The sequence below is a fragment of the Corallincola luteus genome (genome assembly GCF_004336975.1).
GTDB lineage: Bacteria > Pseudomonadota > Gammaproteobacteria > Enterobacterales > Neiellaceae > Corallincola > Corallincola holothuriorum.
In genome coordinates, this window is record NZ_SJXE01000005.1 from 230,685 (window position 1) to 271,225 (window position 40,541).

Genomic DNA, 40,541 nt, shown 5'->3' on the forward strand with positions numbered 1-40,541 from the left:
GCCAACCATCCGGCTTTTGTGATAACGCCAGTTGCCAGCCTTTATTGTGCACATCTGTATGGTTTTTTGCCTCCCCTAGTCCCATCATGCTGACCAGATAGTCCCCTTGCTTGGTGTTGACCAATGCCACGGCGTTATTAGCGACTGGCTCAGGTAATGGTGGCAAAGGCAATATTTTCGACGCGATGGCTGTCGCTGAAAAAGCGATCGTGCATAGGGTGGTCAAATATGTGAAGCAGCAGGTGCTGAATAGGCGTCTGGATTTAGTCATTTTACGGTCTCAGTATATGGCAGAGGCTAGCCGACAGAACTGCTGTTGGACTATTGCTAATATGGTGAAAGATGGTTCGGGTTAAGTGCATTTTCTAATTTGCTGCTAGATAGTCTGGGTGTGCATCGGGTTTGTCGCGTCGGTCACCAATGATCCGTGCTGGGTTGCCAGCGACAATCGCATAGGCGGGAACATTTTTGGTGACCACTGCGCCCATGCCGACTACCGCGTGATCTGCAATCTCAACACCATCTCTAATGCATGCTCGGCTACCAACCCAAACATCTTTGCCTAGTACGACCCCTTGGGAGTTAACCGGTTGTTGATCTATTAGCGCGTTTGCGGCTAAGCCGTGATTAAAGGCGTAGATCGCGACGCCACTGGCAATTCGGCTGTTATCACCAATGGTGATGCCATGTCGGCCACCATCAAAAGAACAGCCGTGGTTGATACCTACGTTGCGCCCCAGGGTCAGGGGGCCGTGGATAAACGTATCTGCGGCAATCGCGGTGCGATCCCCTATGGTTATTTGGCGACCTGGCTCTGCAAATAGGTTCGCTTCCGGAGCAACAAAGCAATCTTCACCAAACTGGATGGTCTCCAAAGCCATGAGTTCAGCCTGTTGCTGTTGCTGCCACGCTAGCGCCCACAGTTTATGTTTTGGTTTTAAACGATAGTAAAGCCATGGCATGTAAGAGAGCCGCTTTTTATGCTGGGACTGGTAGTCTGGAGGCACGTTTTCAGTCACTGTAGATCTCCAGTACTTCCGTTATTTTGGCTTCAACTCGGTATTTTATATTGAGGTCGTAAAGCGCCATACCGTAATTCTGGCTAGCGACCACTCTTTGTTTATAGGCTGGTCGTGGATCTTGTTGTAACACTTGTTCGATAAGTAATTGCAGGTTGGCATACCGTTGTTGGTGATGGGCTAACTGCTGCGCCGCTTCAGGCGTAAATAACACCGTCATTTCACTGTTTGGACGGCTGTCAGCGAAGCCGCCGGCGGCCTCGTTGATCGCATCCGAGTAGGGCAGGTAAGGCTTAATGTCATAAATTGGTGTGCCGTTAACCAGATCAACCCCTTGCAAGCGCAAGCTAGCGCGGCCATGAGTAATATCCACAGCCAGCAGTTTTACCACTGAGAGCCCCATGGCATTCGGACGAAAGGTTGAACGTGATGCAAATACCCCGACTTTAGTATTGCCGCCTAGGCGCGGCGGCCTGACTAAGGGCTTCCATCCCTGTTCTGCCGTTTGATGAAACTTGAACAGTAGCCAAAGGTGGCTAAATGCTTCGATACCACGAACACATTCCGGGTTGTCGTAGGGGGGGAGCAGTTCCAATGTTGCTTCTGCGGCACTGACTAAGCCGGGTTGCCGAGGAATGGCAAACTTCTGTTGGTAGGGGGTATGGATCAAAGCAACCGGTGATATCAGGTGCTCACTCATGGCTACGGAGCCTCAACGGCTAAGGCGGTGCCGATGCATATGATGCTATCGATGCAGCCAGGCAAGGAATCATCGCCAGTTAAGGTTAAACACTGGCTAAACGTGACGCCATTGCCGCCCATTTCCGCTGCGCTGGTTCTAGCTTGCGTTCTCGCGTCGCTGGCCTGTGCTGGTGGGAGATCGCTTCTGTTGCGACAGCTTTCGCCCTGTACCGGACCCAGCTCTTTATAGTTTAAGTCAGTTAACTGTTCGGCAGTGTAGACGGTGACAGAGGAGGGGCGGTAATAATCGTCAAAGTTTTGTTTATCCAAATTAGTATGCAGGGAATAGCCGGAACAACCTGATAGCGTCAGGAGTAGAGCCGGAAGCAGCAATCGGCGCATTTGAGCCTCAACAGAGAATTAACCAATACACTATTTTGCTTGCCATCGAGATTGGCTGCAACAAACATTCATTAGCGCGTATACTTGCGGCCAAAGTTTCAGTCTCAGGTTATATCTAGGAGTCGTTGGTCTATGAAGCGTATGGCATTGATGGGATGGTCATTGGGGGTAGCTTTGTTGATGGGGGCTATATTGTTGGTGATTGACAATGATGAGGTCCCAGAGAAAAAGCGTTTTTTACCCGCCTTACAATATGGCTCAGAAAAATTGGTTACCGTTGAAGTAGTGAACCCTGCCAATGATTCGGTGATTTATGCTGAGCGGGTTGAAAACGGTTGGGTAGATAAACACAGCGGCCGTACAATTGAAATTATGCCTTTGGCCAATTTAGTTCAGCAGTTGGCTCATGCCAAAGTGATTGCCGCGGAAACCAGTTTACCACGCAACTATGAGTCATTAGATATGCTTCCACCCGGCGAAGGGAAAGGCAGTGCTTGGCGCGTTTCACTTAAGTCTGCTGGTGGTTATGAGAAAGATATATTGTTGGGCGCGCTAGATAGTCAGCGCGGAGGTCAATTTGTCAGAATGGCTGACGACGCCTCCGTCTATGTGCTTGACCGTGTCATCGGCTTACCAGAACAAGCATCTACTTGGTTAAAGTAAAGTCAGGCTGAACAAGTAAAAGATAAAAAAAAACCTGCTTATTAGCAGGTTTTTTTTCTTTAACTGGAGGATTACTTAATTAAGAAAGTATCCAAGGCTTCGCCAGCATCGACCCGTACTTTGAATACGTTTGGCATACGGCCTTGACCTGTCCAGGTAATGCGCTCACCAGCGTCGTTCCAAATTTCATATTTAGCAGGGCGAGGCGCACGCTTTGTTTTAGCTTTTGGCGCGGCAGCAACACCGTCAGTAAGATCGTCGAGCTGAATACCATCGGCGGCAAGCATTTCACGATACTTTTCAATCTTGGCAATTTTTTCTGCGTTAACGCGCTTTTCTTCTTCTTCGGCAGCGACACGATCATCAATGATCTTCTGAAGTTTTTCCTTAACTTCCAATAGTTGTTCAACAGTAAGCTCTTCAGTTGAACTTTTAAGACGACGAGCATGGCTCAGGATTTTCAGAAAATCGCTCATGAATATTCCTTATATTAATATTATCGGTGGACTTCGAGTCTAAATATAATAATAGATATTCATTATGGTGCAAGAAATTTACTATTTAGATCACTTTTTTCACTATTAATCGGTAAATTTTGCGTATAAATCGGGTGAGATAAAAGTGGATATAAAAATAAACGAGTAGTCAGGGGTTAGCACAAAGCGTAGAAGCGGCCGTTCTACCGGCCGCCGATTCAATGAATTACTGCTCAAGCAGGCTATTACTCCAGCCTACGGCATCCATATAGAATTCTGGTAATTGTCCAGTATCTACGCCAATGGTTGAGGAGAGTGCATTGACTCCGTCCCATACGGCACGTTCATAGTCAAGAATTAGGGAGAGGTAGTTAGCTAAGGGGCCTTTCCTTTTTAGTAATGCGAGTTTTATTTCGTCAGAAAGTGGCAGTTTCGACATTACCTTATCCATGGGCTCATCGAGAATGGCACTGATAAGGGAAAAGAGACCTAGCAAGAAGGCTTTTGATGCATACTCGGGTGCTTGTTGTTGTGCAATCAATTCGCAAAATCGGGCACGGGTAATTGATAATCGGATCAGTTCACTGGGCTTGTCCTCTGCCAAATTGGCAGCGGCTAACAAGGCAATAAACTTCCTTATCTCATTCTCCCCTAAATAAACCAATGCTTGGCGGATCGAGTTAATTTCCCGTCGACGGTTGAAAAAGGAAGAGTTAACGTAGCGGAGCAATTTATAGGTCAGCGACACATCACGTTGGATTATGGTGTCTAGTTCATTAAAGTCGCAGCTCTCTTGTCCTAATTTGGCGAGTAGTTCTACCAAGTTTATTTCATTTGGCTTCAATGCCCGTGTTTTTAACACTTCCGGTGCACTGAAGAAATAGCCCTGAAAGTAATCAAAGCCAAGCGTCATGGCGAAATTGAATTCATCATGGGTTTCTATCTTTTCGGCGAGTAGTTCTAAGTCAAAACTGGCCAGTTGATCACAGGTGCTTTGAATATCGTCGATTGAAGTGGCTCTAAAATCGATTTTGACCATGTCAACGTAGGGTAATATTGGCAACCAATGGGGTTGCATAACAAAATCATCCAGCGCGATTTTATATCCTTTCTGCTTAAGCTGTTGGCAGATCGCTTTTAATTCATGACTTGGAGCAATACTTTCCAATAGCTCGATAACGACCTGATTATTTGGCAGTAGTTCTGGTACCTTGACCAGTATCGACATCTCTGGAAAATTGATAAATGCAGGTACGGAACCTGTCAGATTGTCGATACCTAAGTGAAAATGGCTACCAGCCAGCAGTCTTGACGTTGCTTCATGGGGGTCAATTTGCGGGAATACATTTTCAATGCTGTCCCGAAATAACAGCTCGTAACCGATAAGCGATTTTTCTCGATCCAGAATAGGTTGCCGGGCAACATAAAAGAACATAGGGATACGACATCACCGTGGAAAATATGAGAATACCAATCTAAACCAACTGATGTGGTATCGCATCTATTTGAGGTTCGTTTTGTGATCGCTGAAATAAGCAAGTTATAAGGCGCGGAGATATGTCAAAAGAAGCTGTTCAAGGCTTGAAGGTCGGAGTGGCATTAGGCAGTGGCTCAGCCAGAGGCTGGGCTCACATTGGTGTACTGAAAGCACTGGCAGAAATGGGGATCCATCCTGATGTTATCGCGGGCTGTTCGATCGGTGCTTTGGTGGGGGCTGCCTACAGTAATGGTCGATTAAGCGAGTTTGAGTTATGGGTGCGAGAGTTTTCTCATTGGGGGATCGTCAGTCGTTTTGATGTTTCTCTAGCAAAAGGTGGATTACTTGCTGGCGACAAGGTGTTTAATGAGGCGGCGGAGCTAATTGGCGAGACACGTTTTGAAGCGCTGCCGAAACCGTTTGCGGCAGTGGCGACCGAGTTACATAGTGGCCGCGAAGTATGGTTACAACAAGGCGATCTTATCAGCGCGGTGAAGGCATCTTGTGCCGTGCCGGTGCTGTTTTCGCCGAAGATGTATCAAGGGCGCTGGCTTATTGATGGCGCTTTGGTTAATCCTGTGCCGGTGTCACTCTGTCGCGCAATGGGCGCAGATTTGGTGATAGCGGTGAATTTGAATGCTGATAACAACGTGCGTGCCGCACAGCAATATCGGACTCATCGCGCCATCATTGAACCGCATATTGCGGATGATAGCGCTGAGCTTAAGCCCAATAAGGGTAACGGTCATAGTGGCTTTATGGGGCTGTTTGAGAACGGGCGTAACTATATTCAGCAGATGTTGCGGCGTTCATCGGTGGATGAAGTTCGCTCGCCCAGTTTGCTGGGGGTCTTTTCTAATTCGTTGAACATCATGCAAGACCGGGTGACAAGGGCAAGGATGGCTGGTGATCCCGCGGATGCTTTGATTGCGCCATTGATGGCTGATTACGGTGCTATGGAGTTTCACCGTGCCGATGAAGCGATTGAGGCGGGGCGTTTAGCGGTCGAGGTTGCCACGCCGGAGTTGATGAGAAATATTTTGCCACTACTTAATAAGCCTGCAGGATAGCAGGCTTATTGTGGCCAATTCGTCGAGACTTGTTGCTAAAATTGATAATTAAGCTGTGCTGACAAGATGTGTGCGTCAGCGCTGTTTAACTGTCCCTGATAACTGCTCACCGGAATATGGATGGGAGCGCCGGTGTTTGGGTTGGTCGTTGTCAGGCCAAACTCTTCACTCACATCGACCTTTCGCCCGTAAAGATAGGCATAACCTAAGTCAAACGATACAGCCTCATCCCACTGATAGCTGGTACCTAAAGTAAACCATTGCCGATCTGTATCCGGGATGCTTAAAGTCCGATGTTTGGCGTCAACCGGGGTTTCGTCATAGGCGTAACCAGCGCGAAGGGTCCAGGCGGGCGTCGCAAGATAGGTAACGCCAGCTGCTAGACGCCAGGCATGATCCCAGTATTCATCTTTGATATGGACAGGCTCATCCAAGTTATCCAGTTTTGCTTCCAGTTTGTCGAAGCTGCCCCATTGTGTGTATACGGCGCTGGCCTGCAGTGACCATTGGCCGCTAATGGGTTGGTGAATGGCCAACTCAGTAATAGCGGGCAGATCCAGATCCAATGTTCCTTTGTCGTTTAGGGCCGCAGAAAGATCGGATTCAGCGTGACCGTCCAGCTCCAGTTCAACTTCTGAGCGATAACTAAGCGCCACACGGGTGCCTGCGGGTAACTGCCAAAGCAAGCCAATATTCCAACCGTAGGCCCAATCGTCACCACTCATCCGCAAGGTTGTGGCATTGCCGGGAACAGGCAGCAGGGTGGGTGCACCTATTTGCTCGGCGATCTGGTTATAGTCGTTTATCGGAGCCACGTAACCGTTCATATATTCCGGCGTTGTACTACCGATCTCTGCATCGGCATAAACCAGGTTTATGCCACCACCGATGCTCCACTCATCATTGATCCGATAGGCAAGATTAGGATTGATATTGATGGTAGTTACTTCTGCTTTATCGGCGAATTCGCTGGTGTTGGACTGGCTATCGTAGTCGGTACTGAGACCAAAATTGGAGAACACACCGAAGCCAAAGAACCACTGTTCATCGATTGGGCGAATATAGTATATCGCTGGTACCACGGCATCGGGGGCGATGTCCTGCTGTTTGGCATCGAATTCAGTTTGCACCATGGCAAGATCTGCGCCTGGAATGGCAGCGTTGACTCCAGCCGCCGCACCATTATAAAGCTCGCCATAATGGTTGGTCGTATGGCCAGTGATATCTACTTCAGGGTTAATATAAGTAGCGGCGACCGAGAGCTGCGCTTTGTCGAATAGCGTCATCGCCGCTGGGTTTCTTGCCAGTACCGCGGCATTTTCTGCGATAGCGCCCTCGCCGGCATAAGCGCGGCCTAGGCCGTTGGCACTGTGCTCATTGAGCTGAAAGCCGGCGGCGTTGGTTTGGCTGGAGATGACAGCCAGCAAGCTGGCAAAGGCGGTTTTTTTTAAAGGTTGCATAGCGTGCTCAAGACTCGTGGGCGTCGTGCTTGGCCAACACCCTTTGTTATTAGAAAAACTGATCCGCTGACCCTGAGTCAGCGGCGCGCTACTATGCGGATGGGTAGATGGAAATGCAAGGTTCAACTTCGCATTGAGCTAATTTATTCCGTGGTTGGCTTGTCAAGGTTAGCAAACAGCCGCTCATGTCTGATGCACCGACACTTCGTGCGGTAACCGCCGACCCATTTTGGGGGCCATCTAGAATATAATCAGTGAGGTTATCGGTTGATTTGTACGCAACAATCCCTAATCAAAGGGGGTTAATAGGCATGCGGTAAAAGTGGTCATTGGCGGCCAATCGAGTTGCATAGCAGCGCTTTATGTCGTTATTGTGTTTTTAGTGCTAGTAACCTCAAGCGGCGGCATCCAGTACCGCACAATGTTTGGAGAGTAGAGTGCAGCCATTCAAGTGGTCCATATTGAGCTTTGAACAGCTAAGTAAAGCGCAGCTGATAGCGATACTGAAGCTTCGGCAACAGGTATTTATGTTGGAACAAAACAGCCTATATCTGGATATTGATGGTGAGGATGAGCATTGCTCTCACCTGCTTGTCGAACAGGATAATGTGCTGATCGGCTATGCGCGCCTGGCACCGCCGGCAAGCTGCCATCCTAACTATCCGGTGCTGGGGCGTATTGTTCTAGCGAAACAGGGTAGAGGAGTAGGGTTAGGTGAAAAACTGATTAAAACAGGTTTGGATACCTTGGCAAAATGGTATCCCGGAGTCGCGATAAAGATTTCAGCACAGCAGGCATTAGTTCCTTACTACCAACAGTTTGGTTTTGAAGAGAAGGGTGAGCCCTACGATGATGGTGGGGTGATGCATCTGGATATGCTGTTACTGCCAACGCGTTAACTTTAGCGATAGGCATTAAGCAAAAAAAAACGCGGCTTGTGGCCGCGTTTTTTTTCGCTTGCGCGATCAGTTTAAATATTCTGCCAGCGCAGTGATTTTTGTAATCGTTGTTCAACGGTCTTGATCTGCGCGTTAGGCTCAGATAGCACCACCATACTCATCCCTTGGCCCTGGGAGTCGGTGAAGTGGTGGACTGAGCCAGCCATTTTGCCATCGTTGAACTGTTCATCGACCGGGCGCTTATTGTCAGGCACAAAAAACACCGTGACGCGATGGCCGCTATCGTCGTCAACAATCAAATGCAGTGAGCGAGTGCCATCAAAATCGCAGAAGTTAGCGAAATACACATGGCCAATATCCTGCTCCAGCTGACCTCCTAATTTGGCCAGTTTACTGTTCACCTGCTGAAAACGTAGTCCTTCATCAATGCCATCAAGATGATCAGCTTCGCCGTAAACATGCGCTAGTGAGTGTTGAATGACATTAAAATCATGTTGCGGTGTGCTCTTGAGCAAGCTAAAGCTAATGCCGACAGCAAAGGCGATGGATGCAGCCAAGGCTAAATGTACCCGCGAACGTTTACGTTGCTGACGGAACTGTTCCATTGACTGACTCAGGATCAAACGTTCGGCTAATCCTTCAGGCACTGGCACTTTTACCGCGCTGCTAATTTTTCCATCAAGCTGTTTTAGTTCGTCAGCAAACTGCTGATTACTCGGGGATGATGTCAGTGCGTCACTGATCTGCGGATCCTTATCATTGGGATCGGCATACAGGCGCCTTCTTAACTCCAGATCATCCATTGCTGTGACCTCGCTTTCTATCGCTTGTTTCTAATGCTTCTTTCAATTGGTTTCTTGCGCGAAACAAACGTGTCATGACTGTATTTTTGTTGAGCCCAAGTTGCTCGGCTATCTCATCGCCGCTAAAACCACCTAATACCTGCAAAATCAGTGGTTCTCTGTACTCAGGTGCCAACATTGCGATTTGACGTCGAAGCAGGTGGTTCTCGGTATCCTGCTCTGTGGAAACCGATTGCTGATCGGCGACCGGTTGGTCGTCAATATCCACCACATCAAACTGCTTGCGCTCAAAGCGCCGGGCGTTCTCGCGACGTACGATGGTAAATAGCCAACTTTTGGCTGCTTTTTCATCTTTCAACGAATCCAAAGAGCGCCATGCCCTAAGGAAAGTTTCCTGAACTAAATCTTCTGCTATGTCGGGGCTGTGACAAAGCCAATAGGCATAGCGATAAAGATCGCCGTGCAGGGCGTTGACCAGGGCCTCATAGCGTTTCTGTTTATTTGCCATATCAACAGAGACCGGGTCTTTTGATTTTTTCTTTCGAAAAAGTGTAACTGCCATAAATTTAGGTCCAAAATAATGGAGTACGCAGCGGCTTTGGCTGGTTTGTTTCGCTGATTGGACTCTCTCGAAGAGCGAGTAGCGCCTCAACTAAAGGGGCTATTATGCGCTGATGGGTTGATACAGTTCAAACAGCCTAGTGAGATCTGCGTTATATTGCAGATATGTTTATCGATTAAGGTAAGAAAATGAGTAAGGATCTAACCTGTACCGCCAATGAAACAGAAGTATGTTGTTGCGTTGATGTCGGTACTATTCTCGATGGTGAGGATTGCACTGCGGAAGTGTCTGCTGTCGTTGCCGATGAAGCTGCTTTGGAAACGATCTTGGCCCATTGGTTGTCTATGGCCGAAAGCAAGTCGTCCGAGCCGGTTGAAGTGGTCGAAGTGAAGAAGCAAGAGGTCGCCGGTGGCATTGAAGTCTCTGGTACTTATCGCTTTGGCTGTCAGGCGGAAGGGCTGTTGTTCCAATTGGCACTAAGATAATTTCTGCGAAATAGCCTGCGTTTTTGTTCGAGCGGAAACGTAGCAAAGAGATGAATAAAAAAGGGCTGTGACGACAGCCCTTTTTTGTGCCCGAGAGTCACTGTTTAGGCAGTCGGATACAGCGGTGGTAATGACGTTCCGTTGGCTGGAACAGTCTGCATATAGCTGCTCTTTATTGCCGCTAATAGGGGCTCGGCAGGCCAAGTTTCGGCCTGTTGGTTGACCGCTTTATCCAGTGACGTTAGTTGATTTTCAATCTGTATGGCATTGGTGGCCGATACGGAAGCTAACCACTGCCGACGGCTGCGCCAGCCCTGAGATAAGCACCAACGCTGCAAGCCTTGTTGGATCGCGGCGGGTTGCGCTGTTGTACACACTTTTTCCAATTCAGCAAAAGAGAGGTTTTTCGCTGATGCAGGCTGTATCTGTGCCTGAGGTGTCGACTTGCTGCGCTTCAGATAACCATAGATCGCAGCCGTTAATGTCACTAACCACAAGATGCTCATCAATATAAATGGCCAGAACCAGGTGCTGTCTTGTTCCACCTGCACAGGGGATGCTTGTCGCGTATTCTCTGCGAGCGGCACTTGTCCTTCGGCGGCTATCACGGTAAATGTTCGTGCCGGCAGTTCTGCTGTTCTTTGTCTATTTTGCGCTGTATCCCACCAACTCACTGAGAGCGCCGGGAACGTGAGTTCTCCCGCTTGGGTTGGGATCAAGGCGACCGACTCCACACGCTGGGCGATCAGGCGATCTTCCTGTACATAGGTGTCGTTAATCGCCTTATCTGGGTAGACCTTAACGGTTGCCGGGTATTGGATCTGCAAATTTGGCAACTGTTTATCTTCAATGCCGATGGCACTGAGGGTGATGGTGCGGGTGATCGGCTCTCCTACCGTCAATTGGCTATTTTGCGGTTGCCATTCATCATGCAAGGTGACTAATTCCGATGGTAGCCAGTGGCCGCTGTAGTTTTCGGGTGCAGCTTTTACCTGCAGTGTCAGAGTGGGTGCCGACTCGTTGACTGGCAACCCGTACAACTGCCCCCGTGAATTTTGCTTCACCAATTGTCCTTTGACGTTGGCACCGATGATCTCGTAACTGCCTGCTTGTTCTGGCACCACAGCAAAGTTGCGCTGGATCACTTGGTAGCGACGGCCATCGACTATCTCTGTGGTTTTAGTATCAGAGCCGATATTGCGGATCGCCGCATCGGCCATCTGTGGATCAGCCAGGCTACCGTTGCGTAGTTCTTCGCCGAGATAAAGTTTGACGCTATAGCTGATCTGTTGTCCTAAATAAGCGGTGGTACTGGACAGTTCGGCGTCAATAAATAGATCCCGCGCCGGTCCAGTTTGCTTGGGTATTGGTCGCACATCGATAGTCACCGGTTTGCCCTTCACGCCATCGACAGAGGCGGCGGGCAGGGTATAAGTGCCTGCTTTGCGCGCATAAATTTCGGTGCGCCAGGTGGTTTGCCGTCTACTATCGCCATTGATGATTTGATAGTTACGGCTGACATTTGTTGCACCTACCACTAGGCCTTGCCGTAATAGCGCATCACGATCCAACTCCAGTTTGTCGGCGTTGGCATCGACACTGATGGTCAGCACAAAACGCTCCTCCACAAACACTGGATTAGGTGCCACAGAGCTGTCAATTTGCATGCTTGCCAATGACTGGTTGGCCCAAAGCAGCAGGATTAAAAGGGCAAAAAGTCGTTGCATATGTGCTACCAAAGTTGTGTCTCCTCGCTTGTCTCTCCGGCTTTTTCCCGTCGCAGATGTTCAAGCTTCATTTTGTTTCTGAGCAGTAATGACGGATCGTCGGGGATCTGCTCTAACCAGCGTTGTAGTTTTTGCTCTTCAGGGGAAAGGGGCTCACCTGGGGCGGTGGCGTAGGCCTGTGCTCCCTCTTGTTCTGGTTTGTCATCATTTATCTCCGGGTTAGCTGTCACCGGTTGTGGCTGTGGCATTTCAGCCTGACCATCGGGCTGGCTTCCGTCCTGTTCGCCGGGAGTCGGTTGTGGTGCCTTTAGTGCTGATTCATCGACCTCCAACTCGGAATCACCAGCGTTGCCCGCTGGCGGTTGGCTATCACTGTCTGCAGCTTCGTTCGGCGGCTGCTCGCCACCAGTTTGCTCTTGCGGTGGTTGATCGCCGGTGCCGTTTTTGCTCGTTTCGCTATTTTCGCCATCGCCTGGTGGTTGTTGATCCGGTTGATTTTCTTCACTATCGCCTTCGCCGGGCTGGCCCTGCTGCTCTTGTTGTTCGTCGCCAGGTTGCCCTTGTTGCGACTCATCATTACCGTCGCCAGACTCTCCCTGAGACTGGTCAGGATTGTCTTCCATCAGGTCCATAATGCGCTGACGATTGGTGACTGCATTCGCTAACTCTGGATCCAGTTCAAGGGCGCGGTTATAGGCGTCTAATGCTTCTTGGTACTGTTGTGACATCGCCAGTGCATTGCCACGATTGTAATGATTAATAGCATCATCAAATTCAGCATAGATAGCTGCGGCTTCTTCATATTGCCCCGCTTTATAGAGGCTAGCCGCGCGCCAGGCATCATTATCAAATGTTGCTGCCGCTTTGGCATAGTCGCCGTTTGCGAAAGACTCCGCCGCCAGTTGGTCATCGCTTTTCAGGGCATCAGGCAACCAATCGGCTTTGACCTGCGGAGCGGGCAGCAGCATTGGCACGCCCAACAGCAAGATGAGTAGGCCGCGACGAAACGCAGACAGTGCCAGAGGTAACAACAGCAGCACTAACCAATAACCGCTGTCGTGCCATTGCCACACCTCACCATCAACGGTTTGCGCTGTTTGGCTGTCGCCCTGGCTTATTGCCAATAAACTTTTGATATCGAGGTCGTCACTGCGAATACGAATATATTGACCGCCACTGTTCTGACTGGCTTTGCGCAGTGTGTTCTCTTCTAATGTGGGTACCGGCAGTTCGCCGTCCACCATCTTCAGGAGGCTGCCGTCGGGCATGCGGATCGGTCCACCATTGGGCGTACCCACCCCCAAAATGGACAGTTCAAAGCGGTCACCCAACAGGGCTTGGATCCGCTGCTGCTGTCCGGGTCTTATCTCATCACCAATGAGAAACAGTTGCCCCTTTTGATAGCCAGCGCTGGTGAGCAGTTCGATTGCCAGTGCCACGGCTTTATCAGGACGGCTCCCCATGGCCGGCATGATGCTGGGATCTAATGCGGGGATCATGGTTTTTAGATTATTGATATCCGAGGTTAATGGGCTGAGTACATAGGCATCGCCAGCGAAGCTGATCAGTCCGGTGTCTCCCTCCTGCCAGCCATCTAATAGATCCATGGCTTTGTAGCGTGCTTGGACTAAACGATTTGGTTTGAGATCGGTTGCCAGCAGCGACAGTGACATATCCATAATCAACACCCGCCCGTTGGGGGCGGCGGACAGTGGGGTTTGCACCTGATACCAACTAGGGCCAGCCATCGCCAAAGTATGTAAGCACCAAATCGCACTGAGCAGCCATAGCCATCCCTTGTGTGCAGGGGAATCGTCGGTCATCAAACGCTTTAGTAACTCGGGGTGCACGAGCTTTTGCCAACCGGAGTTGGCGAAGTTCTGCCGCCATAACCACCAGATCACCAAGGGAAGAGGCAATAGGCTCAATAACCAAAATGGGCGCAGGAGATGAAAGTCAGTTAGCCAGTTCATTGTTCAGCTCCAGATACGTTGGCTGCATTAGCTGGAGGCAGTGTTAGCCGGTTTGCGAACATCGACCAAAAGAAGGCTGCTGTGATCAGTAGGAATGCTAACCCTAAAGGCCAAAAATAGATCTCGGTGGTTGGTCGTAACATCGGACGGTCTTGGTCAACGGGTTCTAGTTGTTCAATCTCTTGGTAGATCTGTGCCAGATCTTCAGCATCTCTGGCGCGAAAATAGCGGCCGCCGGTCAGGGCGGCTATTTTGGTCAGTGTGACCTCATCCAGATCGGCACTGGGATTAACTTTGCGGGTGCCCATGAAGGTCCGCTTAATCATTTCGTCGGCACCGACGCCGATGGTATAAACCTTCACCCCTTGTTCTGCGGCCACCTTGGCTGCATCCAGTGGGCTCACTTCACCGGCGGTGTTCTGGCCGTCAGTAAGTAATATCAGGATCTTTTGTGGTTGTTCATCGGCTAATAGGCGTTTGGTGGCTAAGCCTATCGCTTCACCAATGGCGGTTGATTGCCCAACCAGGCCAATCACCGTATCCGCTAGCAGTTGTTTCACGGTGCCGGTATCGAAGGTGAGAGGGGCTTGCTGGTAGGCGTTGTCAGCAAACAAAATCAAACCGACTCGATCGCCATTGCGCCGCTCAATAAACTCGCCAACCACGTGTTTTACTAGGGTTAGACGGTCAACCGCGCGGCCTCTGACCTGCATATCTTCAATCTCCATGCTCCCTGAGAGATCCACTGCGAGCATGAGATCACGTCCTTTGGCTGGCACTTCCACGGGATCTCCCAGCCACTGTGGGCGGCTGGCGGCAATCACCAGCAGCACCCACGCTATTATCGCAAGCCATTTGATCTGTACCGGCCGGCCGCCACTGTTGGCTGTAAGCGAGTGTTGCGACAGCAAGGCAAAGGTTGGTAACCGCAAAGCGCCCGCTTTTGTCTCTACTTGCGGCAGAAAAAAGTAACTCAGTAGCGGCAGCGGCAGGGCAAGAAGCAGCCAAAGCCATTGAAACTCAAGCATCTTTCCTCCCTCTGTTTTGTTGTGTTGCAGCTGTTGTGCGGTGATGAGGTAACCGAGTGTGCTGTAACCAGTACGCTGCGGCAGCACGTAACGCGGGCACCTGTGTCGAGGCTGAAAAATCGGCCTTAAATCGTTGATCATCTGCGAGCAGTTGCAGTGGTGAGATCTGCTCGCGTAGCTTGGACGGAAGATGCACTGCTAAATCGTCGAACCAAGCTTTTCCACTGGCCGGTTGTACGCTGAGCGCGTCGGGCTGGTAGGCGCGTATCACCTGTTGCAGTAGCTGTTTCAGTGGCCAAAGCTGCGCCAGGGTATGGTCATCCATCGCGGTCAGTGTCCGTAAACCGATACGGCAGTAGCGTCGCTGCTGATAGCGAAGATAAAGTGCCACTGTGATGGCCACTGCGCATAACAGCAAGGCAACGAGCAAGGCGATCAGCGGCCATGAGATGCTGCTGACCATAGGTGGCAGTAGAAGATCTTCAAGGTCTAATTTAGCGCCCATGATGCTGCCTCCGCCACTGCTTGTTGATCTCTTCGTGGGCACCGATATGAAATAAGCGACAGCCACTTTTTTGTAGCTGGTCTAAACGGCTCTGGCGCGCCAGCTCTAAGCGTTGTTGGCATTGCTGGCGCTGGTTGCGTTGACTGAGGGGGAGGATGGCGCGCTGATTGCCATCGGTGATCATCAGATCATTGCCAAACTCAGTTTCAGGTAACTGGATCTCCAATGGGTCATAGATCTCTCCTGCGATGAGGTCGTTGTGGCGCCCCAGCAGGTTGAGGTGGCGGATCCCTTCGTCATTGAGCTGTTGGAAATCACTGATTAGGATCACCTGGCTACCGGGACGGACGATATAACGCAGACGACTTAAGGCGTGGTTAAAATCCTGGGGCTCTATGCCATGTTGAGGTGTTTGTTCATGTAGTGACACCATGGTGTGGATTAAGTGCAACACCGCAGCAGAGCGACTTTTAGGTTTCAGCTCCTGATGTTGATATTGATTCCAGATCAGACCGCCGATGCGATCGCCATTGTCACAGGCGCACCATGCGAGTTGTGCGGCCAAGTGCGCTGCTTGCACCGATTTAAAACGCCACTGGCTTCCGAAGCGCATGCTGGCACCCAGATCGACAAGCAGAAACACTGGCCGTTCTCGTTCTTCATGGAACAGCTTGGTATGGGCTTTACCTGTGCGCGCGGTAACACGCCAATCAATACTACGAATATCATCACCGGGCTGGTAGTGACGGGTTTCTGCGTACTCCATGCCTCGACCGCGGGCTTTGCTTTGATAGCTACCCGCCAATTTACTACGCAGTTGTCTCGGTTTGAGCAAGGAGATGCCACCGGTTTGCTGTTTCAACGCAATAAGACTGCGTTGCTCCAGCGCCCAGCCTGGCTCAGCCCTGTGGGATCTTTCCTCTGTCACGGCAGCGGCACCAAGGCTAATATCTTGTCTAATACCTGATTGACGGTGACGCCGTCAGCTTCTGCTTCATAGCTCAGCAGCAGGCGGTGTCTGAGCACATTATGGAACACGCTATGGATATCATCAGGGGTGACAAAATCACGCTCTGCTAACCAAGCATTGGCACGGGCACAGCGTTCCAGCGAAATAGTGGCGCGAGGGCTAGCACCGAACTGCAGCCAGCTGGCCAGTTGTTGATCATAAGCGGCAGGTTGGCGGGTGGCGATAATCAGCTGCACCAGATACTGCTCCAACTCTGGCGCCATATGCAGTGACAATATTTTTTTGCGGGCAGAGAAAATACTTTGCTGGGTCAGTTTTTCGTCGATCTTAACCATCTCGCCTAGCGCTTCGTTACGGCTGAGTTTTAAGATCTGCTGCTCAACTTCTACCCCGGCATAGTCCACTTCCAGATGCATTAAGAAACGATCTAACTGTGCTTCCGGCAGCGGATAGGTGCCTTCTTGTTCGATGGGGTTCTGCGTCGCCATGACCAGGAATAGTTCTGGTAGTTGATAGGTCTTACTGCCGACAGTGATTTGGTGCTCACCCATCGCTTCAAGCAGGGCTGACTGCACCTTGGCCGGCGCCCGGTTGATCTCATCCGCCAGGATCAAATTATGAAACAGTGGCCCCTGTTGGAACTCAAAGCTGCCATTTTCCGGGCGATAGATATCTGTGCCGGTGAGATCAGCAGGCAGCAGGTCAGGGGTGAATTGGACGCGGTGAAAGTCGGCTTCGATGCCGTCAGATAGTGCTTTAATCGCACGGGTCTTGGCTAAGCCTGGAGGCCCCTCAACTAATAAGTGGCCATCGGCTAACAGGGCAACCAAAATATTATGGGTAAGCTCGGGTTGTCCCAAAATCTGCTGATTCAAATAATTGTTGAGTTGTTGGAACTGACTCACTGGCATGGTTTACGTACCTTCTAAGCATTTCTCTGGTGGCTCAACAGTGAGCCTAAGCCTTGGCGGCTATTGGTTTTATCTAATAATGGGGGCGAGATCCAGTATCACAACCGTCACAAATGTAAGGAAAAATCAAAACGGGTGTTTGAAACCGGTCAAGGACTAGCTACAATGCGTTTAGTTAAGAGGTCAGACCTCTAGGTCGAGTAGGCCTCCCTCAATAAACAAATAAGAAAGGTGTGGGATGAGTAAACAGGCATTGCCCCTCGTCAGCCAGGGCGGACATCGTATCGCAGTGGTCTCTGGATTGAGAACGCCATTTGCCAAGCAGGCAACGGCTTTTCATAAAGTCTCTGCGCTGGATCTGGGAAAAACCGTCGTTGCAGAGATGATGCAACGTATCGACCTGGATCCGGCATTAGTTGATATGCTGGTGTTTGGTCAGGTGGTGCAGATGCCTGAAGCGCCCAATATTGCCCGTGAAATTGTGCTGGGGACCGGGATGAATGTGGCGACCGATGCGTATAGTGTGAGCCGCGCTTGTGCGACCAGTTTCCAGTCGGTAGCCAATGTCACCGAGTCTATCCTCGCCGGACAAAGTCAGATCGGTATCGCTGGGGGCGCTGATTCCAGTTCCGTGCTTCCTATTGGCGTCAGTAAGAAATTAGCCACCGTGCTGGTCGAATTGAATAAAGCGCGCACCCTTGGTCAACGGTTAAAGATCATTCGTCAGTTGGGTTTAAAGGATCTGATGCCTGTGCCGCCAGCGGTGGCGGAATACTCCACTGGCCTGAGCATGGGACAAACCGCAGAGCAGATGGCAAAAAGCCACGGCATCACCCGGCAGGCGCAGGATGAACTGGCACACCGTTCTCATACGCTCGCTGCCAAAGCGTGGCAAGACGGTCTGCTAGACGATGAAGTGATGACCGCCCATGTGCCGCCCTATAAATCTTTTATTGAACAAGATAACAACATCCGAGCCGATGGTTCGCTGGCCGGTTACGCCAAATTACGCCCAGCTTTCGATCGTCGCCATGGCACAGTGACCGCAGCTAACAGTACGCCACTGACGGACGGTGCAGCGGCAGTGATGCTGATGCGGGAAGATATCGCGCACTCGTTAGGGCTGGAACCCTTAGGCTATATCCGCAGTTACGCTTTTGCTGCGATTGACGTTTGGCAGGATATGCTGATGGGCCCCTCTTATGCCACGCCAAGGGCCTTAGCTAATGCGGAGATCACGCTGAACGATCTCACTCTGATCGATATGCATGAGGCGTTTGCCGCCCAAGCTTTGTCAAATGTGAAGATGTTTGCCAGCGACAAGTTTGCTCAGGAGAAACTGGGATTAAGCAGCGCCATTGGTGAGATTGATATGGATAAATTTAATGTCCTGGGCGGGTCTATCGCTTATGGCCACCCGTTTGCAGCCACGGGCGCAAGGATGATCACGCAGACACTGCGGGAATTAAAGCGACGGGGAGGCGGGTTAGGCTTAACCACTGCCTGCGCGGCTGGTGGTTTGGGTGCAGCAATGGTATTGGAGGCGTAACCGATGAGCGAACAGAATAACGCATTTACCCTGAGCTACCGTGACGATGGTATCGCTGTACTGACCATGGATGTGGTGGGTGACACCATGAACACCCTCAAAGCTGAGTTTGGCGACGAGGTGAATGGTGTCCTCGATGAATTAGAGGCAAAGTCGGATCTGCAAGGGGTTGTACTGGTCAGTGGTAAGCCTGACTCGTTTGTTGCTGGTGCCGATATCAGCATGCTCGATGCCTGTAGTACGGCCGCTGAGGCGGAAACATTGTCGCTGCAGGGGCATAAAGTATTTGATCGGCTGTTTGCATTGCCTGTTCCCGTTGTCGCGGCGATCCACGGTGCCTGTTTAGGTGGTGGCCTGGAGCTCGCGTTGGCGTGTCACCGCCGCGTATGTAGCGATGATGACAAGACCCGTTTAGGTGTGCCAGAAGTGCAGCTAGGACTGCTCCCCGGTGGTGGCGGTACCCAGCGCTTACCGCAATTAGTTGGCATCGCGAAGTCGTTGGATATGATGCTCACTGGTAAGCAGTTACGGCCGAAGCAAGCACTGAAAATGGGACTGGTCGATGAGGTGGTAGCCAATACTATCTTGCTTGAAACAGCGGTTAAGCTGGTGATGAAAGGCAAACCGAAGACGATCAAGCCGCGCCTAAAAGGAATCGAAAAACTGTTAGAGCGTAATCCGTTTGGTCGCAAGGTACTGTTTGATCAGGCGCGCAAGAAAACTTTGGCTAAGACCCGAGGTAATTATCCTGCGGCAGAGCGAATTTTGGATTGTGTGGAAGCCGGCGTGGCTGACCGCCGCCGCGGTTTTGCTACCGAAGCCAAACACTTTGGCAATCTGGTGCAGTCTGCGGAGTCGCAGCAGTTGCGGAATATCTTTTTTGCTACCACGGAAATGAAGAAAGAGAGTGGTGTCGAGGGCGGAGAAGCGGCTGCTATCCATAAGACGGCGGTGCTGGGCGGCGGCTTAATGGGGGCAGGAATTGCTAATGTCACAGCAATGCGAGCCAAGTTGCCGGTACGGATCAAAGATGTGGCTCCTGCAGGAATCAGCAACGCCTTGCGTTACAGCTATGACCGCTTGTTGAAACAGGTGAAGCGCCGCCATTTGACGAAGCGCCAGATGGAAAACCAGATGGCACGACTGACTGGTGCGACTGACTATTCCGGTTTCAGCGATGTTGATATCGTGGTGGAAGCTGTATTTGAAGATCTCTCTTTGAAGCACAGTATGGTGAAAGAGGTGGAGGCGAACGCTAAGCCGAACACCGTATTTGCCAGCAACACTAGCTCGCTGCCCATAGCTCAGATCGCAGAAGCCGCAGCACGTCCCGAAAACGTGATTGGTTTACACTACTTTTCCCCGGTAGAAAAAATGCCGTTGGTTGAAGTGATCGCCCACGATAAAACCTCTGCAGACACCATTGCTACCACGGTGGCCTTTGCCAAGAAGCAGGGCAAAACACCTATCGTCGTGAAAGATGGTGCGGGTTTTTACGTGAATCGTATTTTGGCGTTGTATGTGAATGAAACGGCGCAAATACTGCTGGAAGGCCATGGTGTGGATACCATCGATCGCGCCTTATTGAACTTTGGATTCCCAGTGGGACCGTTCAAATTGCTCGATGAAGTGGGCATTGATGTCGGTAGCAAGATCGCTCCTATTCTGGAGAGCGAGTTGGGTGAACGGTTTAAAGCTCCAGACGCATTTTCGAAGTTGATCGCGGATGGTCGTCTTGGCAAGAAAAGTAAGAAAGGTTTTTACGATTACGGTAAAAAATCGAAAGGGAAGCAGGTCGATCTGTCCGTTTACGGCGTGTTAGGCATGCAACCAACCGCCACCACCAATGCATCGGCTGTGGCGGAGCGCGCGGCGTTACAGATGCTGAATGAAGCGGCACGATGCCTAGAAGAGGGGATCATCGCTTCGCCTCGTGATGGTGATATTGGTGCTATTTTTGGTATCGGTTTTCCACCGTTTTTAGGTGGGCCCTTCCGTTATATGGACACCTTGGGAGCCAAGCATGTTGTGCATACGCTTAATGGCTTGAAAGAGACCCATGGCGAACGTTTTACCCCGTGTGATTTGCTACAACGCATGGCGGAAAATGATGAAAAATTTTACCAATAGTTCGTAGTTGTTGGCTGTATTAGGGAAAAGGCGGTTATAACCGCCTTTTTTTGTGGTTATTTTTCATACATTGCGATGGTATGATCTTGAGTGTGAATAGTGTTTCAGGCTGGCGTTTTTGTTTGGCGTGTTGTGTTGCTGCCGTATGGCGAGTCATTGCAATTAGGTAATTTGATAGGACTTTGTTGTGTTGCTGTTATTTGTTCCGTTAAGTGTCATTTGTGCGCTGTTTTTCTATGTAGAAGCGATGAAGTCAGCAATGAAGGCGAAACGCTGGGCGTTTGCCGCTGCTCTGGTTGGCCCTTTTGTGTGGCCACTGTTTCGGGTGGAACGACGTATGCAGTGGCGGCGAAACGCCGGAACCAGTGCGGTGGTCTGGGCGGCATAACCTCGCATGGAGTGACCGTTATGCCGTGCGCGGTGCTGTCTCCATTAGTTCGATGGGCAGATTGCCTTGCTGGGTTGAGAGCAGTGTCGTCATATCACGCTGGGATAGCGGCTTACTGAAGTAATAGCCCTGGCAGACATCGCAGCTCATGGCACTGAGTATTTTCAATTGGTCGCGGGTTTCAACGCCTTCGGCTATCACTTCCAGCCCTAAATTGTGGGCAATGGTAATAATGGCGTTGGCCATCTGCCGATCTTCCAGCGAACTTTCCAGATCCATGACAAAGGTGCGATCGATCTTCAGCGTGGTAATGGGGAATTTCTTCAAATAGGCCAGTGACGAATAGCCAGTGCCAAAATCGTCCAGTGCCAACATGATCCCTTGACGTCGCAATGCCTGCATCGATTCCACCGCGGTCTTCGGGCTCTGCATAACCGAGCTCTCGGTTATTTCCAACTCCAGCGCGTTTGCGGGTAAGCCCGTCTTCGCCAACACCGCTTCTACGTGATCGCTGAAGTTATCAAGATCGAGCTCTTTGGCCGACAGGTTGATGGCAATGTGGCCCTTATAGAGGCCGATGTCTCGCCACTGCTGAACGGTTTTACACGCCTGTTCCAATACCAGATTGCCGATATCGATAATCAGCCCTGATTCCTCCGCCAGCGGCATAAAATCACCGGGGAAAATAAGCCCTTGCTCTGGATGCCGAAGCCTGACCAGGGCTTCCATTCCCACCATCTGCTGTCGCTCAACAGAGTATTGTGGTTGATAGTGAACTTCGAACATGCCCTCTTTTAATGCCTGACGCATCAGTGATTCTAAATGCAGCCGTTTTATCGCTTGTTCGTTCATCGACTCGCTGAAAAACTGGTAGCGGTTGGCGCCCTGGTTTTTCGCGTAGTACATGGCGATATCAGCTTTTTTAAGCAACTCCTCTGTGCTTTCACCATCCAGTGGATACATGGCAATACCGATGCTGCTGGTAACAAACAGTTCAGATCCTTGCAGGGTAAAAGGGTCGTTGAGGGTCTGCATGGCGCGTTTGGCTACTTCTGTCAGAGTGCTGACAGAATTACTGCCCTCGATGACAATGGCGAACTCGTCTCCGCCTAATCGATAGAGGGTATCTTGTGAGCGGCAACAGCGCTTTAAACGGCGAGCAACGGCACACAAAACCTGATCGCCGGCATGGTGGCCTAATGAGTCATTCACCTTCTTAAAATCGTCTAAGTCGAACACCAGTAAGGCATGGGGCTCGGTTCTGCGTACCATGTGCTTGTGGTTAGCATAAAACAGCGAACGATTCGGCAGTTCTGTAAGGGTGTCAGAGTTCGCCAGTTTACGCAGTTCGCGTTCAGTGTTCTTACGTTGGGTGATGTCGGAGAAAACCCCGACATAGTGGGTAAACTGACCTTCATCATCACTGACCGCATCTATGGTCAGCTCGATTTGAAAAATATCACCATTGGCGCGGTTGGCTTCCAGTTCGCCAAACCAGCGTCCAGTACTTTTCAAGGTTTGCTTGAGCTGCTCAGTAAATTGCTGGGGATAACGGTCAAAGGCGAACTGCCAGTTGGTTAGCTGCTCCTTCTGGTAGCCGGTGATTTTGCAGAATGCCTGATTCACATCCACCGCTTTGAAGGCTTTATCAAGGATCACCACGGCATCGGAGATATTCTCTAAAGTGTGGGAAAACAGCAGGTGTTGATCTTTACTCTGCATCAGGTGGTTGATATCAGACAGCGTCCCCGCCATGCGGGTTGCATGCCCTTGGTTGTCTTTCCCAACGACTCGGCCACGGTCGAGTACCCAAAACCAGCTGTCATTGTGTTGCCCTTTGAGCCGGTAGGTGATCTGGAACTGATCACTGCCCCCTTGGATATGTTCATTCAAGGCCTTTCTGACCCGGGGTAGATCTTTTGGATGAATAGTACCGGCGGTATAGTGGTCGTCACTCCGCAAGCCATCGTCAGGAAAGTAGTCCCAATGATGGCCACGATGAAACTCCTGCTTGGCAATATCCCACTCCCACCACTCGTCGCCACTGGCATTAAGTGAGTGATTTAGTCGCACGAGTTGCTCGTTCAGCTGGTGCCGACGATGTTGTATGCGACTCATTAACTTGCTAAGCAATTTATACATCAACAAACAAGTGCCAATGACGATCAGGATAATTTCAGCATAGTCGCTGATATTCGAACCTGCTGAATTAGCGAACTTATTTGCGGCGGCAAATGAGGGGGGACAGATCGTTACACTGAAAGCAGTCAAACTGCTTAATAGGGAAGTTCTTAGTAATTTTTTAGACGACAACAACGCTGGCAAAACAACCCCAATTAACCATGGCGTCTAGTGGTTAGGTGCCATGATTTATTTATGATAATCAGCTGGTTATGAACCGTTGGTGAAAAATGATACTGATATCATTGGTAACAAAATCGCACATTATGGGAAATTGCTTAAACAGACAAGGCTTGAGATCGCATTGTTTGATCTTGATTAGTTGAGAACAAACCTTTCGCACATTAGTTTGAACTCGGCAATGTTTTCCACATGAGTCACGTCTTTGTCTGCCACCGGGGTTGGGTCTTGTTCGCCATGGCTGTATAGCACCACGCGATCGACCTCGGTTGATAGCAGGCGCTCCTCAACAAAGCGTTGAATACGTTGCTTGGTGAGCCCTTGAATATGCTTAGCCACATGCTCTCTTTGGTTAAACTCAATGTCCTTATTACCAATACTGACCCAATAACGCTGAGCCAGGGTTCTTAGGTTGTTGTCGGGCTCAATTACCTGATTAATGAGTCCTAGTTGGGCGTGTTGCCACTCCTCATCCGACATTTGCTCGAGTATGGCCGGGAAAGTTTTTAAGAATTCATCGACGGCTGAAAGCAGGGTGTTCGGGCCGTTATTTGGCGATTGTAGGTACATAATGAGGCCCGGATGGCGTTGCATCGGCAAGTAACCCGTGCCCACCATATAACCTAGCTGTTGCTGTGTTCGCAATTCATGGAAGAAAGGCGATGACAACAGATGGTTGAGGAGTAAGAACAGAGCCACTTTATTTGGCGAGGTGAGGGTGGATTGGTAGTAAACCACCAGAGCCGCGTCGTTGTGGGGAACTTCCAGTTGACGATGAAGTGTGCCTAGGCCGCCTATATTTAGCAGCTCCCGGGGGCAGCCTTTACCTGGGCGGGCATGACTAAACAGGCGTTGCTGTACCCAATTCCCCAGCTCGGCAGCTTCGTCAGCTAGCCAATCGCCATGGATCATCATCTCTAAATGCAGTTCCACTTTGAAGCTGTCAACGTAGTCTCGCAGTTGCGGCAGGGTGACATTCTGGATCTCATCAGCCAGCCTTCTAGGGCCTGGATTAGCCGGTTGCAACAGTGCCGCCAACTCGGAAAAAAGTTGGCTGACCGGACGGTTCTTCTCGGCATTTTTCCAGTGGCGAAGTAGCTGACTTTTTAGCTGGACAAAACTCTGCTCATGAAACTCGGGATAGTAGAGGTGCTGCAGCAGGGTTTCTAATAACAGGCGTTGTTTGCCGGTAAAACCGGCCAGGTGCAAAGTGACGCCGCACTGATGGGCATAGATGTGGTAGCTAAGCCCAGCTATCTCTGCGGGATAAGTGGTCTCTGACAGGTTATCTAAAATCATCTCTACCGCCAGACGCAACATGGCTATCTCGGTCGGATTTCGGCTGGCATAGGGGCTATCAACGCTTAAATAGAGATGCCCTTTGGGCTGGTTAAATTTCTCTTCCTGTTTATGCCAAAGGCGGAAGTGAGGTTGGTCAACCAGTCGCACCGGATGAGCAAGCGGCTGGGCTACCTCGCGCGGTTCATTGGCGGCCACTAAATAGGGATTGGGTGGCGGTAATACATGGGGACGCAAAGACACTTTTGGTTGTTTCCAGCTGGCGAGCATCTCTTCATCAAAGGGAAACACACTGTAGTGAGTAAAGTAGAGCTTTGCTTCGCGATCGGTATTGACCTCAGGAGCGATGACATAAAGGCGCATATTTTCAGGTTTGAGCAATGCCAAGCGGGCGTTGGCTTCCGCTTGAATCAGCCCTTCCATGCGGTAATCGCCGTAGATCACATCTTCTTCGTTGTAGTGCTGCATATTAACCGCAAGATGACCAACGAGGTCGATAGGGCGTCCTTTCTCCTGAAAACGGAATGCTTGTTCGGTCAGCTGTTTCTTCTCGGCGTAGCGCCAATCTTCAAGGCCGTTCGCTTTGATCTCGTTGATCAGGGCAAAGGTATGTTCAACGATATCTGGCACATGGCCTAAGCCCTGCTCGGTTAGCAGAAACTCAATATTAAAATCTTTGAAGTTACTGCCGTTAATGCCGCCGCCCGCCGACATGCTGGAGACCCAATTGTTCGCTTTTAATTGCGCAAGCAGGCTGTCACTGCCTTCGTCGCCGAGTAGGTGACTGATGAAGTTGACCGGTTTAGTGCGGTAGCAGCTATCTACCTCCGGCATGGCGAAACTCATGATCAGTTTACGAACCGTTTTTTGCGGTTTAACTAATAGGGTGATGCCTTGATCTTCTGGTCGATACAGTGGCTCTTTGACCAGGCTGGGTTTGGTTTCTCCACTGCGTACGCCATCAAACACTGAGATCGCTTCAATCTGTTCGGCTAATGGCATCGCGCTGAGCATACACAGGGTCATGTTGCCGGCATGGTAGTTTTGCGCAAAATATTCACGTAATTCGGTTGCCAGTTCCGAGCCTTCTCTGTCGGCTAGGGTCTCCAAATCACCCACTGAGAATTTGGCAAACGGGTGAGCTGGATTAATGGTTTCTTTATGTACTTGAAACAGGCGGCGCACATCGTCTTTGATCTTCATCCGGTATTCGGCATCGATCGACTGACGCTCTTTCTCTAACCAGCCGGGATCGAGCAATGGAGCGATAAAAAACTGAGCAAAGCGATCTAGCGCAGGTAAAAATTGTTGGTGGTCAATATCAAAGAAATAGCAGCTGTGTTCGGTGCCGGTCCAGCCGTTATGATTGCCACCGTGTGTTGAGATAAATTTTTGATAATCTTCGGCATTTGGATATTTCTCTGTGCCGAGGAATAGCATATGTTCGAGTAGATGAGACATGCCCTGGCGTTCGACGGGGTCATTGAAATGACCCACATTCACCGCTAATGCAATGGCAGATTTTGTCGCTTGCGGATCTTCTGCTAACAACACTCGCAGGCCATTTTCTAGCGTCAGATAGCGATAGCTTCTGTGGTCATTTGGGCTGGTGAGCACGCTGCCTCCGTCTCAAACTGGGTGACATTAAATACTAGTTGATCATCAAAGGCTTGTCGCAATCTTTGTTATGTTGACTGTAATTTATGAGCGTTCTGCTTGCCCTATGTATGGGGCTTCCCTATGCTACAGCTTGCATAAGCATATTAGTCAGTACGGTTGTATCCCCATGCAAGTGTTTATTATGCGTCATGGTCAAGCAGAAGAGTTAGCAGGGCGCGATAAAGATCGTGCACTGACACCTGATGGACGCTTGGAAAGCAGTTTGATGGCACGTTGGCTGGTCGAACAGGGCGGGCATTTTCAGTATGCGCTGGTGAGCCCCTATCTGCGTGCGCAGCAAACCTTCTCGCAAGTTAATGCCGTTTTAGGTATTCAGCGTAGTGATGTCGAAGTGTTGGAAGAGCTAACGCCCCACGGCACACCTGATGCCGTGGCAGATTATCTCTATGCATTGGCCGATAAAGGGATCGATTCGCTCCTTATTGTCTCTCATATGCCGTTGGTGAGTTTTTTGGTTGAGCAGTTAGATTGTAAGCACGCCACCCCAATGTTTTCACCCTCATCTGTTGCACGTATCGACTTTGATATCGAAAGCCAGTATGGCCATCTACTGGCCGTGCAGGACGCCGTCAACATGGCGTAGTTCGCCGTTCTGGATACTCAGGCTCGCCGTGTGTCGTCCTGTGCCAGCAGGATAAGTAGGGCATTACGGCCACCAAACTCTCTCGGCGCTTCACAGAAGGCTAACACATCCGGATGTTGCACCAGCCACTTTGGTAGCTGGGCTTTTAGTATCCCCATGCCTTGTCCATGCATGACCGACACGACATCTATCCACTCTCGTTTACTGGTGGCAAACAGTGCCAGCAGCTCTTGTTTCGCTTCAGCACGACTCAAACCATGCAGATCAAGAAATAGTGCTGGCGCCAAATCACCACGGCGCAAACGCTTTAATTGATGTGAAGGCAATGAGGGTTGGCGAAATTCGACGCCCCGACTGAAATCCAGTAACGGCTCATAGTCATCGCTGAAAAACTGGTCGACCTGCCGTTGTTGCTGGTTGTCAGACGCTTGTTTTATGTGCTGTTTAGTCTGTGCACGGGCGTGACGTATGGTATCCTGCTGCAACTTTTGCGAGCCGGAGACGGCTTGCCTGAACAGTTGCATCTCGTCGTCTGTTGTTATGGGTGGTTTTTTCATTAATTAATTACCAGCGATGGCTGTAACGGGTCGTGATAGTGACCATGGTACTGAGAGAGGAATATTTTGGACAAGATATTTGTCGATGAAGCAGTAAACGAGCTGCGCACGATCGGTGATCTTATTCGCTGGAGTGTCAGTCGTTTTAATGATGCCCAGATATTCTGTGGTCATGGAACCGACAACAGTTGGGACGAAGCGGTGGCTTTGGTATTGCAAAGCGTGCATCTGCCCATCGACTCAGATCCCAGTGTGCAACACGCTGGCCTGACCCGCAGCGAGAAACAGCGCATCGTTGAACGTGTGGTTAAACGTATTGTTGATCGTGTGCCAGTGCCTTACCTGACTAACCGTGCTTGGTTTGCTGGATTAGAGTTCTATGTTGATGAGCGCGTTTTGGTGCCACGCTCTCCGATGGCTGAACTGATAGAGCAAGAATTTCAGCCTTGGTTAAAAGCGATGCCGATGCGGGTATTGGATATGTGTACCGGCAGTGGCTGTATCGCCATCGCTATGGCGCACGCGTTCGAAGATGCGGAAGTGGATGCAGCTGATATTTCGACTGACGCACTGCAGGTCGCTGAAATCAATATTCAGAACTACGGCTTGGAAGGTCGTGTTTTTCCGCTGCAATCAGATCTGTTTAACGATCTGCAGGGACAAAAATATGATCTTATTGTCAGTAACCCACCGTATGTTGATGCAGAAGATCTAGCTGAGATGCCAGATGAGTTTCAACACGAACCAGAACTGGGTTTGGCTTCAGGCAATGACGGTCTTGAGCTTACTCGGCAGATGTTGGCCGAAGCCGCCGATCACCTCAATGAAGATGGCATATTGATTGTTGAAGTGGGTAACAGTCAGATCCATTTAATGGATCTATTTCCGGAAATACCTTTTACCTGGTTAAGTTTTGAGCGTGGTGGTGACGGCGTGTTTATGCTGGAGTATGACCAGCTCAAACAATATCAGGCTCAATTTAAAGCGGCGTTGCCAGGCGAGTAGCCCGACGCGGTTGATATACGAGCGTTAAAAGACGCTTAAAACAGATAATAAAAGTATTAAGTTTAAAGAGTTAGGGGACAAGAAAACCATGTCAGGGAACACATTTGGCAAGTTGTTCACAGTGACCACATTTGGTGAAAGCCATGGGGTGGCGTTGGGATGTATCGTTGACGGTTGCCCGCCGGGTATCGAGTTGAGTGCAGAAGATCTGCAGATCGACCTTGATCGCCGCAAGCCGGGTACCAGCCGTTATACCACGCAACGTCGTGAATCAGATGAAGTACAGATCCTAAGTGGTGTATTTGAAGGAAAAACCACGGGAACCTCTATCGGCATGGTGATCTTTAATAAAGATCAGCGTTCGCAAGATTACGGCAAGATCAAAGAGCTGTTCCGCCCAGGGCATGCTGATTACACCTACCAACAAAAATATGGTTTCCGTGATTACCGTGGCGGAGGCCGTTCTTCGGCGCGTGAAACGGCGATGCGGGTCGCGGCCGGTGCGGTGGCAAAGAAGTACCTGAAACAAAAGCATGGCATTGAAGTGCGTGCTTACCTATCACAGATGGGTGATGTGAAAGTGGATCTAAAAGACTGGGACGCGGTAGAGCAGAACCCGTTTTTCTGTGCCGATCCAGACAAAATCGATGCACTGGATGCTTTGATGCGTGACTTGAAAAAGCAAGGCGACTCTATTGGCGCCAAGGTTTCTGTCGTTGCCGATAATGTACCTGTTGGTTGGGGTGAGCCGGTATTTGACCGCCTAGATGCCGATATCGCCCATGCCCTGATGAGCATCAATGCGGTGAAAGGCGTTGAGATTGGTGATGGTTTTGAATGTGTTAATCAAAAGGGCAGTGAGCATCGGGATGTATTGACGCCGGAAGGGTTTCTGTCAAACCATGCCGGTGGCGTGCTCGGCGGGATCTCTACTGGTCAGTCAGTGGTTGCTCACATTGCCATGAAACCCACTTCCAGCATCACCGTCCCTGGTGAAACCGTCGATATAAATGGCGACAGTGCCGAGGTGATAACTAAAGGTCGTCATGATCCGTGCGTTGGCATCCGTGCGGTGCCGATTGCTGAAGCGATGATGGCCATTACTTTAATGGATCATTGTTTGCGTCACCGTGGTCAAAACGCCGATGTGCAAAGTACAACACCGGTGATCCCCGCACAGCCAAAATAACGGCTGTTATAAAAATGGAACGACGTCAGTACCTCAGTCTTGGCGCAGGCTATTTTAGCTTCTTCGCCATTCTGGGGCTGATGGTTCCCTACCTCAGCGTGTTCCTTGATGGTCGTGGTTACAGCTCCCTGCAGATTGGTGAGCTGCTCGCTATCGTGATGGCCACGCGGATCATTTCCCCTAATCTTTGGGCCGCTGTCGCTGACCATACCGGTAAACGGGTACAGGTGATGCGTGGCGGCGCCTTGGTGGCTTTCCTCTGTTTCTTTGCCGCTTACCCCGATATCAATTGGTGGTTTATGGCGTTGGCTATGGCGAGCTTCTCCTTTTTCTGGACAGCGATACTGCCGCAGCTTGAAGTACTGACGCTGCGTTCCCTGGGGGAGGAGCGTCATCGCTACAGCCGACTGCGAGCCTGGGGCAGCGTCGGTTTTATTGTGGTGGTGATCTGTGCTGGCTATGTGGTGGAACAGTTGGGTAGTGAAGCCGTGGTTTATATTGGCTCTGTACTGCTGATCTTGTTGTTACTCAGCACCCTGCTGGTACGAGAGTTGCCAGGGCAAAATGATAAACAGGGGAGTACTCACTTCGCTGCTAACTGGCTTAGTCGGCCGATGTTGATGTTTATGGCAGCCACCATTTTGCTGCAGATAAGTCACGGCCCCTATTACGGCTTTTTTGTGCTCTACATGGAAGGTTTGGGTCATAGTGCGGCGTTTGCCGGTTGGCTGATCTCACTTGGCGTTGTGGCCGAAATTGTGCTGTTTATGGTCAGTGGTCAATTGCTTAAACGTTGGGGGGTGAAATGGTTGCTAAGCATCGCGATGGCACTTACCGCGTTGCGTTGGCTGTTGCTGGGGCTGCTACCAGAAAGTTTAGCCGTGCTGTTGTTTTCGCAGACCCTGCATGCCGCTAGCTTTGGCTTAACCCATGCCGCGTCTATCCAGTTTATCCATGGATACTTTACGGAGCGCCAGCAGGGGCGGGGGCAGGCGATGTATAACAGTGTCGGTTTTGGAATCGGTGGTGCCCTAGGCGCCTGGATCGCCGGAGTGACCTGGCAGCAAGGGGCTGGAGCCATGACCAGCTACCTAATCGCTGCGCTGGCTGCGACAGCAGCCTGTATGTTAGTACTTGCTATCCCACGGCAGAAGATGGCGTAATCGGCTTGCTATCTTTGCCTTGGTCATCTTTCCTGCAAGTCGCCATCTTCGGCGAGGCCACTGAAGCGCATTGTTGCGTTTGAGTACTATCCGTAAGACTGCGCTACAGGAATTGCTCAAATCCCCTAGTTTCTTGATGTTATCTGTTGCGGCGGTTGGTTGAGTTGCGGGTTAAGTTCAACTTTTGGAATCTTTAACGGTTGAAATGTTTTTTGCCATCCCCATCTAAGGTCTCAACAGCCTTTGTGTTAACCAATGTAGAGAAGAAAAGTCGGATATGGCACATCAAGAAACCCACGGTTTTCAAACCGAAGTTAAACAGCTCCTGCAGCTGATGATCCATTCACTCTATTCAAACAAAGAGATCTTCCTGCGGGAACTGGTCTCTAACGCTTCCGATGCAGCAGATAAGCTGCGTTTCAAGGCGCTGTCGCAGTCTGACCTTTATGAAGGTGACGGTGACTTGCGTGTGCGTATCAGCGTGGACAAAGACGCCCGTACCATCAGCATTATCGACAATGGTATCGGTATGACCCGTGATCAGGTGGTTGAACATCTGGGTACGATTGCGAAATCGGGCACCGCTGATTTCTTTAAGCAGCTCTCTGGTGATCAGGCTGCTGATTCACAGTTGATCGGTCAGTTTGGTGTTGGTTTCTATTCCGCTTTTATTGTGGCTGACAAGGTTACGGTAAAAACCCGAGCTGCAGGTGAATCTGCAGATCGTGGTGTGGTGTGGGAATCCGAAGGTGAGGGTAGCTTCACGGTAGAAGATATCGAGCGCGCAGAGCGTGGTACCGAGATCATTCTTCATCTGCGTGAAGAGGAAAACGAGTTTCTTGATGATTGGAAACTGCGTTCTATCGTCAGCAAATATTCGGACCACGTCAGCGTGCCTGTGCAGTTCTGGAAAGAGGAAGTGCCAGAAAGTGAAGGCCCAGATGGCGAAAAAATTGAAGCTAAGCCGGGTGAGTGGGAGCAGGTCAACAGCGCGACAGCACTGTGGACCCGCAGTAAGAGCGAGATCTCCGAAGAGGAGTATAAAGAGTTCTATAAAACTGTTTCCCATGACTATCAGGAGCCATTGCTTTGGTCCCATAACCGGGTTGAAGGTAAGCACGACTACACCAGCTTACTTTACGTGCCAAGCAAGGCGCCCTGGGATCTTGGACATCGTGAAAGCAAGCATGGCCTGAAGCTTTATGTTCAGCGCGTGTTCATCATGGATGACGCTGAGCAGTTTATGCCTACCTACCTGCGATTTGTGAAGGGTGTGCTGGACTCTAACGATCTGCCGTTGAACGTTTCCCGTGAGATCCTGCAGGACAACGCGGTCAGTGATGCGATGCGTAAAGCCTGTACTAAGAAAGTACTGGATATGCTGGGTCGCATGGCGAAGAAAGACGAAGAAAAATATCAAGGCTTCTGGGCTGAGTTCGGCAATACGCTGAAAGAGGGCCCTGCTGAAGATCATGCTAACAAAGAGAAGATCGCGGGTCTGCTCCGCTTTGCTTCGACTCACAATGACAGCAGTGTCGATAACGTTTCTCTTGATGCTTACATTGAGCGGATGAAGGAAGGTCAGGACAAGATCTATTACATCGTCGCTGATAGCTATGCAGCCGCTAAGAATAGCCCGCACCTGGAAGTGTTCCAGAAAAAAGGCGTTGAAGTGCTGCTGATGCATGAGCGCATCGATGAGTGGTTGATGAATCACCTTAGCGACTACAGCGAGAAGCAGTTCCAATCTGTGACTCGTGGTGCGCTGGACCTAGGCGAGCTGGAAGACGCAGAAGAGAAGAAAGCACAGGAAGAGGAAGCCAAGCAGTTTGATGGCCTCGTTGAACGTGTGAAAGCGGCTCTGGGTGATAAAGTGAAAGATGTGCGTATCACTCACCGCCTGACTAACTCTCCAGCGTGTATCGTGGCAGACGAGCATGACATGTCTAGCCAGATGATAAAGCTGATGGAAGCGGCAGGTCAGCCTGTGCCTGAAGTGAAGGCTATCTTTGAGGTGAATCCGCAGCACGACATCGTCAAGCATGTTGATGGTTTACAAGATGAAGAAGCATTTGCTGAGTGGTCTCAGCTGTTACTTGAGCAAGCAACCCTTGCGGAGCGTGGCAGTTTAGAAGATCCGGCATCTTTCGTAGCGCGCGTGAACAGCATGTTGCTAAAAGCAGCACAATAGTGCTGACTGACACGCTGTAAATAGATAGGACGGGGAGCTTGCTCCCCGTTTTTACGTTTGATTTGATCTGAATGAAAGCCTTTAACTTGTTTTAACACTGACCGCTGTTAAAATTGTGGCTTAGTAATCGTTCGATTATTCTAATTTTTATCTGCTGAGACATGAGTCTCACGCAAGAGGACAAAAACCAAATGCGTATTATTCTGCTTGGCGCACCCGGTGCTGGTAAAGGCACCCAGGCGCAGTTCATCATGAACAAGTATGGTATCCCTCAGATCTCTACCGGAGATATGCTGCGTGCCGCCGTTAAAGCCGGCACTCCGCTTGGATTGGAAGCGAAAAAAGTGATGGATGCTGGTCAACTGGTATCAGATGAACTGATTATTGGCCTGGTAAAAGAGCGCGTTGCGCAGGATGATTGTGAAAAAGGCTTTCTACTTGATGGCTTCCCACGCACCATCCCACAGGCAGATGCGATGGCGGAGAACGGCATCGATGTTGATTTCGTCGTCGAATTCGATGTGCCAGACGATGTGATTGTTGACCGCATGGGTGGCCGTCGTGTTCACCCTGGTTCTGGCCGTGTTTATCACACTGTCTATAATCCACCGAAAGTGGAAGGCAAAGATGATGTGACCGGTGATGACTTGGTTATTCGCCCTGATGATGAAGAATCGACTGTGCGTAAGCGCTTAGGTATCTACCATGATCAAACGGCGCCGCTGATCGCCTACTACACCAAAGTGGCTGCGGCTGGTAATACCCAGTACCTCACTTTTGATGGTACACAAGCGGTTGAAACAGTTAGCGCTGAACTGGCTGAAAAACTGGGTTAAACCAAACCCTGCGTCTTCAGCAAGAAAGCCCACTTCGGTGGGCTTTTTTCGTTTTATGCTGAGAACCCTCCTAAGTTGGCTCTTTATCTATATTGCTAGCTGTTAACTGTTAGCTCTTTGCTCCGTCTTAGCTCCTTCTCCCATAGCGGGAGAATGCGGGGATGAGGGGGCTTTGTTTTTTAGCTGGAGAAAATGGTTAGCTATGAGCACTTGGTGACCATTTAAAAAGCCCCTCACCCTTGCCCTCTCCCCTAGGAGAGGGAAGTAGAAGAAGTACGATGACGTTAAACCGAGTCGTATTTTTATGGGCACTGAATTGGCTGTTAGCTCTTTGCTCCTTCTTAACTCCTTCTCCCCTTGCGGGAGAAGGCGGGGATGAGGGGGCTTTCTATAGGCACTGAATTGGCTGTTAGCTCTTTGCTCCTTCTTAGCTCCTTCTCCCCTTGCGGGAGAAGGCGGGGATGAGGGGGGCTTTGTTTTTTGACAGCGGAAAAAAGCCTGATACTTTTATAGGCCAGACGGTGACTGACGGTTGTCCAAGGAGGGATGATGACAATAAGGTGTTTTGTTGCGCGCAGTGCGTGCTGGTTGGTATTACTTGTTGGCCGCTTTTGTTCTGCTGATGAGAGCCTGCCATCAAACTATCACTGTGCTGACAACGAGATATCAACTGCTGCCGTCGCTGAACTCGCTGATAGCATCCTTTATCATCGCCAACGTTACGAGTCTGGACTCGCCCCAGAAATTAGTGACAGCGCTTATGACCAGCTCGTAAGGCGCTTAGCGGCATTGGCTCAATGCTCGCCATCATTTGCTGCTCACTATCAAAGAACAACAGATTCCCCAGCGAATAGCTCCCAGCATAAAGTGCCTCATTTGCGGCCTATGCTCAGTTTGAATAAAGCCTATTCGTTTGCTGATGCTAAGAGTTTTTTTACTGGCGAGTTAGCGAGTAGAGCGTTGGTGCAGCCGAAGCTAGATGGCATTGCGGTGGAGTTGCAATACAGCGAAGGGACACTGGTTTCGGCCGCTACCCGCGGTGATGGCGCTTATGGCAGTGATATCACCGGTTTGCTTAATCGTGTCTCGCCGTTGCCGACAAGGCTACCAAGTCCGTCCTCATTGGCGGTTTACGGTGAATTGGTGGCTACCAGACCTTGTTTCGAGCAGTTGGGATCTGATTACGTTTCTACGCGCCATATGGTGGCCGGTATGGCGGCGGCAAAAGAGCATGCTGCAGCGCATGTGAAATGCCTAAGATTCTACCCCTACGGCCTGTATGAGTTACAACGTCGGCAGCAAAGGGATGATATTGCGGCGTTATCCCTACTGACTAAATGGGGCTTTAGTGATTTGCTGGCGCATACGGAGATCGTTGACAGTGAACAGCAGCTTATCTTGCTGTATGGCAACTACTTCGCCGTTTCCAAAAGTCGAGGTTCAGCTCTCGTCGCAGCTAACGCCTACGACATGGGGCTCGATTTGGATGGTATTGTCATCAAGGCGATAACGCCACAGGGCCGAGAACAACGCGGTCAAACAGCGCAAGCGCCTGAGTGGGCGCTGGCTTGGAAGTTTCAGCAACCAGTGGCAGTGACGAAAGTGATGGCGATTGAATGGAAACAGGGGCGAACCGGCAAAGTCACGCCAGTGCTGCAGATCGAGCCCGTTGCGTTATCCGGGCGCAAGATCAGTAAAGTCAGTGGTCGATCCAGCAAATGGTTGCAGTCAAAACAGATCGGTGTGGGAACACAGCTGGAGTTGGAACTCAAGGGCGATGCCGTGCCGCAAGTGGTTGGGGTTGTATCTCGTCCTGGGCCTTTAGCGATGCAGCATGCGTTGACTCATATTCCGCAGCAAACGTCGACAGGGGGCGATCTCTGTCTTTCATATAATCCATCGTGCGAAACACGTTTTATGCTGCAGGTTAAGTATGCGTTGTCGGCATTTAATTACCGTGGCGTTGGTGAAAAAAAGATACAGCAATGGATAGCGAAAGCGTCACTTAGTACTTTGGCTGATATCTTTTCTTTGCCGCCGTTAGACGCTGAATTGAGACCGTTCATCCCGTTAAATACCAAAGATCTGCTGTCAATGCTCGGCGTCCCCGGTTTGAAAACGGCGGCGGCTCAGCGTTTGGCGCGAAAGTATCCGACGCCGACACAAATAACACAGCTATCCGAAGCTGAACTGCGCGCTGTTACAGGCATTGGTGAAGTATCCGCAGGGCGGTTATATCGGTTATTTAGGCGTGATGAAGTGCAGCAATTGATCGCACAGCGCTGAGTTCAGCGTTTGCTAACGTGGTGAATTGCGCACGCTGTTGGCGAGGGGCAGAAACAAGGTCCTAATTTTGTGGTTTAGCTATTGATCGTAAAAGCGATCTGCTGCGTAATGAGGCTAGCAATAATCATAAGAGAGTTTTGATGGAGCTTAAGCATTCTTCTGGCAACTACGGTGTGCTGCTGGTTAATTTGGGGACACCCGACGAGCCGACTACACCCGCTGTGCGACGTTATTTGAATCAGTTTCTATCTGATCCCCGAGTTGTCGATGTGCCTAAGTGGTTGTGGCAATGTATTTTGAAAGGCGTGATCTTACCATTTCGTTCGCCTCGCGCTGCCAAGGCATATCAGAGTATCTGGTGGGAAGAGGGCTCGCCATTACGGGTGATTAGCGAGCGCCAACAAAAAGCGCTACAGGACGCTCTGATGTTTGCTGTTGGACACAAGCTCCCAGTTGAACTCGCGATGACTTATGGTCAGCCGTCTATCCCTGATGCGCTAGAAAGACTGACCGCCGCCGGTGTGACAAAAATCGTTGTGTTGCCATTGTTTCCGCAATATTCATGTAGCACCACGGCCGCAGTATTTGACGGTATAGCCGCCGCCTTGAAGAAGCAACGCCTGCTGCCTGATTTACGCTCGGTTCATCACTATCATGATCATCCTGCCTTTGTGAAAGCGATGGCGGGTAAAGTGTCTGCCTACTGGCAGCAAAATGGTCGTGGGAAACATCTGTTGATGAGCTTTCATGGGATCCCCCAGCGTTACGCTGATCAGGGCGATCCCTATGCCCAGCATTGTCATGAAACAGCGACATCGGTTGCCGAGGCATTGGGGTTATCCGCTACGGAGTGGACCATTAGCTTTCAGAGTCGGGTCGGCCGAGAGCAGTGGCTGACGCCTTATACCGACGACACCCTCAAGGCGATGCCAGCGCAAGGGATCAAGGACCTTGACGTCATCTGCCCAGCGTTTTCTGTTGACTGCCTCGAGACACTCGAAGAGATCAAAGAGGAGAACCGCGAGTATTTTGAACATGCTGGCGGTGAACAGTATCGCTATATTGAGTGTTTAAACGATAGCCCCTGTCATATCCAGATGATGGTTACCCTGATTAAAGAGCAGTTGGTAGGCTGGTAGGTTGGTAGACAGGGTGATTTATCGCTCTGCTTTGTCATAAGATTAAGCCTGCGGGTGCTATGGCTGGTTTAACATCGAAGCTCGCCCTTTTGCTCACATTGAGAACCGCGGAGGGTGTGCTGGCACTGCGACAAATTGCGCCAGCATTGATGGTCATCAGGCAAGTGAACTCTTCGCCGTAAAGCTTTACAATGCGCCCCTTTAAGCAGGGGCTTTCCCCCTGAAATTGAATCGTTCAAAGTTAATTTCGCCCCGCCAATGAGGTTTATCGGCACCATGATTGTTGAGAAAGACCGACACCAATATCAAGATCTGATCGCCTTGTTTAATGGTCAATTTAAACAAGCGCTCAATACTGTTTTGGTGGCCGGGGATGGCGAACCTTTGTATCAACCAGCTAACAGCGATAGTGAAAATCATCAGGTGATCTTCGCTCACGGCTTTTTTGCCAGCGCATTGCATGAGATCGCACACTGGTGCGTGGCCGGTGAGGCTCGGCGCCAGCAGTTGGATTATGGCTATTGGTACTGTCCGGATGGCCGCGATGCAGCGCAACAAGCAGCGTTTGAGAAAGTAGAGATAAAACCGCAGGCGATTGAGTGGGGACTCGCCGCTGCGTGTGGCTTTGCGTTTAATGTCAGCAGTGACAACCTTAATGGCGTGATGCCGGATCGCCTGGCGTTCCAGCATCGGGTTCATGATCAGGTATTGGTGTATTTGCAGCAGGGCTTTCCTGCCCGTGCGCAGAGATTGATTGATGCCTTCAGGGCTTTCTATCAGCGTCCGGCGCTGACGTTGGCTGACTTTGATTACCGGGGCATGTATGAGCGCTAAGTTTCGCTTAGGTTTGCTGATTAACCCCTATGCAGGTATTGGCGGCAGCGTGGCGCTGAAAGGCAGTGATGGCGCAGATATCCGTCACCAAGCGTTGGCCAAAGGGGCAAAGCCACAGGCGCAACTCCGCGCTGAGCAAGCGTTACAGCTGCTGCTCCCCTACAAGGATCAATTAGAGATATTCACCGCTGCCGGAGAGATGGGCTTAGCGCTGTGTCAAAGCCTGGGCTTGAACGCCTCCGCTATCTATCATCCTCAGCAGATCCCAACCGAAGCCAGTGATACCCAAGCGGCAGTGCAACGTATGCTGGACAATGAGATCGACCTGCTGCTATTTGCCGGTGGTGATGGCACTGCGCGGGATATCTGCGCTGTGGTTGAGGCGGAGCCGGACAAAGCGATTACTGTTCTGGGGATCCCCGCTGGTTGTAAGATCCACTCTGGCGTTTACTGCGTAACCCCGGCCGCCGCCGGACGTGTGGTAGAGGATCTGCTAACTGGTAAGGCCGTTAGCTTGATGGACGCCGATGTCATGGATATCGACGAGCAGGCATTTAGGGAAGGGCGGGTGAGAGCGCGTCGCTTTGGTGAAATGACGATCCCTGCTAAACTGCAATATGTACAAAGCGTTAAGATCGGTGGGCAGGAATCTGATGAACTGGTGTTGGATGATATTGCCGACCATGTGATCGAACAACTCGAGCCCGAAGATCTTTGTTTGATGGGCTCAGGTAGTACAGTCGCCGCCGTCATGGCGCGGATGGGCGTGGTGAATACCTTGTTAGGCGTAGATGTCGTGCAAGACCAAGCGTTGCTTGCCAATGACCAAACCGCTGAACAACTACTGGCGCAAGTGGCGAAGCATAATGATCCTGAGCGTGTGAAATTGGTGATCACCTTGATTGGTGGTCAGGGCCATCTGTTTGGGCGCGGGAATCAACAGCTTAGTCCCGCGCTACTTAAGCAGATAAAGCGACAAAATATTTTGCTGGTGGCGAGCAAAGCGAAACTGAGTGCCTTGAATGGCAGGCCGCTGATCGTCGATACTGGCGATGCTGATTTGAACCGCCAGTTGTGTGGCAGCATAGCGGTGATCACCGGTTATCACGACAAAGTGTTGTATCGGATCGCAAGTCCTGCGTGAGGGTTATTGCCTTGGTAATATCAGATCAATGCTTTGCAGTGGGCTGGCAACGCCAGTGCCATGCAATCCCAGCACATGGGTGTAGATCTGTGTGGTGGTGATATCTTCATGTCCCAGTAATTCTTGTATCGTGCGTAGATCCGTCCCCTGTTGCACAAGGTGTGTTGCAAAACTGTGGCGCAACGTATGGCAGGTCACATGTTTATCGATCTTTGCGCGCACGGCTGCAGAGCGAACTGCGCGTTGAAGTCCCTTCTCCAATAAATGATGTCGCTTTTCTCGCCCCGAACGTGGGTCTATGGCGCGATTAGGAGAAGGGAACAGATACTGCCAATAATAACTTTTTGCCACATGGGGATATTTTCTGCCGAGGGCGTCAGGCATAGAAGCTTCACCGAAGCCTTCTAGTTTATCCTGAGCATGGATCAGCCGTACTTTCTCCGCTTGCACACGCAACTGAGAGCGCAAATTGTCAGGCAGTAGCGTGACACGGTCTTTGCCTCCTTTCCCACGCCTAATCGTGATAGTCATCTGTTCAAAATTAAGTGCCTCGATACGCAAGCGAAGGCATTCACTTAACCTCAGCCCTGCGCCATACATCAGACAAGCCATAAGCTGATAATGACCCTTTAGCTGTGCGATCACCGCACGCACTTCGTTGTGGGTTAATACCACGGGAATTTTCACTTTCGGCTTAGCGCGTTGTGCCCGAATATTGTCCATGTCCCGTCCTAGTACTTTTTGATACAGGAATAACAGAGCGTTCAGGGCGATGTTTTGTGTTGCCGGAGCAACTAGCCTATTGACGGCGAGGTGAGTCAGGAATCGTTCAACGTCACTTTTTGTCAATTTGTCTGGATGCACCTTATTGTTAAATAAGATAAATCGTCTTATCCAATGCCAGTAGGTCTTTTCAGTTTTTAGGGCGAAATGATAATGCATGATGGTTTCATGAAAGCGTTGCTGAAGTTTTTTCGGGGACTGTTCCATGTCTGCGCTGATTTATGCTGTATAAATATGGCCCTTCACTAATTAGAGTGGGTAGGTGCCAAGTCCAGCCCACCGAAATGAAACATAATTGCCCGCTTATAACGCT

The 40,541-nt window shown here is 50.5% G+C and carries 36 protein-coding genes (1 of these 36 only partly in view); 17 read left to right on the plus strand and 19 right to left on the minus strand.

All coding sequences use genetic code 11. The annotated features are described in order from the left end of the window. From EZV61_RS12155 to rcsF, 4 genes are all read right to left on the minus strand, one after another. A protein-coding gene (locus tag EZV61_RS12155; RefSeq protein ID WP_240695201.1) for a Kelch repeat-containing protein crosses the window boundary here: on the minus strand, positions 1–271 show its start. The gene continues 839 nt to the left of window position 1, outside the view; 271 of the gene's 1,110 nt are visible here — the first part of the coding sequence; it begins with the start codon at positions 269–271; its stop codon lies off the left edge, out of view. Positions 272–365: 94 nt separating this feature from the next. Further along, entirely contained in the window at positions 366–962 is a 597-nt protein-coding gene (locus EZV61_RS12160) for an acyltransferase (RefSeq protein ID WP_131415945.1), read from the minus strand. A 49-nt stretch (positions 963–1,011) separates the two neighbouring features. After that, positions 1,012–1,719: a tRNA (N6-threonylcarbamoyladenosine(37)-N6)-methyltransferase TrmO gene (gene tsaA, locus EZV61_RS12165; RefSeq protein ID WP_131415880.1), complete on the minus strand. Its 708-nt coding sequence runs from the start codon at positions 1,717–1,719 to the stop codon at positions 1,012–1,014. 2 nt (positions 1,720–1,721) lie between these two features. After that, positions 1,722–2,102, minus strand: coding sequence for an Rcs stress response system protein RcsF (gene rcsF, locus EZV61_RS12170; RefSeq protein WP_131415882.1), 381 nt, complete (start codon positions 2,100–2,102; stop codon positions 1,722–1,724). 132 nt (positions 2,103–2,234) lie between these two features. Between rcsF and EZV61_RS12175 the strand changes: the two genes are divergently transcribed. Then, entirely contained in the window at positions 2,235–2,765 is a 531-nt protein-coding gene (locus EZV61_RS12175) for a hypothetical protein (RefSeq protein WP_130567330.1), read from the plus strand. 71 nt (positions 2,766–2,836) lie between these two features. Here EZV61_RS12175 and EZV61_RS12180 read toward each other — a convergent pair whose 3' ends face one another. Both EZV61_RS12180 and EZV61_RS12185 read right to left on the minus strand, forming a co-directional pair. Continuing rightward, positions 2,837–3,241 (minus strand): H-NS family histone-like protein, encoded by a 405-nt coding sequence (locus EZV61_RS12180; RefSeq protein WP_114339014.1) that lies wholly within the window; start codon positions 3,239–3,241, stop codon positions 2,837–2,839. A gap of 226 nt (positions 3,242–3,467) precedes the next feature. Then, entirely contained in the window at positions 3,468–4,676 is a 1,209-nt protein-coding gene (locus EZV61_RS12185; RefSeq protein WP_131415884.1) for an EAL and HDOD domain-containing protein, read from the minus strand. Between the two features lie 122 nt (positions 4,677–4,798). Between EZV61_RS12185 and rssA the strand changes: the two genes are divergently transcribed. Further along, the gene (rssA, locus tag EZV61_RS12190) at positions 4,799–5,788 is read left to right on the plus strand and encodes a patatin-like phospholipase RssA (protein ID WP_131415886.1); all 990 of its coding nucleotides are present in this window, start codon (positions 4,799–4,801) and stop codon (positions 5,786–5,788) included. A gap of 35 nt (positions 5,789–5,823) precedes the next feature. On the opposite strand, the gene EZV61_RS12195 is transcribed toward rssA, so the two are convergent. Next, the gene (locus EZV61_RS12195) at positions 5,824–7,248 is read right to left on the minus strand and encodes an outer membrane protein transport protein (protein WP_131415888.1); all 1,425 of its coding nucleotides are present in this window, start codon (positions 7,246–7,248) and stop codon (positions 5,824–5,826) included. Between the two features lie 437 nt (positions 7,249–7,685). Here EZV61_RS12195 and EZV61_RS12200 point away from each other — a divergent pair, with 437 nt between their 5' ends. Next, positions 7,686–8,147, plus strand: coding sequence for a GNAT family N-acetyltransferase (locus EZV61_RS12200; protein WP_114339018.1), 462 nt, complete (start codon positions 7,686–7,688; stop codon positions 8,145–8,147). A gap of 71 nt (positions 8,148–8,218) precedes the next feature. On the opposite strand, the gene EZV61_RS12205 is transcribed toward EZV61_RS12200, so the two are convergent. After that, positions 8,219–8,950: a DUF3379 family protein gene (locus tag EZV61_RS12205; RefSeq protein WP_114339019.1), complete on the minus strand. Its 732-nt coding sequence runs from the start codon at positions 8,948–8,950 to the stop codon at positions 8,219–8,221. Further along, the gene (locus tag EZV61_RS12210; protein WP_114339020.1) at positions 8,943–9,512 is read right to left on the minus strand and encodes a sigma-70 family RNA polymerase sigma factor; all 570 of its coding nucleotides are present in this window, start codon (positions 9,510–9,512) and stop codon (positions 8,943–8,945) included. The genes EZV61_RS12205 and EZV61_RS12210 overlap by 8 nt, the downstream gene beginning before the upstream one ends. 188 nt (positions 9,513–9,700) lie before the next feature. On the opposite strand from EZV61_RS12210, the gene EZV61_RS12215 reads away from it, so the two are divergent. Continuing rightward, a complete protein-coding gene (locus EZV61_RS12215; protein ID WP_114339021.1) occupies positions 9,701–9,997 on the plus strand; it encodes a YfcZ/YiiS family protein in 297 nt (98 codons plus the stop codon). Between the two features lie 104 nt (positions 9,998–10,101). Here EZV61_RS12215 and EZV61_RS12220 read toward each other — a convergent pair whose 3' ends face one another. The 6 genes from EZV61_RS12220 to EZV61_RS12245 are packed head-to-tail and all read right to left on the minus strand — an operon-like array spanning position 10,102 to position 17,111. Then, the gene (locus EZV61_RS12220; RefSeq protein WP_131415891.1) at positions 10,102–11,724 is read right to left on the minus strand and encodes a BatD family protein; all 1,623 of its coding nucleotides are present in this window, start codon (positions 11,722–11,724) and stop codon (positions 10,102–10,104) included. A 5-nt stretch (positions 11,725–11,729) separates the two neighbouring features. After that, a complete protein-coding gene (locus tag EZV61_RS12225; protein WP_131415893.1) occupies positions 11,730–13,697 on the minus strand; it encodes a tetratricopeptide repeat protein in 1,968 nt (655 codons plus the stop codon). Beyond that, positions 13,694–14,725, minus strand: a complete 1,032-nt coding sequence (locus EZV61_RS12230; protein ID WP_130567336.1) for a vWA domain-containing protein — start codon at positions 14,723–14,725, stop codon at positions 13,694–13,696. Before EZV61_RS12230 ends, EZV61_RS12225 begins: the two co-directional genes overlap by 4 nt. Further along, positions 14,718–15,230, minus strand: coding sequence for a DUF4381 family protein (locus EZV61_RS12235; protein ID WP_131415895.1), 513 nt, complete (start codon positions 15,228–15,230; stop codon positions 14,718–14,720). The genes EZV61_RS12230 and EZV61_RS12235 overlap by 8 nt, the downstream gene beginning before the upstream one ends. Then, positions 15,220–16,158: a DUF58 domain-containing protein gene (locus EZV61_RS12240; RefSeq protein ID WP_131415897.1), complete on the minus strand. Its 939-nt coding sequence runs from the start codon at positions 16,156–16,158 to the stop codon at positions 15,220–15,222. The genes EZV61_RS12235 and EZV61_RS12240 overlap by 11 nt, the downstream gene beginning before the upstream one ends. After that, positions 16,155–17,111: an AAA family ATPase gene (locus EZV61_RS12245; RefSeq protein WP_114339027.1), complete on the minus strand. Its 957-nt coding sequence runs from the start codon at positions 17,109–17,111 to the stop codon at positions 16,155–16,157. Before EZV61_RS12245 ends, EZV61_RS12240 begins: the two co-directional genes overlap by 4 nt. Positions 17,112–17,349: 238 nt before the next feature. Here EZV61_RS12245 and fadI point away from each other — a divergent pair, with 238 nt between their 5' ends. From fadI to EZV61_RS12260, 3 genes are all read left to right on the plus strand, one after another. Beyond that, on the plus strand, positions 17,350–18,660 hold the full coding sequence (gene fadI, locus EZV61_RS12250; RefSeq protein ID WP_131415899.1) for an acetyl-CoA C-acyltransferase FadI: 1,311 nt from the start codon (positions 17,350–17,352) through the stop codon (positions 18,658–18,660). Between the two features lie 3 nt (positions 18,661–18,663). Further along, positions 18,664–20,790 carry a fatty acid oxidation complex subunit alpha FadJ gene (fadJ, locus tag EZV61_RS12255; protein WP_131415901.1) on the plus strand — a complete coding sequence of 709 codons (2,127 nt, stop codon included), beginning with the start codon at positions 18,664–18,666 and terminating at the stop codon, positions 20,788–20,790. Positions 20,791–20,977: 187 nt separating this feature from the next. Further along, the gene (locus EZV61_RS12260) at positions 20,978–21,178 is read left to right on the plus strand and encodes a hypothetical protein (RefSeq protein WP_233496505.1); all 201 of its coding nucleotides are present in this window, start codon (positions 20,978–20,980) and stop codon (positions 21,176–21,178) included. 18 nt (positions 21,179–21,196) lie between these two features. Here EZV61_RS12260 and EZV61_RS12265 read toward each other — a convergent pair whose 3' ends face one another. Both EZV61_RS12265 and EZV61_RS12270 read right to left on the minus strand, forming a co-directional pair. Next, complete coding sequence (locus EZV61_RS12265; RefSeq protein ID WP_165569593.1) at positions 21,197–23,296, minus strand: bifunctional diguanylate cyclase/phosphodiesterase; 2,100 nt, start codon at positions 23,294–23,296, stop codon at positions 21,197–21,199. Positions 23,297–23,677: 381 nt separating this feature from the next. Beyond that, a complete protein-coding gene (locus EZV61_RS12270) occupies positions 23,678–26,455 on the minus strand; it encodes an insulinase family protein (protein ID WP_130567341.1) in 2,778 nt (925 codons plus the stop codon). Between the two features lie 169 nt (positions 26,456–26,624). Here EZV61_RS12270 and sixA point away from each other — a divergent pair, with 169 nt between their 5' ends. After that, positions 26,625–27,101, plus strand: a complete 477-nt coding sequence (sixA, locus tag EZV61_RS12275) for a phosphohistidine phosphatase SixA (protein ID WP_158538064.1) — start codon at positions 26,625–26,627, stop codon at positions 27,099–27,101. 17 nt (positions 27,102–27,118) lie between these two features. Here the strand turns inward: sixA and smrB are convergent, their stop codons facing one another. Beyond that, the gene (gene smrB, locus EZV61_RS12280) at positions 27,119–27,658 is read right to left on the minus strand and encodes an endonuclease SmrB (RefSeq protein WP_130567342.1); all 540 of its coding nucleotides are present in this window, start codon (positions 27,656–27,658) and stop codon (positions 27,119–27,121) included. A 66-nt stretch (positions 27,659–27,724) separates the two neighbouring features. Between smrB and prmB the strand changes: the two genes are divergently transcribed. The 9 genes from prmB (at position 27,725) to EZV61_RS12325 (ending at position 39,445) form a co-directional block, all read left to right on the plus strand. Further along, the gene (gene prmB / locus EZV61_RS12285) at positions 27,725–28,663 is read left to right on the plus strand and encodes a 50S ribosomal protein L3 N(5)-glutamine methyltransferase (protein ID WP_131415905.1); all 939 of its coding nucleotides are present in this window, start codon (positions 27,725–27,727) and stop codon (positions 28,661–28,663) included. Positions 28,664–28,751: 88 nt separating this feature from the next. Then, positions 28,752–29,852, plus strand: a complete 1,101-nt coding sequence (gene aroC / locus EZV61_RS12290) for a chorismate synthase (RefSeq protein ID WP_130567344.1) — start codon at positions 28,752–28,754, stop codon at positions 29,850–29,852. A gap of 14 nt (positions 29,853–29,866) precedes the next feature. After that, entirely contained in the window at positions 29,867–31,015 is a 1,149-nt protein-coding gene (locus EZV61_RS12295) for an MFS transporter (RefSeq protein WP_131415907.1), read from the plus strand. Positions 31,016–31,292: 277 nt separating this feature from the next. Then, positions 31,293–33,206 carry a molecular chaperone HtpG gene (gene htpG / locus EZV61_RS12300; RefSeq protein ID WP_114339037.1) on the plus strand — a complete coding sequence of 638 codons (1,914 nt, stop codon included), beginning with the start codon at positions 31,293–31,295 and terminating at the stop codon, positions 33,204–33,206. Positions 33,207–33,397: 191 nt separating this feature from the next. After that, the gene (gene adk, locus EZV61_RS12305; RefSeq protein ID WP_114339038.1) at positions 33,398–34,042 is read left to right on the plus strand and encodes an adenylate kinase; all 645 of its coding nucleotides are present in this window, start codon (positions 33,398–33,400) and stop codon (positions 34,040–34,042) included. A gap of 546 nt (positions 34,043–34,588) precedes the next feature. Continuing rightward, positions 34,589–36,328, plus strand: coding sequence for a helix-hairpin-helix domain-containing protein (locus tag EZV61_RS12310; RefSeq protein ID WP_131415909.1), 1,740 nt, complete (start codon positions 34,589–34,591; stop codon positions 36,326–36,328). A 140-nt stretch (positions 36,329–36,468) separates the two neighbouring features. Beyond that, entirely contained in the window at positions 36,469–37,467 is a 999-nt protein-coding gene (gene hemH, locus EZV61_RS12315; protein ID WP_131415911.1) for a ferrochelatase, read from the plus strand. Positions 37,468–37,743: 276 nt separating this feature from the next. Then, on the plus strand, positions 37,744–38,301 hold the full coding sequence (locus EZV61_RS12320; RefSeq protein WP_170308609.1) for an elongation factor P hydroxylase: 558 nt from the start codon (positions 37,744–37,746) through the stop codon (positions 38,299–38,301). Next, entirely contained in the window at positions 38,291–39,445 is a 1,155-nt protein-coding gene (locus EZV61_RS12325; RefSeq protein ID WP_131415915.1) for an ATP-NAD kinase family protein, read from the plus strand. Before EZV61_RS12320 ends, EZV61_RS12325 begins: the two co-directional genes overlap by 11 nt. A 3-nt stretch (positions 39,446–39,448) precedes the next feature. Here EZV61_RS12325 and EZV61_RS12330 read toward each other — a convergent pair whose 3' ends face one another. After that, entirely contained in the window at positions 39,449–40,435 is a 987-nt protein-coding gene (locus EZV61_RS12330; protein ID WP_131415917.1) for an integron integrase, read from the minus strand. Between the last annotated feature and the right edge of the window lie 106 nt (positions 40,436–40,541).

Coding starts and splice junctions, on each gene's coding strand:
- EZV61_RS12185 (WP_131415884.1), bottom strand. CDS start 4,676: ATGTTCTTTTATGTTGCCCGGCAACCTATTCTGGATCGAGAAAAATCG.
- smrB (WP_130567342.1), bottom strand. CDS start 27,658: ATGAAAAAACCACCCATAACAACAGACGACGAGATGCAACTGTTCAGG.
- aroC (WP_130567344.1), top strand. CDS start 28,752: ATGTCAGGGAACACATTTGGCAAGTTGTTCACAGTGACCACATTTGGT.
- hemH (WP_131415911.1), top strand. CDS start 36,469: ATGGAGCTTAAGCATTCTTCTGGCAACTACGGTGTGCTGCTGGTTAAT.
- sixA (WP_158538064.1), top strand. CDS start 26,625: ATGCAAGTGTTTATTATGCGTCATGGTCAAGCAGAAGAGTTAGCAGGG.
- EZV61_RS12210 (WP_114339020.1), bottom strand. CDS start 9,512: ATGGCAGTTACACTTTTTCGAAAGAAAAAATCAAAAGACCCGGTCTCT.
- EZV61_RS12175 (WP_130567330.1), top strand. CDS start 2,235: ATGAAGCGTATGGCATTGATGGGATGGTCATTGGGGGTAGCTTTGTTG.
- htpG (WP_114339037.1), top strand. CDS start 31,293: ATGGCACATCAAGAAACCCACGGTTTTCAAACCGAAGTTAAACAGCTC.
- tsaA (WP_131415880.1), bottom strand. CDS start 1,719: ATGAGTGAGCACCTGATATCACCGGTTGCTTTGATCCATACCCCCTAC.
- EZV61_RS12295 (WP_131415907.1), top strand. CDS start 29,867: ATGGAACGACGTCAGTACCTCAGTCTTGGCGCAGGCTATTTTAGCTTC.
- EZV61_RS12235 (WP_131415895.1), bottom strand. CDS start 15,230: ATGGGCGCTAAATTAGACCTTGAAGATCTTCTACTGCCACCTATGGTC.
- EZV61_RS12230 (WP_130567336.1), bottom strand. CDS start 14,725: ATGCTTGAGTTTCAATGGCTTTGGCTGCTTCTTGCCCTGCCGCTGCCG.
- EZV61_RS12245 (WP_114339027.1), bottom strand. CDS start 17,111: ATGCCAGTGAGTCAGTTCCAACAACTCAACAATTATTTGAATCAGCAG.
- EZV61_RS12205 (WP_114339019.1), bottom strand. CDS start 8,950: ATGGATGATCTGGAGTTAAGAAGGCGCCTGTATGCCGATCCCAATGAT.
- EZV61_RS12215 (WP_114339021.1), top strand. CDS start 9,701: ATGAGTAAGGATCTAACCTGTACCGCCAATGAAACAGAAGTATGTTGT.
- rcsF (WP_131415882.1), bottom strand. CDS start 2,102: ATGCGCCGATTGCTGCTTCCGGCTCTACTCCTGACGCTATCAGGTTGT.
- fadI (WP_131415899.1), top strand. CDS start 17,350: ATGAGTAAACAGGCATTGCCCCTCGTCAGCCAGGGCGGACATCGTATC.
- EZV61_RS12220 (WP_131415891.1), bottom strand. CDS start 11,724: ATGCAACGACTTTTTGCCCTTTTAATCCTGCTGCTTTGGGCCAACCAG.
- adk (WP_114339038.1), top strand. CDS start 33,398: ATGCGTATTATTCTGCTTGGCGCACCCGGTGCTGGTAAAGGCACCCAG.
- fadJ (WP_131415901.1), top strand. CDS start 18,664: ATGAGCGAACAGAATAACGCATTTACCCTGAGCTACCGTGACGATGGT.
- EZV61_RS12320 (WP_170308609.1), top strand. CDS start 37,744: ATGATTGTTGAGAAAGACCGACACCAATATCAAGATCTGATCGCCTTG.
- EZV61_RS12265 (WP_165569593.1), bottom strand. CDS start 23,296: ATGAGTCGCATACAACATCGTCGGCACCAGCTGAACGAGCAACTCGTG.
- EZV61_RS12160 (WP_131415945.1), bottom strand. CDS start 962: ATGCCATGGCTTTACTATCGTTTAAAACCAAAACATAAACTGTGGGCG.
- EZV61_RS12225 (WP_131415893.1), bottom strand. CDS start 13,697: ATGAACTGGCTAACTGACTTTCATCTCCTGCGCCCATTTTGGTTATTG.
- EZV61_RS12330 (WP_131415917.1), bottom strand. CDS start 40,435: ATGGAACAGTCCCCGAAAAAACTTCAGCAACGCTTTCATGAAACCATC.
- EZV61_RS12195 (WP_131415888.1), bottom strand. CDS start 7,248: ATGCAACCTTTAAAAAAAACCGCCTTTGCCAGCTTGCTGGCTGTCATC.
- EZV61_RS12325 (WP_131415915.1), top strand. CDS start 38,291: ATGAGCGCTAAGTTTCGCTTAGGTTTGCTGATTAACCCCTATGCAGGT.
- EZV61_RS12310 (WP_131415909.1), top strand. CDS start 34,589: ATGATGACAATAAGGTGTTTTGTTGCGCGCAGTGCGTGCTGGTTGGTA.
- EZV61_RS12180 (WP_114339014.1), bottom strand. CDS start 3,241: ATGAGCGATTTTCTGAAAATCCTGAGCCATGCTCGTCGTCTTAAAAGT.
- rssA (WP_131415886.1), top strand. CDS start 4,799: ATGTCAAAAGAAGCTGTTCAAGGCTTGAAGGTCGGAGTGGCATTAGGC.